Raw genomic sequence first — 57671 nt, 5'->3', positions numbered from 1 at the left:
AGCCCGGTGACGACCGGGATCAGCGCGGTCAGCACCACGAAGACGACGAGGCGGGACCGCGACACGATGTCGGCCGGCCGGGCCGGGCGGACCGGGACCCCCATCCGGGGATGCAGCGCCGCCGCCGCGATCATGGTGGTGCCCAGCAGCCAGAGCAGGTCGAACACCGGCACGGGCACGGCGGCGCCGGTGGTGGCCGCGTAGGTGAAGAGGATGTCGCCGGCGATCGGCAGCGACATGCCGGTCAGGAGCAGGCGTTGCGAGGCGCTTCGGGCCGAGGGGGACATGAGGATCAGCGCGATGAACGCGATCCGGGCCAGCTCGAAGACCTCGTAGAACCAGAACAGGGCGGTCTGCCACGCGCCGAGCCCACCCATCGCCAGGAAGGGCTCGGCGATGAAGTGCCAGCTGGCGGCCGATGCGCCGAGAACAACGACAAACCCGTCAATGGCGTCCGTACGGCGGTTGCCCGCCGGCTGCTCGCGGAGGGCGCACGTCGCGAGGGCCGCCGTGAAGAGGCCGAACGCCAGGTAGAGCAGCCAGTCGTCGATGCCGCCGAACGGGATGCGCGTCGCCCAGGCGTCGTCGCCGGTGCGCCACGGGAGCTGCGCGACCGCGTACGCGATCAGGCTCGCCGCGGTCAGCATCCAGAACGCCGGGCGCCTCGGGCGGTGCCGGCGGACACCGGCGATGACGACCAGCCCGGCCGACATCTGCACCGCCAGGGCGCACCACGCCGACCACCGATGGCTGCCGAACGCGGTGACGACCGAGGCGAGGACACCGAGGGCAAGACAGATGCTCCACGGTGCGGCGCGCGGTCGGGTCACGAATCACCCTATCGGCCGGGAACATTCGGACATTACCGAACCAGGGTCAGCTGGGTGAGGTAGCGCTTGCGGATGTGGCCCCCGTGGTCGTTGTCGATCAGGGAGGCCAGGCAGGCCAGCAGGCCCTCCCGGGCCGGCGCGGGCAGGGCGCGGTGGCCCGAGTAGGTCATCAGCAGGTCCAGGTAGGTGGCCGTGGTGTACGGCAGCTCCCACTCGTAGCGGCGGAAATCGGCGCGCGGGAAATGGGCCGCGAACTCGGTGGCGTCATCGGGGATCTGGTCGGCCGGGGTCAGGCGCAGGCCGGGCGGGGTGGCCGGGTCGTAGCGCTCGTAGCAGCCCTGCGCGTCGGCGAAGAAGCGCTCGGTGCCGCCCTTCACATGCTCGGAGAAGATCACGGCGAGCGCGCCGCCGGGGCGGAGCAGGCCTTTCACCCGCGCGGCCCGGGTCGCCGGGTCCAGCCAGTGGAACGACGTAGCCGAGACGACCAGGTCGAACGGCTCGGCCGGCGGCGTCCACCGCTCGACATCGGCCACGTCGATCGACACCTGGGGAAAGCCGGCCAGCTTGCGGCGGGCGACCGCGGCCAGCGAGGCGCTCAGCTCGACGGCCCGGATCGTGCAGCCGAGCCGGGCCAGGGGCAGGGTCGCCTGGCCGGTGCCGCAGCCGATCTCCAGCACGCGGGCGCCGGGGCCGAGCCCGGTCAGGGCGGCGAGGTCGGTGAAGAGCTGGTCGGGATAGCCGGGGCGGGCCTTGTCGTACAGCTCGGCGTCCTCGCCGAAGGTTTCACGCAACGTCTCTCGGGTCACCGGAGGACGATACGAAGTCGGCACGTGCGAAGCGATTACTTTTCCGGATCCCGGAGGTCCGTACGGTCATGAGTGAGACGAATCTTCCCGAGGTGGTGTCGCGCGACGAGTGGCTGGCCGCGCGCAAGGAACTGCTGGTCAGCGAGAAGGAGGCGCTGCGCGCCAAGGACGCGCTCAACACCCGGCGGCGGATGCTGCCGATGGTCAAGGTCGAAAAGGACTACCGGTTCGAGGGACCGGACGGCGAGGTACGCCTGATCGACCTCTTCGACGGCGAGCAGCAGCTCGTCGTGCAGCACTTCATGTTCGACCCGGGCTGGGAGGACGGCTGCCCCAGCTGCACGGCCGCCGTGGACGAGCTCTCCGACGGGCTGCTGCGGCACCTCAGGGCCCGCGGCACGGTCTACGCCGTGGTGGCCCGGGCGCCGCTCGCCAAGCTCGAGAAGTACCGGGCCAAGCGGGGCTGGACGATCCCGATGTACTCGTCGCACGGCTCGGACTTCAACTACGACTACCACGTCACGATCGACGAGTCGGTCGAGCCGGTCATGTTCAACTACCGCGGGCCGGAGGAGCTGAAGGCGGCCGGCTTCGACTGGATTCTCAAGGCCGAGGACCAGCCGATGGAACAGCCGGGCATGAGCTTCTTCCTGCGGGTCGGCGACGACGTCTTCCACACGTACTCCACCTTCGCCCGCGGCACCGAGATGATGGGCGGCGCCTACGGCGTCCTCGACCTCACCGCGCTGGGCCGGCAGGAGGAGTGGGAGGAGCCCAAGGGCCGAGCCGGCACCGACCGGGGGCCGGTCCCGGACTTCTCCTGAGAGAGGACTTCTAGGAAGAGCCCAGGATCCGGACGAACACCTCGGCCAGCTTGGCAGCGGTCGCGGCCGGCGACTCCCGCGGCAGCATGATGTGACTGACCGTCAGGCGGATCACCGAGTCGATCGCGAGCGCCACCCGCTCGGCCGGCAGCGTCGTCAGGTGCACGCCGGCCCACTCGGTGATCACCTGGCCGGCCTCGGTGAGCACGATCTCGGAGCGGGTCGTCAGGTAGGGCAGCAGCTCGTCGGCGCCGCCGCGCCCGCTGGTCAGGATCGCCTTGACCAGCGGGTTGCGGGCGGCGTCGTCGAGCGTCAGCAGGATTCCGGCGTACGCGGCGCCGCGCGTGTCCCCGCCGTGGGCGAACATCTCGGTCCGCACCCGCTGGGCGAACCGTTGCACCTCGCTGACCGCGAGCGCCTCGGCGAGCCCGGCCCGGCCGTCGAACTCGTTGTAGACCGTCTGGCGGCTGACCCCGGCCGCCGAGGCCACGTCGACCATCCGCACGCCGTCCCAGCCGCGCTCGATCGTGAGGTCACGCGCGGCACGGATCAGCGCCTCGCGCAGGCGCGCGCGGTTCGACTCCCGGTACGACGGTGTGACCTCCATGGGCCTGACAGGCTACACATCCCGTGCACAAAGGAAGAGGGCCCCGGCGCCGAGCGCCGCGAACGCCCAGGCCGCGGCCACCCCGAGCCCGGCCCACGGCCCGATCGGCAGGGTGCCGACGTCCACCGTGGACAGGATCGTGAGGCCGGCCGTGGACGGCCCGATCCGGTAGATCGCCCGCTGGATGTCGGGGTCGACGAACATGCCCATCACCACCGGCACCAGGTAGAGCAGGCCGAGCACGACGCCGGCCGACGCCACCGCGCTGCGCACGACGGCCGCCACGCCCAGCCCGAGCAGCGCGACCAGGCCGAGATAGAGAACCGCGCCCGCCCCCGCTTCAAGCGATGAATCGGAGATGTCGGCGAAGGCGAGAAGGGTGATCGCGACGGACACGACGGCGGCCGCCAGGACACTGCCGAGCAGCAGCAACGCCTTGGTGCCGAGCACCACGACCCGCCGGGGAACGGCCATGAACGTGGGCCGGATCGTGCCGGTGCCGAACTCCCCGGCCAGGATCTGCACCGCCCAGACCGCGACCACGGCCTGGCCGGCCTGCACCCCGAGCAGGGCGGAGTGGATCCGGTCCGGGCTGTCCGAGGTGGCCGTCGCCGCCGAGACGGCGACGGTCAGCACCACGGTGAGGGCGAGCGCGGCGGCCGCGTCCGGGACGGTGCGCATCTTGCGCCATTCCGCGGCCAAGGCGGGCCTCACGCGTCGGCCCGCCCGGTCCGGTAGATCGCCAGCGCGAGCATCCCCAGCGCCCACGCGGCGAGCACCCCGAGCCCGCCCCACCACGCCAGCGGGAAGTACCCCTGCGACGGCGTGTAGGGCAGCAGCACGTGGTGATAGGCGACCAGCGTCTGTTCGACCGCGAACGCGGCCGCCGGCGTGAGCCGCAGCAGCCACTGCGCGACCCCGGTCGGCAGGATCGAGGCGGTGGACAGCAGGTAGGGCAGGAGGACCAGCACGATGGCGGCGGTCGCGGCGAGGATTCCCCGGCGGATCACGGCGCCCAGCGCGTACGCCAGAACCGCCGCGAGCGACAGCAGCAAGGCCGTGCCGACGACCACCCGGATCCGGGTGCCCAGGCTGGTCGGGAGCAGGAAGTTGCCGTTGGCGACGACCAGGTGCGACGCCAGCGGCACGGTGACGGCCAGCGCGACCAGGCCGCAGACGAAGGTGACCGCGCCGACCACCACGGCCTTGGCCGCGAGCACCCGGCCCCGGGCCGGCATCGCGGCGAACGTCGTGCGGATCAGGCCGGTGCGGTACTCGCCGGTGACGAACAGGACCGCCACCACGATCACGGCGACCAGCCCGACCACGATCCCGGTGAGCGTGAACTCCAGCGTCGGGCCGGCCGCCTGCCCGGCCGGCGCCATGTCGCCGCTGCCCGTGACGGTGAGCCGGCCGTCCTTCTCGGTGAAGCCGGCCGGCTGGAAGTTCCGCTCCCAGTCGGTCTGCATGCCGTCGTCGCCGACGTCGGTGAAGGTCCACTTCCCGCTCATCGAGACCTGGTCGAAGGCCGCCGTCGCCTGGGTGAAGCGCGCCTGCACGATGCTGCCGCCGTGCGGGCTGGCCTTGCTGGTGATGTCGCTGGGGGACGCGACGAGGAACCCGATCTCGGGGGTACGCGCGGAGATCGTCGTGCTCCCGACCGTGCTCCACGTGCGGCCGTCGGCCGAGGCGTACCCGGTGATCGTCGTGCCCGAGCGGGAGATGCGCAGCCAGCTCGCCGTCGCCGGCCCGGCCTTGTCCTCGGTGAAGTCGTGCTGCATCCGCACCCCGTGCTGCGCTGTCAGCATGACCGCCGCGTAGGTCGCGCCCTCCCCGGTTCCGTCCTTGATCGTGAGCCCGGCCTTGGCCCACGGGACCAGGCCCTTGACGATCTGGTCGTGGTTGGGCGGGGGATAGGTGATGATGCCGGTGAACGACGCGACGTGGGCGATCAGCTCGCCGTCGCCGGCCAGCGGCTGGTGCACGAACGAGAACCGGTCGTCGACCGCCTCCCCGCCCGGCCCGGTCGGCGGCGTCGGGCAGGGACCGTTCGGGCAGCCGACCTGGATGCCGCTCGCCGCGGCCACGCCGAGCCCGACGATCGCCGCCACCGCGAGCGCGAACCCGGCCAGCCAGGCCCGCACGCTGCGCAGCTTGATCCACTCGGCCCGGAGCAGAGCCCGCATCATCGCAGGACCTCCGTCCCGCGGGTCAGCTCCAGGTAGGCCGCCTCGAGCGACCCGAACCGCCCGGTGAGGTCGCCGGTCGTCGCCGTCTCCACCGCCCGGCCCGCGCCGACCACCACGACCAGGCCCGCGATGTCCTGGAGCTCGCTCATCAGGTGGCTCGAGACCAGCACGGCCCGGCCCTCGGCCGCCAGCGACCGCAGCATCCCGCGCATCCACACGATCCCGGACGGGTCGAGGCCGTTGAACGGCTCGTCCAGCATCAGCATCGGCGGGTCGCCGAGCATCGCCGCCGCGATCCCGAGACGCTGCCGCATGCCGAGCGAGTAGCCGCCGGCCCGCCGCCGCGCGACCGGCCGCATGCCGGTCAGGTCGAGCACCTCGTCGACCCGGCGGGCCCCGAGACCCTGCGACGCCGCGAGCCAGAGCAGGTGGTTGCGCCCGGTCCGGCCCGGGTGCAGCGCGCCGGGGTCGATGAGCGCCCCGACGTGGGTGAGCGGCCGCTCCAGCGTCCGGTAGTCCCGGCCGCCGACCCGCGCCGTCCCCGAGTCGGCCCGGTCCAGCCCGAGGAGGACTCGCATGGTGGTCGACTTGCCGGCGCCGTTCGGCCCGACGAAACCCGTGACCTGACCCGGACCCGCCGTGAACGTCATGCCGTCCAGGGCGACCGCCGAGCCGTACCGCTTGTGAAGTTCATTGACTTCGATGGTGGCTTCCATGGCCGTGAGTTCTACGCATCGGCGCCTAACCCGGGCGCGACAGCGCTTGTCATTCCGCTGTTAGCCCGCGGCGGGCATGCTGGGCGGATGGGCGTCCGGCTGCGTTACACGATCCTGTACGGCGCGATGTTCCTGCTGTCCGGCGCCGGGCTCCTCGCGATCGTCGCCGGGGTCGGCAGCCAGAGCACCCGGCAGGCGCCCAGCACCGGCGCGCAGCAGCCGGCCGCCGCGCAGATCGCCGCCCTCCAGCGGCAGCTCAGCGAGAACGACGAGGCCCGCACCCGGCAGTTGCTGGTCGGGGTCGTCATCGGGCTGCTCGTGATGCTGCTGATCTCGATGCTGCTCGGCAACGCGCTGGCCCACCGGGTGCTGCGGCCGCTGCGCGTGATCACGGCCGCGACCCGCCGGATCTCGGCCGACAACCTGCACTCGCGACTCGCCGTGCGCGGCCCGAACGACGAGGTGAAGGCGCTCGCCGACACGATCGACGAGCTGCTCGGGCGGCTCGAGGAGTCGTTCGCGGCGCAGCGCCGGTTCGTCGCCGACGCCTCGCACGAGCTGCGCACGCCGCTGGCCACCATGCGGGCCTCGCTCGACGTGGCGGTCGGCAAGCCCGGGCCGGTGCCGCCCGAGACCACCCTGCTGGCCGACCGGATCCGCGGCGAGCTCGACCGGGTCGAGCTCCTGCTGGAGGGATTCCTGCTGCTGGCGCGGGCGCAGCACGGCGCCGTCGACGACCGGGAGGTGGTCCCGCTCGCCGGCCTGGTCAGCGAGGCCCTGCCGGCGTCCGGGGAGGTCACGGTCTACTGCGACGTCGCCTCCGGCGCGGCCACCACCGGCAACCCGGTGCTGCTCGCCCGGCTGGTCGGCAACCTGGTCGACAACGCGTTCCGGCACAACGTCCCGGGCGGCTGGGTCCGGATCTCGGTGCTCGACACGGCCGGCTCGGCGCGCCTGGTCGTCGAGTCCAGCGGCCCGGTGCTCGACGCCGCCCAGGTCGAGCGGCTCGGGCGGCCGTTCGCGCGGATCGGGACCGACCGGACGGCGACCGGCGGCACCGGGCTGGGGCTGTCGATCGTGGCGGCGGTGGCGTCGGCGCACGGCGGCTCGGTGCGGCTGACGCCGCTGGCCACGGGCGGGTTGCGGGCCGAGGTCGACCTGCCGGCGGCGGTGGCGGTGCCGGCATGAGGGTGCTCGTCGTCGAGGACGCGCGCACGCTCGCCGACGTCGTCGCCGAGGGGCTGCGCGATCAGGGGATGGCGGTCGATCTCGCGTACGACGGGCTCACCGCCGCCGAGAAGCTCGACGTCAACGCGTACGACGTGGTGCTGCTCGACCGCGACCTGCCCGGCCTGCACGGCGACACGCTCTGCCAGATGATCACCGCGCGCGAGGAGCGGGCGATGGTCCTCATGCTCACCGCGGCCGGCTCGGCCGACGACCGGGTCCGGGGCCTCACCCTGGGCGCCGACGACTACCTGGCCAAACCGTTCCATTTCCCGGAGCTGGTCCTGCGGGTGCGCGCCCTGGCCCGCCGCCGGCCCGGCGCGCGCGCCCGCACGCTGCGCGCCGCCGGCCTCGAGCTCGACCCGATCACCCGGGTCGCCACCCGCGCCGGCGTGCCGCTGCACCTGTCGGTCAAGGAGTTCGCGGTGCTGGAGGCCCTGCTGCGGGCGGCGCCGGCCTACCTCAGCAGCGAGGATCTGCTCGAGCAGGTCTGGGACGAGAACGCCGACCCGTTCACCAACACGGTGACGGTGACGATCGGCCGGCTGCGCCGCAAGCTCGGCGACCCGGCGGTCATCACCACCACGCCCGGAGTCGGTTACCGCATAGCGGGTTAGTACCGTCATCCGGGGGGTTTGGAGAACGGCAAAAGGGGTATCGCCCCGGTCGTTCCGGATCGTCATCCGTCCGGATGTTGCGCCCAAGGTCCAGGATGGAAAGGCTACTTGGTACGACCTTCAACAGTCGCCGGAGGCGCCGAGTGACCGATCCCCTCTCCGGACTCGCCGACCTGATCGAGGTCGTGCGCGCCGAGGCGCTCGCGCTCGGCCGCGATGATCTCGCCGCCCAGCTGCCCGCGCCGCCCGGCGCCCGGGAGGCGCTGCGCCGGCCGCGGATCGTGATCGCCGGTGGACCCGGGCGGGGCAAGTCCCGGCTGCTGAACAGCCTGCTCGGCCGGCCCGGCCTGAGCCCGGCCGGCGACGCGCCGACGACCGCCGGGTGGATCGAGTTCCGCTTCGGGCCCGACGACACGGCCACCGCCATGATCACCGATCCGGCCGATCCGGGCACGCCGCGGCGGCAGCCGATCCACCTCGACGACCTCGACGCGTACGTGAGCTTCGAGGAGATCACCGACGCCGTGCTCGGCGTCGAGGCCCGGGTGGACGCCCCGATCCTCCGCGAGGCGATCCTGGTCGACACCCCCGGCGTCGCGGGGCCGCAGGCGGCGCTCAGCCAGGCCGACGCTCTGCTGTTCGTCGGCGACGCGACCGAGCCGATCCCGGACGCCGAGATCGCGTTCCTGGCCCGGGCCGCGCAGCGCCTCGAGACGATCGCCGTGGCCGTCAACAAGAGCGACCAGCCCGGCCACGACGCCGTCCTCGCCGAGACCCGCCGCCGGCTCGCCGCCCACCCCGACCTGGCCCGCCTGCCCGTCTTCGCCATCTCGGCCCGGCTCGCCGAGCAGGCCGGCCGCCCCGGCATCACGCACACGATGGCCGCCCGCCTGGCCGAGCTGGCCGGCACCCGGCAGCTGATGGACCAGCTGCTGTACGACGCGACGGCCGCCGCGCACCGGCTGCGGGTCACCAACCACGCCCGGCTGACCGCGGGCGTGGCCCGCGAGCTGCTCGCCGACGTCGACCGGCTGACCGGCCCCGACGACCGGATCGACGCCGACCTCGCCACCATCGCCGCCCTGCTCGACTGCGGCGGCCTGGTCGGCGCCCGCTTCGAGGAGGCCCGGCACGTCGCGGCCGAGCGGTTCGCGGCCCGCGCCGACGCGCTCGGGTCGGCGCACCGCGAGCAGGCCGAGCGAGGCCCGGAGGAGGCGCTCGTGGCGCTGCCGCCGCGGCTGGCGGTGAGCCTGGCCGCGATCTGCGCGGCCGCCTTCGACGAGACCGAGGCCGAGATCCTCGACGCGCTGCGCGACTGCCTGCGCGACGACGTGCTGATCCCGCCGCCGGCCGAGGTCGAGCTGCGGCTGCGAGCCGGCGACACGACGGCCCGGTCCCGGGACGTGCTGCACACGGTGACCGGGCTGCTCACCGGCTCGGCGCTGGTGCTGACCGTGCTGACCGGGTCGGGCGTGGTCGGCGCCGACATCGCCCTCGCCGCCTGCGCCGGCTGGTGGCGGCTGCGGACCGTCCCCGCCCCCGGGCGCCGTACGCACATCTCCACCTGGATGGAGGCCGCCGTGGCCGAGGCCCGGGCCGCGCTCGACCAGGAGCTGCGCCGCCGGGTCCACGCCGTCCGGCTCTACGTGGCCGACTGCCTGCCCCGCCTGCTCGAGGCGCGACGCGACCGGCTCACCAAGATGCGCGCCGACCGGTCCGGCGCGCCCCGGGCCGAGGAGGCGCGGGCCACCCTCGCCCGCGTGCTCGACGACCTGTCCCGGCGCAGCACGGCCTGAATTTGCCGGTCTATTGCCGGTCTCGCGCCGCGCCGTTGCCTGCTTTAATCGACGGTCATGGGGGATAACAGACTTTCCCGCCGGCTGCTGTTCACGGCCGGCGCGGGCGCGATCGGCATCACCGTCCTCGGCTCCTGCTCGTCGGGCTCCGGCTCCGGCTCGTCCGGCACGCCCGCCAGTAAGGCGCCGGAGTCGCCCGAGCCGTCGGTGGCGGCGTCGCCCGGCGCGGTCGCGGGCAGCTGGCACCAGGTGGACATGTCCTACGTCTCGGCGTACATCCTGGTCCGCGGCAAGGAGGCGGCGATCGTCGACCTCGGCACGCCCGGCTCCGACCCGGCGATCGAGGCGGGCCTGAAGGCGGCCGGCGCGAGCTGGGCGTCGGTGAAGCACATCGTGCTCACCCACCAGCACGACGATCACATCGGCGGCCTGGCCGCGATCGGGCCCAAGGTCAAGGCCACGATCTACGCCGGCATCGGCGACCTGGCCTCGATCATCTCGGAGAAGCCGCTGAAGCCGGTGGCCGAGGGGGACGAGGTGTTCGGCATGCGGATCATCGACACTCCCGGCCACACGCTCGGGCACATCTCCGTCTACGAGCCGGCCACCCGCATCCTGGTGGCGGGCGACGCGCTGCGCAACGCCGGCGGCCTGGAGAGCTCCGATCCGCAGTACACCACGGACGAGAACAAGGCCAATGACACCGTACGCAAGCTCGCGGCCATGGACATCATGGCGATCCTGCCCGGGCACGGCGGCCCGATAACCGTCGGCGCCTCGAAGGCCCTGCACGAGCTGGCGGCCCGCACGCCCGCGTGACGCACCCGTGACGGCGCCCGGGTTTGCTGGGCGGCGTGAGCCCGCCCGACATCGCCGAGGCGTGCCTGGCGGTGGCCGCCCGGCTCGCGTCCGCCCTGTCCGGCGTCCCGATCGACCCCGCCGACGACCCGTCGGCGGCGCTGGCCGACCTGCGCCCGCCGGCGGCGCCGGGCGACCGTGCCCGGGAGGCCGCCCGGCGCTGGGAGCGGCTGCGCGAGCTGTACCGGCTGTCGTCCTTCGAGCGGGACCTGCTGGCGCTGGCCGCCCTGCCCGGCGCCCACGAGGTGTTCGGGCCGCTGTTCGCGAGCCTGCACCCGCGCCGCGTCCCCGCGCTGTCGCCCGGGCTGGCCGCCCGCGTCCTGCTCGACGGGCCCGGCGACCGGGCCCACCTCGACGCCGCGCTGCTGGCCGGCCCGCTGGCGGCGGACGGCATCCTGCGGGCCGACGAGGGGCCGTACGCGCTGCGCGGCTACACGCTCGCCCCCGGCCTCTGGGAGGCGCTGCGCGGCTTCGACCCGTGCCCGCCGCCCGCCTTCCCGCCCGGCTTTTCGCCCGGCCCCCTCGACGCGGCCCGGCCGCTGCTCGACCGGGACGACGCCACCATCCTCGTCGTCTCCGCCGACCGCACCGAGGCGGTGGCCGCCGCGGCCGGGCTGATCCGCTCGGCCGGCCGCACGCCGTGCGCCGCCGGTCCCGCCCTGCTGTGCGGCCTGCGCGGCGACGTCCCGCTGGTCACCGTGGACACGGCCGACGCCGACCTGGCCTGGCTGGCCGACCTGCGCGGCCCGGCCGTCGTGGTCGCCCCGCCGACCGTCGCCGTGGACGCCGGAACCAGGGTGCTGTACGCCGTCGACCTGCGCCCGCCCGCGCTCGACGACCGGCACGCCACCTGGCGGTCGCTGCTGCCCGGCGACCCGGCCGGCGCGCTCGAGCTGGCGGTGCTGCACCGGACCGGGCCGGTGCTGGCCGCCCGGGCGCACGCCGACGCCGTCGCCGCCGCCGGGCCGGGCCGCCCGCCCACCCGCATCGAGATCTCGGAGAGCCTGCGCCGCCGGGCCGCCGTGGCGCTGCCGGCCGCCGCCCGCCTGGTCCGCCCCCGCGCGACCGGGGACGACGTGGTGCTGCCGCCCGAGCAGCGCGGCCTGTTGTCGGCGGCCGTCGAGCGGGCGCGCGGGCAGGGCCGGGTCCTGCACGAGTGGGGGCTGGCCGCCGGGCGCGGCGGCGTCGCCGGGGTGCGGCTGCTGTTCGCCGGGGCGCCCGGCACCGGCAAGACGCTGGCCGCCGAGCTGATGGCGGCCGAGCTGGGCCTGCACCTGCTGGTCGTGGACCTGGCCGCGCTGGTCAGCCGCTGGCTGGGCGAGACCGAGAAGAACATCGGCCAGGTCTTCGACGCCGCCGAGCGGGCCCAGGCGGTGCTGTTCTTCGACGAGGCCGACGCGCTCTTCGCCCGGCGCACCGACGTCGGCGACGCCCACGACCGGTGGGCGAACCTGGAGACCGCCTACCTGCTCGACCGGCTCGAACGCTTCGAGGGCGTGGCGATCCTGGCGACGAACCTGCGGGCCAACCTGGACGACGCGTTCGTGCGCCGGCTCGAGTTCGTGGTCGAGTTCCGCGACCCGGAGCCCGCCGAGCGGCTGCGGATCTGGCGCGCGCACCTGCCGGAGACGCTGCCGCTGTCGCCCGACGTGTCGCTGGACGACCTGGCCGGGCTCTACCCGATCACGGGCGGCGTCATCCGCAACGCCGCGCTCGCCGCCGCCTACCTGGCCGCCGCCGACGGTGGCCGGGTGACCCAGGACCACCTGGTGCTGGCCGTGCGCCGCGAGTACGACAAGGCCGGCCGTTCGTTCCCGGGCGTGCCCCGGCGCCGTTCCCGGACCGTCTCACCCACGGTCCCCCCGGGTCTCATCCCGCCGTGAAGTAGTCGGGATCGCCGGCGTGGACGGGCCGGGCGAGCGCGACGTCCAGCTCCAGGCGCCGCCACCCCAGCGCCCGGGGCCGGTCGGGCGCCGGGCGGGCCAGCACGTGCAGGACGCCGGCCGGGGAGATGCGGGCGTCGGTGACGCGCAGGCGGTCGAGCGAGCGGGCCGCGAGCTCGGTCAGCTCGGCCGCCGGCGCCTCCGGGCGAGAGAACGAGACCTGCACGTCGCCGCCGGGCTCGTCGCGGCTCACGATCAGGGCGAGACCACCGGGCAGGCGGGCGACCTGCGGCTCGCCGGCGGCGGCCGGGGTCAGGCGCCGGATCGCGCCCGCGGCCTCGCGGACCGTGCGGCGGGTCGGCCGGCCGCCGCCGAACGCCAGCCGGGCGGCGATCGTTGCCGTCACGCCGCCGGCGAGCGCGACCGCGGCCGCCGCCAGGGGCCGGGCCGGGTGGGCGAGCAGCGCCGCGGCGAGCACGACGCCGAGAAGCGCCTCGGCGGCGGCCAGGAGTCGGGGCAGGCTGACGCCGAGCAGCTCCGGCCGGGCGTCGCCGCGCCAGCCCTCGGCCAGCGCCCGCAGCCCGCCGGCCAGCAGCAGGTAGCCGATCAGGCCGGCGCCGGGCGGACCGGCCACGGTGGCCACCGACGCCGCCACGGCCACCAGGGCGAGGCCGGCCGCCTCGGCGAGCGCCACGGGCGCGGTGGGCACGCCGTGCGCCGGATGGCCGGGCGGGTAGACCAGGCCGATCCGCGACGGGCGGCCGAAGCAGCAGCCCGCCGCCGCGCAGCCGAGCCGCCCGGCCGACTGGGCCACCGCGCAGCCGGCCGCCACCACGTCGAGTCCGGCGAGGACGGGCCCGCCGGTCAGCGCGAGCGCCGCCGCGGCGAGCGCCAGGGCGGCCGCGAGCTGCTCCTGGGCGACCTGGTCGGGGCGGCCGGTGAGCAGCCGGCGAAGGCCGGACGCGACGGCGGCGCCGGTCAGCGCCGCGCCCGACGCGGCCAGGACGGTGAGCGCCGGGACGGCGGCGACCGCGCCCAGGGCCACGCCGATCAGGATGGCGGCGGCCGCCCCGGTGGTCGCGGCGACCGCGTACGGCGATCGGCCGCGACGCCCGGCGGCGGCGCGCGGGATCAGGTCCAGAAGGCTCTGCACGCCGGCAGTCTCCCGCCGGGGTGTCACCGCATCGTCGCGTGACGGCGCGGTGACGGCGGCACGGTCGGATGGACGCCAGTCACGAGGGGCGTCCGCATGAGGGATCTGAACCCGGGCCCGGACGCCGGCCCGGATCTCGGTCCGGCCCGGCCGGTCGACCCGGTGCTGCGCGCGCGGGCCGAGCGGGAGTACGGCGCCCCGCTCGCCGATGTCACCGTCCACACCGACCCGGCGGCGGGCGCCTTCGCCGACGAGCACGGCGGCATCGCGGCCACGGTCGGCACGCGGATCGCCTTCGCGCCCGGTCAGTACCGGCCGGGAACCCTGCGCGGCGACGCCGTGGTCGCGCACGAGCTCGCCCATGTCGTGCAGCAGCGGGGATCGTCGCCGGTGGCGGGCTTCGGCGCCGGGCCCGCCGCCGAGGAGCACGGCGCCGACCGGGCCGCGGCCGGGCTGTTGCTGCGGTCGCGGGGGCACGAGGCGGTCGCCGACACGCTGGGCGCGCGACCGGCGCCGACCGGCGGCCCCGGCCGGGTGCAGTCCTGCGGCTCCTGCAAGCCCGACCCCGCGCTGATGACCGACGTGAAGGTGAACCTGGAGCTCGACGACACGCAGCGCGAGCTGATGGACGACCTCGAGGGCCTCGAAGAGCCGTACAAGGCGATCCAGGAATGGCGCACGGTGGTCAACGCACAGGAGACCACGCAGGCGCTGCAGCAGATCAGCGCCCCGTCGATGTCCTCCGAATCGGGCATGTCGATGTCGCCGCCGCCGATCGACCTGGCCGGCCCGATGATCGCGAAGTCGTTCTACGACAACGCCGACACGCTGGCCCGGGGCGAGGGCACGACCGCCGACGACCTCATGCGCGAGGCGGCGGCCTTCACCCAGCTCTTCGAGGACCACGCGGTGAACGTCGCGTACTCGATCCTGCAGTCCAACGAGGAGCTGATCCAGGGCGAGATCGACCGCTACGCCGGCGACCCGGGAACCGGCGGCACCGCCGACCTGGTCGCCGCCCTCGCCCCGCACCAGGCCGCGCTCAAGCAGGCCCAGGCCGACCGGAAGTACGCCGAAGGCACCACCACCGTGGTCTTCGTGGACCGAGTCCGGATCTCCCAGCGTCTGGAGCCGCCGGACGCCGAACAGAAGCGTGCCGCGGCCACCGCGGCCGAGAACACCGTGCGCACGGCCCTGGTCGCGCGGTTCCCGGTGCTGGCCGACCCCGACGTCAAGGCCACGGACCTGATCGCGCCCGGCGCGGAGATGCAGGCGGCCCTGCAGAGGGTGCTGGCCAAACGGCTGGAGGACGTACGCGGCACCCGCGGCGCCCTGGTCGCGAAGCCGAGCCGGGTGTGGGAGTTCGACAACGCCCTCACCCAGGCGCGCAAGTCGCTGAACATCGTCGGCGGCTCGGTCTACGACCTGATCATCAAGGACAAGATCGCGCAGCGGGGGCGGGAGGAGTTCTTCATCAACCTGCTGGTCGGGGCGCTCGCGCTCGGGCTCGGCCTGCTCAGCTTCGGCGGTGGCACGGTCGCGGTGCTGGCCGCGGTCGGCGGCGCCGCGCTCAGCACCGGCTCGGCCTACCTGCACGTGCGGAAGTACCTCGTCGAGACGGCCGCGGCCGGCTCCGCCCTCGACCGGGCCAAGGCGTTGTCGTCGACGGAGCCCGGCCTGTTCTGGCTGGCCGTGGACATCGCGGCCGCCATTCTCGACATCGGCCTGGCGGCCAAGGCCTTCATCGCCCTGCGGGAGACCGCGAAGGCCGTGGAGCTGGGCACCAAGTCGGTCGCCCAGCTCAAGACCGAGGCGCTCGCGTTCGCCAAGTCGGAGCCGGAGCTGGCCAAGAGCGCCGAGCAGATCGCCGAGACGGTCGAGCAGGCGGCGGCCAAGCAGCTCGACCGCAAGCAGGTCCTCGCGGCCGCCGAGAAGGCCGACGCGGCCGGCACCGCGGCGGTGAAGGCGCTGGCCGGCAGCGACGAGGCCGCGTCCGGCATCCTGCGTATCGAGCCGGCGGTGCGCGCGAAGCTGCTGGCGGCCTTCGCCAAGGAGCCGGAGCAGGTTGCCCGGCTCGGCGCCCTGATCGACAAGTCACCGGACGTCGCCCAGTTGCTCAAGCTGATGGACGAGGGCCTGCCCCAGCACCAGTTCCTCGCGGTCATCCGCAAGTACATGGTGACCGCCGACGAGAGCGCGCCGAACGTCCTCCGGGCCATGGCCGAGGTCGGCTTCGACGCCGAGGACATCAAGTTCATCGCCAAGGGCCTCGGCAAGTCCAAGTCCGCCAAGGAGATCGCGAAGCGGTTCCCCAACGCCGCCCTCGAGCGGATCGCCGAGCGGCTGCCCGGCGGCGAGGCGGGAATCAAGCAGTTCCGCACCGTCGGCGCCGATCTGCACGGCGCGCAGAGCGGCAGCATCTTCGAGGGCTGGTCGGTCAAGAACGTCTACAAGGACCCGGCGCCGGAGCGCTTCCTCAAGGAGAAGGCCGCCCTCGAGAAGCAGTTCGCCGAGCAGAAGCCCCAGTTCAGTGCCCTCACCAAGGAGATCGAGACCGATCACACGCTGCACCATGCCGCGGGCGAGGCGACGATCGTCGACGCCAAGGCCGCCCTCAGCGGGCACAAGTTCACCGCCAAGGAGCTGGCCACCGTCGGCGACTACAAGGAGCTGATCCGGATCGGGGCCAGGGCCAAGAACGGTGATATTTTCACGCGGGTGGAGTACCTGTTCGCGACCGAGGCGGGCGCCGCGAAGAACGGGCCGGCCATCCTCGCCGAGCTGGGCGACAAGGGCGCCGTCTACTTCCTCGACGACGTCGGCAAAAAGGTGCTCTTCACCGGGGTCAAGCCGTGAGCGACGACGTCGTGTGGGTCCGGATCGTCGCGCCACCCGGCGACGACGCGGCGGTGCCGGAGCGGCTCGCACGCTCGCCGATGCCGGGACCGGTGACCGTCGAGACCGACGGTCCGGAACGGGCCGTGCGGGGGTGGTCCGACCCGGCGCTGGCCGCGGAGCTCGCCCGCGACTACCGGGGCACGATCATGAGCGGGCCGGGTCTGCGCGCCGACCGCCTGGTCGGCGACGAGCTCATCTGGGCCTTCTACTGCCGGGACGTGCCGCCCGACGGGCTCCGGGAGCTGTTCATCGACCTGTGCCGCCTCCTGGGGGCCGGCTACGGGCGGGCGCACCTGGCCGCCGAGGGCGTCTCCCTCTACGACGAGCACTATCGCCGCCATCCGCGGACCTTCGACGCGAGCGGGCTCTTCTGGCTGAACTGGTTCGGGCCCGGCGAGCTCGAGCGTCAGGGCGGCATGGAGGCGGTGCGCGCCAACCCGTACGCGGACAGCAAGGTCTTCGGAGGTTCGTTGTTCGTGCAGGTCGGCGCGGGCCCGCTGGACGACCGGACGGCGGAGGGCCGGCGTCGGCTGCTCGACGCCACCGCGGCGCTGCCCCCGGCGCCGGCCGATCCGGAGCCCTCCGTGGAGACGGTGGACGGCGTGCGGGGCGTGCGGGACCCGGTCGACCACTCGCTGTGGGTGAACCTGCATGTGGGGGAGGGCAAGCGGCTCCCCGCCTCGCGCGTCGCCGACATCGCGGCCGTGCGGGGGCACGGTGACCCGCCGGTCTCGAAGGTGCACGTGCTCTTCAGCGCGCGGGCGGCGGCCGAGACGCACGCCGCGGCGTTCCAGACCCTGGGGGTACGGGTCTGGTACGTCGACGACGACACCGGCCGCCCGAGCCCGGTCACTTGACCGACAGCACCACCGCCACGCCGCACGTCGGGATCGCGATCGGCGCGTCGATCCGGCCGTCGATGTCGAGGTTCAGCTCCTGCGCCGCCGAGCGGCCGCGCAGGACCCGGGCGTCGGCCGAGTCGGTCCCGTCGCCGAGGTCGCGGGGCGTGACCACGAAGGCCTGCAGCGGCGACGCGTCCGCCCACCAGTCGCGCACGTCGTCCTGGTTGGTCGGCGCGCCGTCGGTGAACGTCGCGCTGAAGCCCTCGGCGGTCAGCTTGCTGCGGACGATGAAGTCCTCCAGTGGCACCCCCGGGTCCTTCTGCATTCTCTGCAGGGCGGTGAGCAGCTCGGCGGCGTCGCCGCGGCTCATCCGCAGCAGCCGCACGCAGGTGTCGACCGGCGGGACGATCACGCCGGCGCTGAGCAGCACGCCGTCGATGCCGAACGCCGCGACCTCGTCCGGGACGTCACGAAGGAACCCGGTCTGGGCGCCGCCGGTGCCGGCCAGGCCGGCCAGCGCGGTCCGCACCGAGTCGATCCGGGCCACCGCGACCTTGCTGCCCTCGTCGCCGCCGGCGGCGATGAGCAGGCCGAGCTCGGCCGGCCGGGGCGTGAGCTGCCAGGCCTGCCGCAGCGCGTCGACCGACGAGACGATCTGGGCGGTGTTCTCCCGGAACTCGACGTCGACGACCGGGGTGAACACCTGGTCGCCGAGCGCGCCACCGCTCTGCAGCAGGTCGGTCAGCTTCTTCAGCTCGTCGGCGGAGGCGACCGTGCGGTGCAGCAGCCGGATCGTCCGGTTCTCCGGCGGCGCCACCACGTCGCCGGGGCACTCGACATCCCAGCGGCGGTGGAAAAGCACCCAGTCGCGGGTGGCGGTGACCGACGGGGTGGCGGGCGCCGCGCTGCCGTAGAGCAGGGCACGGGCGCCGACCGCGAACGCGGGATCGCGGCCCTGCCCGGCGAGCGCCCCGGCGAGCAGCTCGATCGCGGTGTCGGCGCCGGTGCGGGTGGGCGAGCCGGGGGAGGCGGCGCCCGCGGTCATGGTCAGTTCGGCGGTCGCGATCGGGGTGAAGCCGGGCAGCGGCCCGATCGGACCCGGATTGCCGATCGGCCCGATCCCGGCCACGAGCCGGGCGAAGCGACCGGTCAGCCCGGACACCCAGCCCGGCTTCGCGGCGGCCGGAGCGACCAGATCGAGGCCCTCGCGCCGCAGCCCGATCCGGCCGAGCACCAGCGCGATGGTCTCGGGGCCGGCCTTGCGGGCGCCGACCAGCGCCAGCCCGTTGAGTGCCGATTCGGCATTGGGCAGCAGCATCGCCATCCGCTCGGTGCCGTCGGCGTCGGTGCCGAACGACCACTGCACGGCCATCGCCCGCAGCGGCACGACCCGGGACTGCTGCTGTCCGCTGTCGAGCGTGAAGACGTCGATGAACCCGTCCAGCACCGCGTCGATCCGCACGGCCGGGTTGTCGGCGGTGCCGGCCACCAGCCGGTCGAGCACCCGCATCTCGCCGGTCAGCCGGGCGTCGAACAGCGCGATGTCGTCGCTGGCGGCCACGTACGCGGCCCGGGCGCGCACATCGGTGACGTCGGACCGGCCCATGTTCTCCACCCGGGACGACGTGCTGACCTGCGCCCACACCGCGAACGTGCCGCCGCCGGCCGCACGGGCGGCGGCATCGGCCACGATCTGGTCCTGCAGCGCCGCGTCGGTGGCCGCCGTGCGTCGCTTGCGCAGCTTCTGGCCGCGCATCAGCCGCGTCACCGGTTCGGGCAGCAGGCCCGCCGGCGGCTGGGCGCCGGCGCCGACCGCCGCCCACGTCCACCCGTTCGTCCCGCTGTCCCGCGCCATCGACGCCGCGGTCAGCGCCGAGCCGCCCTCGCCGTCGCGCACCACCGGCACCGCCCGCGCCTCGCCGACCAGCGCGTCGGCCACGGTCGCGGCGGTGTCGAGGCGGCCGTCGGGCACGAGCACGTCGACCCGCTCGATCGCGGTGGGGTCGGTGAGTCCGAGGGTCAGGCTGATCCGGTCGCGGTGCCGGGACTCGTCGAGCAACTGCGGCACGACGTCGGCCCGGCCCACGCACAGCCGCAGGTCGACGCCCGGCCCGAACTGCGCCCGCAGCTGCGCCGCCACGTCGCCGGCCGGGTCGACCGGGAGGTAGCCGGCCGGTGGCAGCTCGACCAGCCCGGCGTCGAGCAGGATGCTGCCGGTGACCTGCGGCGTGGCCGGACGGACCAGGTCGGCGAGCTGGCACTGGAACTGCAGGAGCTGGGCCTCGGCGACGCTGCGCGGCCGGCGGGCCGTACGGGCATCCCAGTACCGGCTCTGCGACGGCTCGTGCAGCTCGCGCCGGGCGGTCCAGTCGTCCACCCAGGCGGTCGCGGCCCCGTCCCGCTGGACGATCGCGAGCGGCACCTCCTCGCCGCCGACCGCGTCCGCGCCCCGGCACCACAGCGGGCCCCGCAGGCCGGCGGCGGTGACCGCGGGCCCGATCGCCAGCCGCTCGGCCGCGAACCAGGCGGCCGCCACCCGCGACCGCAGATGCGCCGCGGTCATCGTGACGCCGGCCGGCGTGGACAGCGTCAGCGTCACCGGGCGAAGCCGGAAGACGACGCCCTCGACCACCTGGGAGCGGTCGGTCTCGGTGGCGCAGGCGTCGGCGCAGAGCTGGCCGAACCGTTCCTCCTCGCCGCACAGGGTCTCGGTCGCGGCCGCGGTCAGCACCCACAGCGCGATGCCCGCCAGCACCGGGCCGTCGCCGGCCATCCCGAGATCCGCGCAGCGGCCGAACAGCGCGTGGCCGCCCCCGGGCGCGGTTCGCGGGCTCAGCGCGCCGTTCGCCCGGTCGACCAGCACCGCGGTGGGCAGATCGACCGACCGGTTGAGCAGCACGACCCGGCCCGAGGGGGCGAGCGCGAGGCCGGCGTTGACGGTGAGCGTGTCCCCGGCGCCGGGGCCCACCTCGAGGCCGTGCACGACGCCGGTGCCGGCGCCGCGGGCCACGAAGCCGGCCAGCGCCCGCTCGTACGCCTGGTCGGCCCGGAACCCGTCGGCGCGCAGGAACCGGCCGTCGAAGTACCAGGTGCGCGCGAGCGGCCCGCTCGGGTCGACGACGGCCCAGCCGTCGTGCGCCGACATTGTCTCGACGGTCATCGGAGTCACCCCTCGTCGCGAATCATCACGGCGGCGTCGTGGCCGTCGCCGAGCTGGCTGCCGTCCGCGCCGAGCAGCGGCCGGGGTCCTTCGCCGTGCGCGATCACGCGTATCGGCCGGGTGCGGACGGCCGACGCCAGCGTGAGCCGGGCCGTCGTGCCGTCCTTGGCGAGCTTGGCGTCGGCGACCTTCAGGGTCTGCCAGCCGCCGGCGCGCAGGGCGGTGACGGTGAACGCCTCCGGCCGCACGGTCGCCGGGTGCAGAGCCTCGCCGAACCGGAGCGTGAGCGTGGCGCCGGCCAGCTCCGCGGTGAGGGCGTTCCCGGGCCGGGCCGCCTCGCGCAGGGCGTGCGGCGCGATTCCCGCGGCCGGGGGCACCAGCAGGCTCTGGAGCAGGCCGGTCGGGGCGAGCGCGGGCCGGGTCAGGTTGTCCACCGTGGTCGGATCGGGGCCGTCGGCGACCACCTGCCAGCCCTCGCCCAGCGGCGTGAGGTGCACGTGGACGCCGGCCAGCGCGACGCAGCCGGGCTCGGGCTCGGGGAAGAGGCCGTCCGCGGTCAGGTCGATCGCGTCGGCCGCCAGCATCACGCCGAGCCGCTGCCGGGCGAGGGTGATCCGATCGGCCGGGTCGGCCGCCGCGATGTCGTCGAGCGCCCGGGTGACCAGCGGATCGGCCGGCTCGGTCAAACCCATCAACTGCATGACTCGCCCGTACGCCGCCGGCTGCTCGGCCGCCTGCGGGCGCGCCCGCAGCACCGGCATCCCCTGCTCGATCGCCCGCGAGTAGGCGGTGTCCGACGCGGCCCCCTCGCAGCTCTCGGCGATGGCCGGCACCGCGCGGTCGAGGCACTGCCGGGCGCAGAGGGCGAGCTCGAGGTCGAACGCGATGCCGCCGGCCCCGTCGTCGGTGGTCTCGAGATCGTCGGGGCGGTTCTCGGCGTACCAGAGTCCGAGGTCGACGCAGAGCGTCTCGGCCACGCTCAGCTCGCGCCCCCGCCGGTCGATCGCGAGCCCCGGGCCGACCGCCAGCTCGTTGCCGCCCGGCCGCAGCTCGGCCCGCAGGCCCCAGACCGTGCCGTAACCGTGCAGCCAGGCGGTGTGCAGCCAGGTCTTGCCGCGGTGGTAGGCCTGGTCGGTGTCGAGGTCGGCGACCCCCAGCAGCATGCCGAAGTGGTAGCGGTTGGAGACGAACGGGTTCACCTGCAGCGTCACGCCGTCGCAGACCGGCTCGGTGACGATCAGGTCGGGACTGGCCACGGCTGCTCCTCGGGCTCGTCGGGTGGTCAGAGCTGGTCGGTCGCCCGGCCGGCCGGGCCGTCGCCGCGGGCGTACTGGTCGGCGCGGTCGGCGGAGAGATCGGTGAGGGCGCGGCTGCGGGCGGCGCGGGCGGAGGCCTCGAGCCCGGCGGCCTGCACCCGGCGAAGCTGCACGTCCACCTCGTCGAGCGCGTCGGCGTACGCGTCCTGGGCGGCGTCCAGGTTCGCCACCAGCGCGTCCCGGGCCGGCGTCGAGGCCAGCCGGTCGAGCGTGGCCGAGGCGCCCTCGAACACCGAGAACGCGTTCCACAGCTCGGGCGGCACCTCCACCTCCCAGGCGTCGAGCGCGTCCCGGGCGTCCTCGTCGTAGCCGGCCCGGGCCGCGGTGAGCGCGTCCTGAGTGGCCTGGTCGTCCAGCGCCGCGCGGGCGGCGATGACGTCGTCGTTGGTCTCCGGGTCGGAGTCGGGGTCGTCGAGGCGGGCGGTGAGGATCGCGTCGTCCACCGCCTGCTGGAGGATCGCCACCTCGGCCAGCGAGTCGGCGAGCTTCTGCTCGGCGGTGGCCGCGGCGACCGCGTCGGCCCGGTGGGCGGGGTCGAGCGCGGCGGTCTGCTCGGCCGAGAGGTCCGGGAACGCGGCGACCGTCTCCAGCGCCGACCGGGTGGCGGCGAGCTCGGCGGCGGCCGCGGCGACGTAGCCGCCGAGCGCGGCCAGGGCCGACCGGAAGCGCTGCTGGGCGGCGCCGGCCGCGGTCGCCGGGCTCATCTCGGCGAGGACCCGGTCCTGGCTGCCGCGGGCGGTGACGTAGGCGTCGGCGGCCGCGTCGGCGAGCTTCCCCGCCTCGGCGTAGCGCTGGCGGGCCCGCTCGCGCAGCGCGGCCGGCAGCAGCTCGCCGAGGCGGTCGCGGGCCGAGGTGAAGGTGCCGCTCGACCGCAGCGCCGTCGCGTCGGCCACGAGCGTCTTCAACGGCGGCTCGGCGAGCGCGTCCCGGGCCGCCTGGGCGGCGATCTGGTCGGCGGCGGCCTGCGCGACGCCGCCGCGCGAGGTGCCGAGCCGGGCGGCGGCGGTGTCGGCGAAGGTGTTGAGGTCCTTGCCGCGAGCGGTCGCGGTCAGCTCGCGCTCGCGGCCGTGCCGCAACAGCACGCGCAGCCGGGCCAGCTCGACCAGCGAGGCGCGGAGCTGCTCGCGGTACGTGTCGGCGTCGGCCGGGCTGCTCACGGCGGCCAGCTTGAGCCGGATCGCGGCCTGGTCGGCCAGCGCCGCGGCGACGGCGGCCCGGGCCAGCTCGACGTGCTGCCGCGCGCCGACCTTGGTGGCCCACTCGGCCGGCGGCACCGCCGGGTCGGCCAGCCGCTGGTCCAGCTCGGTGCGTGCCCCGGTGAGGGCGGCGGTGACCTCGGCGGCGGCCGCCTCGTTGAGGGCGAGCTGCCGCTCCGCCCGGGCCTTCAGGTCCTGTGCCATCTCGCGCTCCAAGGGTCAGACATAGCGGAATCGCATCGCCGCGCCGCGCCACCACAGCCAGCCCGGGTCGAGGTCGAGCCGGGCGCGGCGGACGCGCAGGTCCACGTCGTCGAGGGAGAGCTCGGCCTCGATCCAGCCGGGACTCAGGTCGATCCGGGCGGCCCGGCGCCACAGCCAGGCCGGGTCGTCCGCGTCCTCGGGTTCGAGCCGGTCGGCGAGCCAGGCCCGGACGAGCGGCTCCCATTCCTCGTCCGGCTCGGCCTCGGGCTCGCCGGTCTCCTCGGGCGGGCCGGCCAGCGCGAGCACGGCGGGGTCCTCGCGGTCGGCGCCGGCCAGGCCGGCGCAGAGGCGGGCGACCGCGCCCGGGAGCCCGGCCGGTGGCAGGTCGGGCGCCATCAGCTGCCCGATGGGCCAGACCAGGAAGAGCAGGCCGCCGAGGAGGGTGACCGGGCGCTGGTCCGGCTCGTCCCCGGGCCGGTCGGCCGTCGCGGCCGTCGCGGCTGCTGCGGCCGATGTGTCCGATGTGGCCGCCGTCCCCGATCGCGCGGACTGCGCCGGCCGATCCGTCGCCCCGATCTCGGGCCCGGCCTTCGGCGCCGCCGGTCCGGCCTTCGCCGCCGGCCCGGCCCGATGCTCGATCGTGGGCTCGGTCTCGGGCGCGGCGGTCGCGCGCGCGGCGGCCGCGGGCGCCGCGCTCACAGGTGCGGGCGGTGGCTCGGACGAACGGGTCGCCAGCGCGGCGGCGACCGCCGGAACCGCGCGCTCGTCGGCGGGCCGGTGCGGCGTCGCGCACGCGACGACGAGCCGGGCCAGCGCCGCCCGGTCCGCCGCGTCCCGCCTTCCGGCGGCTTCGCGCTGCCCGGCCAGGGCGCGGCCGACCGGCGAGCGAAGCAACGCGGCCACGGCCGCCGGCGCCGGGACTTCGTCGGCGGACGCCACCCCGATCGCGGTGGTGGCGGCGGTGGGCGACGGGACGGCGGCGAAGGCGCGGGCCACCGCGAGCCAGCCCGGGACGTCCAGCGGCAGCGCGCCGACGGCGTCGCCGGCCGCCGCCAGGACGGCCGGGATCAGCGGGGGATCGGCGGCCAGCGCGGCCACGACGGCCCGGCCCCGCTCGGCCGGCGTCGACGGCGTGCCGCCCCGGAGCAGCCCGCACTGCCGCCACGCCCAGGCCCGGCCGGTGTCGGCGGCGGCCAGCGACCGGACCAGGTCCACGACGACGTCCGGCGGGTGGCGGTAGACCACCACGTCGCCGGCGGCGAGCCGGTCCCGCAACGCCTCGCGCGCGGCCAGGCGCCACATCCGCCGGATCCGCGCCTCGCTCTCGCCGGGCGCGACCTCCAGCCGTACGCGTAGATGAAGGTGCCGGACGCAGACGTGCGCCGCCGCCGGGACGCACTCCCGCAGCAGCTCGGCCGCCGTGTCCTGGTCGAGCGCGCGGGCCACCAGGCCGGCCGTCGACGCCCGGTCGGCATGGACCCGCCACCGCAACGCACCCACCTCCGCGATCGCCGCCATCGCCGTCACCCGATCCGCGCGGCCGGGCCGAGCCGCGTGCCCTCGACGGCGATGCCGCTGGTCGCGCCCCCGAGCAGCAGGTCCCGGTCGGTGGCGCCGGCGCCGAGCACGGCCGGGCGCAGGCCGCCGGTCGGGCCGATCACCGCGGTCAGATCCAGGTGCAGGCCGCGGCCCACGCGCATGCCGGCGTCCACGGTGCACAGCTCGTAGGCGGTGTGCGCCGGCCGCTCGGTGTCGAGGATCTGCCGTACCACCGCCAGTTGCTCGTCGCCCAGCGGCCGGGGGATGACCACGGTGAACCGGTGCGCGCTGGAGTCCGGCCCCCGCGGCGTCGTGTCGTCGTAGGGCGAGCCGACCCGTAGCCCCGCACCGAGCACCGACCGGCCGCTGCCGACCGGGTCGGCCCCGAGGTCGGGCCCGAGGCCGCGCAGGCGGTAGTGCTCGACCAGCACCGGCGTGACCGCCAGGTAGATCTCCAGGTAGCGGCGGAGGGCGCCGAGCGTGCCGCGCCGCCGGTAGAGCGCGACGATCTCGCCGATCAGCCGCCGCCGGGCCGCCTCGGGCCACCGGTCGTCGAGCACCAGGCCGGCGAACGAGGCCAGCCACGGCAGCGCCTCCACCGGCGCGGCGGCCGGATCAACGAGCAGGTCGCGCCGGTCCGAGCGGGCCTGGAGGTCCTGGAGGAAGCCGTCGAACAGCGCCAGGAACCGGTCGGGGAACGCGCCGTCGCCGGTCAGCACCGCCGGGAGCCGCCGGCCGAGCGTGTGCGCCTGCCGCTCGATCCGCAGCGCCCGCACCGACGGGGTGTGCCGGAAGTCGCCGGTCAGCCGCAGCCCCACCCACAGGTAGCGGCCGGGCGGCGCGGCCACCGGCGCCTCGAGCACGCCGGTGCCGGCCGGCACCCGCCACCACGGCGACGGCTCGTCGCCCCGCCGGTGCAGCGGGCCGTCGGCGGCGAGCGCGGCCGGCGGCAGCGGCGGGGACGGCGAGGCCGGTACGCAGTCGGCCGGCTCCGGGGCCAGCGCGGGCACCTCGGCGTCGAAGTCGTCGTCGGCGGTGAACGTGGCGACCCGGACCTCGGTGCCGGGCGGGACGCAGGCGTCGACGAACAGGCGGCCCCAGCGGTTGCCGGCGGCGCCGCTGTCGAAGCGGTAGCTCAGCCAGCTCCCGGCGGGGGCGTAGCGGACCCGGCCGGCCACCGCCAGCCGGAAGCCCGAGCGGCTCCAGTAGCCGATCCGGTCACCGGCGAGAGCGACCAGCCCGCGGCCGTCGTATCCGCGGGCGTCGAGCGGCTGCGCCCGTACCCAGTCGTTCGCGGCCGGCAGCACGCGGTGCAGCGGCGCCTCGCCGCTCGCCCCGGCCCGGGCCGGGGCGAGCACCACGAGCTCCTCGTCGGAGCTCGTCACCAGATCGCAGGCGCCGTCGACGGCGAGTGGCGGCCGCCGCCCGCCGATCAGCCAGGCCGCGCCGCCCGGGCCGGACCACAGGGTGATGATCTCGCCGGCGGCGGTGATCGCGACCCGGCGCGGCACGGCCCCGGCCGGGTGGGCGGGCAGCGGCAGCTCGGCCGGGTCGCGGCGGGCACTCAGCGACAGCAGCCCGGGCGGGTCGGCCACCACCGCCACGACGTCGCGGCCGCGGGCGGCGAGGCCGGTCGGGGTGGCGCCGAGCGGGATGCGGCGCAGCAGCCGGCGGCTCCACAGGTCGAGCACGGCGATCTCGCGGCGGGCGCGGTCGGCCAGGAACAGCCGGTCGTCGGCGTCGATCGCGATCCCGGCGCCGTCGAGCAGCCACGGCTCGGGCCGGGGCGTGAAGCCGGGGCCGGCCGGTTCCGGGGGCGGCGGCGGGCCGACCACCGTCACCTCGGCCGGCAGGCGGGCGTAGTCGAGGCCGTTCCGCGCGTCGCCGACCGCCAGCCGGGCCACCGATTCCACGTCCAGCCGGTAGACGCGGCACAGCCGGTCCACGGCCGAGCCGCGGGAGGCGCAGGCGGCGGCGCCGGTCCACGGCCGCGGGTCGGCGTCCTGCCAGGTGAGGGTGAGCGCCACGGCCGGGCCGCCGGCCGCCCCGACGGCGGTCGACTCGTGCCGTCCCCGCACCCACTGGTCGCAGGTGAGGACGGCGCTGACCGGGCGGGCGGGCATCAGCACACCTCGCGGGGGGTGCGGATGGGCACCGGCGGGCCGGACGGCGGGGCGGGCGTCTCGGTGCTGCCGGGCACGGGCGGCTCGGCGGCCACGACGGTGATCGCCGCGAGCTCCGGCACCTCCCAGGGCTCGAGGTCGACGCGTACCGGAGAGGTGCGTTCCACCCACGAGCCGTCGGCGTCCTCGGACAGCCGCAGCCCGGTCAGGAACTCGAGGCCCTCGACCTGGAGCGCGGCCGCCTCGAGCTCGGGACCGAAGACCGGCCGGCCGAGCGGCCAGCCCCGCCCCTCCGGCCCGTACGGCGGGATCGGGGAGAGGTACTGCCGGAGCACCGTCTCCACCCACGTGCGAACCGCCTCGGTGCCGTAGCCGGGCCGGACCGCGATGCCGACCGAGACCGCGATGCGGCGGTAGGTGGGCGGGATGACGTAGACCTCGGTGGTGATCAGCCGCCGGGCGTCGAGGTAGCGGCAGACCGCGGCGATGACGTCGCGGGTGGGGCGGGGCGCGTCCGGGTGCAGGCGGTCGGCGCCGGGCCAGACCACGACGCTCACCACGCCCGGCGACTCCTGGGCCGGCCGGTGCGGGTCGAACAGGCGCAGCGTCTCGGCCCGGGACACGCCCGCGCCGGGCGTCGCCTCGGCCAGCTCCCGGAAGTCGGACACGGTCACCGCCCGATCGCGGCGGGCCAGCTCGGCCGGGATCTGCTCGACCGCGTCGGCGAGGGTCTGCGCGGCCGCGCCCCCGGTGGCCGGCAGCGGGTTGGCCACCGTCACCTTGGCCACGTCGGCGGCCCGGTTGATGGCGCCCGCGGCGACGTTGCCGGCCGCGCCGCCGCCGTACCGGTAGCCGCGGGCCCGGATCCGCTCGCCGAGCTGCGGCGCCCGCCCGTGGTGCACCTCGCCGAACCGGATCAGGCCGGCCTCGCGGTCCACGGTGAACACCCGGTCGTCCGGGCCCGACGCGCGGAAGTCGCCGGCCTGCGTCCAGGTGACCCAGCGGCCCGCGCCGTGCTCCTCGACGTCGAGCCCGACGTCGCCGACCACCTGCGGGTGCACGAGCCGCAGCGCCTGGCCGGGCTCGGCCGTTCCGGTGCCCAGGTATTCGGCGCGCGCGGCCCGGCTCTGCTCGGCGCGGGCGGCGTTGACCCCGATCCAGTCGAGCGCGCCGATCGCGCTGCCGTCCGGGCGGAACACCCGCAGCCACGTGACCAGCTTGGCGGCGACCTGGTCGTCCTCGACCAGCGGCGGCTGCTCGCCGGCGCCGAGCGCGTCGAGGTCGCCGGGCTGGTAGTCGCCGACGCGGGCCATTCGCGCCGGGTCGGCCGGGAACGTCAGCCGCACCACGCCGGGCCCGAGCAGCCCCGAGGTCGTATCGCCGGCCACCGCGAGGTCGAGCCAGACCGGGTCGGCGCTGTCCGGTTTGTCGGCGCCCGGTTCCGGGTCGATCGTGCACACCTGCCAGCGCATCGGCGGGCCGGGCGGCGACTGGCCCTCGCCCGGGCACGGCTCGGCCTCGGCCATCGGCGGGGCTTCGGTCGACGGCACGATGCCGACGGCGAGCTCGCGGCCCGCGAACGCGGCCAGGTCGATCGGGGCGTCCCCGGCGAGCAGCGCGACGTAGACCCGCCCGTCCACCGAGGCGGCCGGGTCGAGGCGGTCGCCGCCGGGCCGCATCGGGTCGGTCGCGCCGAAGACCGTGCGGTAGCGAAGCACGTCGTCCACCGAGGAGCCGACCGCCGCGCTCGAGCGGGCCAGGTATTCGAGGGTGTCGGCGTCGAGCTCGCCGCTCTCGCGGGCCCGGATCGCCGCCCGGGCGGTGAGCGGCCAGACGCGGACCTCGTCCTGGGCGGTGAACGGGACATCCCCGGCGGCGAGGGCGCTGCCGGTCGGCGCGAGCACGCCCGCGGGCTCGGCGGTCCCGTACGCGACCAGCGCCGTCGCCGCCGCGGCCGGGCGCAGCGGGACACCGAGCAGGTCGAGGAACGCGAGCCGGGTCGCGTCCGGGATCTGGTTGAACCGGAACAGCAGGTTCTCGCCGAGGAACGCGAACAGCTCGATCAGCGTGATGCCCGGGTCGCTGGCGTTGTGGTCGGTCCACTCCGGCGTGTAGACCGGGATGCGCGCGATCAGCTCGTCGCGGAGCTGGGCGAACGAGCGATCGTCGAGAATCGGGGCACGCAGCGGCATCCGGTCACCCCCGCAGGCTCAGCGCTTGCACGACGACGCCGGGCGCCCCGTCGCGGCGATGCTGGTACCGGACCGTGATGACGGCCAGCGCCGGGTCGTCGCCGGGCGTCACGCTGACCTCGCGCAGCTTCACCCGCGGCTCCCAGGCGCCGATCGCCTCGGCCACCGTCCGCTGGATCGACGCGCGCACCGCCACCGAGTTCGGCTCCATCAGGAACCGGCGCAGCCCGCAGCCGAAGTCGGGCCGCATGACCCGCTCGCCCGGCTCGGTCAGCAGGATCACCAGGATCGACTGCCGCACCTTCTCCGGGCCCGAGCGGTAGCCGAGCGCGCCGCGGACCGGGTCCGGCGCGAGCGGCAGGTCCCAGCCGGTGCCGAGGCGGTCGGTCATGGGTGGATCACCTGGTCCCGGCGCACCGGCACGGTGAGGACCGCGCCCGGGTCGAAGACCGGTCCCGAGCCGAACGGCTTGGCGTAGCCCTGGGCGGCGAGCAGCTCGAGGATCGGGTCGTTGGTGAACTGGCCGGTCAGCGTGGTGCCCAGGTTCATGCCGGCGGGCAGGCCGCCGGGCGGCGCCGGCGGCGTCGCGAGCTTGCCGTCGAGGCCGTCCCGCAGCGAGTTCCGGATCTTCTGCTGGTCGAGCCGGATGTCGATGTCGAAGTCGGCGCTCACCGACGCCCCGATGCCGCCGGAGACCGACAGCTCGGTGGTCAGCTCGCCCTCGAGCTCGATGCTCGGCGGCAGGCAGAACTTCAGCTTGAGCATCCACCACAGGCCGAAGACGAACAGCAGGATCGGCAGGAAGAGGTTGAACACGAAGAACGCCACGATCGTGAACAGCGGGATCGAGAAGAAGCAGATCTGCTCGTTGGGGTTGACCGAGCCGCTGCCCTCGCCCGGGATGTCGCCGCTGTGCGGCACGTTGAGCGCCGAGCCGGGCGGCGACGACACCCGCACCGAGGGCGTGGCGGTGGAGCCCTCCAGCTCCTGCAGGTCGGGGAGGGTCACCGCGACCGGGCGCTGGGCGCAGCCGGCCGGGTCGTGGAACGAGGCCAGGCCGAATGCTTCGGACGGCTCCGACCAGACCAGCTCGCCCGGGCAGCCGTCGCCGCAGCTCGACCGGGCCCAGGCACGGATCTCGTACTCGTGCACGGCGGTGAACCGCGGTGAGCCGTCCGCCGCCACCTCGTCGCTCGCGGTCGGCACCAGTCCCCACAGGATCGTGCCGAGCGCCCCGGCGTGGTCCGGGTCGCCGGGCGCCGGGGAGAGCAGCCGCATCGGGTAGCCGCGCTCGACCAGTTCCTCCGGGGTGTCCTCGATCGGCACCCACGCGCCGATCGAGCCCTCGCCGCTGGGCAGCCAGCCCTCGGTGCGGCGCACCACGCCGGCCTGCTCGGCCCAGACCCGCAGCCGCCGCCGCGCCGTCTCGACCTGCTGCAGCACCTCCAGCCGGCGGGAGGCGGCGAGCGTGGCGTCGCCGTTGCGCAGGACGTGCATGCGGCGGCGCTGCTCGCGCGCGGTGTCGTAGGTCTGCCGGGACTGGGCCAGGGCCCGCGCCTCGGCCAGCTCGCGCAGCAGCAGCGCCGCGGTGGCCTGCTCGCCCGCCGGGAGGATGACCCGGTGCCGCCGGATCACGAAGCCGGTCTCGCCCAGGTGCGCCGGGTCGACCCGCGGGAAGCCGGGCCGGTCGCAGTGCAGCCCGGCGGCGACCAGGTAGAAGCGCTGGTGCGCGGGCTGGAACAGCTTGGTGGTCGGACCGGGCGTGAGCTTGCGGGTGGCCAGGAACCGCGAGCGGGAGTCGCCGGGCAGGGGGGTCTGGGTGATGACGCCGGTCTGCTGCACCCGGTCGGCGGTGGCCGAGAACACCATCGAGACCTGCGGATCGGTCAGGAACCGGTCGACGAAGTCGGTGCTCCCGTACTTGTGCAGGGCCGGCTGGACGCCGCGCGGGGTCGCGGGCTCGCCCACGCGCCGCCAGCGGTACCAGGGGGCGACCAGCCGCCAGCTGCGGGAGCGCGCGCAGCACGCCGAGCCGGTCACCAGACGTTCCCCGCGCCGGGCGTGTACGCCGGTGAGACCACCCCGCCGCCGGTGGCGATCAGGGTCTGGCAGGTGATCATGCCGTTGAACTGGCTCATCGCGGCGTTCACGGTGAGCGACGCGGCGGTGATCTCGACGGTGGCGGCGGCCTCGATGGTGACGCCCCCGGCCGCGGTCAGGGTCACGGTGGCGCCGCTGGAGGAATGCACGGTGACCGTACGCTGTGCGTCGTCCAGCACGATGGAGTGGACCGACTGGTCGGAGGTCCCCGCCGCGGAGAGCCGCACGGCGACCGCGCCGGTGGTGTCGTCGAACTCCAGGCGGCTCCCGGACCGGCTCTGCACCACGCGCAGGTCGTTCGCGTCCGCCGGCTTCTCGGGCATGGTCGCCTTGCCGTTCCAGGTTGCCCCGAGCACGTACGGGTGATCGGCGCGCCCGGCCAGGAACCCGACCACGACGGTGGACCCGACCTCGGGCAGCATCTGCACGCCCTGGTCCGCGTCCGCGTACGGGCTGACCAGCACCGCCCACGCCGTGGGCGCCCCGCCGGCGCCGGTGTCCGGCAGCCAGTCGAGGGTGACCTGCACCCGCTGGAGGCCGAGCGGGTCCCCCTCGAGCGCCGCGACCGTGGCCGGGTAGAGCCCGGCCAGCAGCGGGCCGTCCGGCCGCACCGCCGTGTGCGTCATCGCCGCGTCTCCTCTCGTGCCGCCGTTCTCATGCCGCCACCGTCGGCCGTTCGGCGCGGAAGCGGGTGCGGTAGCCCACGGTCAGGTCGTAGCTGTGCCGGCAGTGCACGACCCGGTAGCCGGCGCCCTCGAACGGCCGGCCGACCCGCTGGAGGTCGAGCTTGGCCCCGGGGATCAGATCGGGCGTGCCGGCGGTGATGCCGTCGACGGTGACGAAGGCGCGGGCCCGGCGGAGCATCTCGGCGTTCGCGTACGCCTCGGCCGTCCGCCGGTCGAGCACGTCCCGCCGGGAGCGGGTGAAGCCGCTGCCGGGGAAGAGCTTCGCGACCACCTGGACGCCGGTGCGTCCGCTCGCGGCCTCGGCCGAGACCACGCTGTCGTCGGCCACGTGCGAGACCGCCTCCACCTGCTGGTGGTCCCAGCCGCGCAGCTCCACCGTGGCCCGCTGGTGCGCCACGTCGGCCCGGGCGGTGAGCCCGACCAGCTCGTTGCCCTGCACGAGGGTGAGCTCCGGCCCGGGGCGGCGCTCCCGGCCGGCCAGGTGCACCACATCGTCGGCGTCGACCCACAGCTCGGCGTCCAGCCGCTGCGCCCGGTCCCGCAGGAACGCGAGATCGGACTGCTCCCATTGCTGCACCACCGGGTAGGTGGGCCCGTCGACGTCGGCCTGGGCGCCGAGACCGTGCTCGCCGGCGACGTCGCTGACGAGATCGGCGTCGCTGCGGTCGGTGTAGGTGGCGGTGCGGGTCGTCATCCGCAGCTTCATCAGCGAGTCCTCGGCGAAGACCGAGACGTACGGGACCGCGCCCTCCTCGAACGTGACCTCGAGCGCCGAGACGGTGCCGGTGAAGATGCGCCGTTCGCCGTCCTGCGGGCCGATCGTCACCGCGATCTCGGTGCCGAGGTCGAGCGTCCGGCCGTCCAGATAGGACAGCTGGCCGGCCGAGCCGTCGCTGTCGGGGGCGATGGCGGCGAAGCCGGCGACCATCGTGCGCAGGCCGAGCGCGCCCTCGGCGACGTCCAGCCGCAGCAGGTCGCGGGCGAGGGCGCCCTCGACGCGGCCGGCGACGGTGAAGACCGGGGCGTGCGAGGAGAACGGGTGCGCGGGGTCACTCATCGCCGGTCGCCGTCCGTTCGCGGTCGCGGGCCAGCCGTTCGAGCGTCGCCTCGACGCGCAGCCGCTCCTCCCAGACGCTCGCCTCCGGCGCCTCGGCGGCCGGCGCCGGATCGACGGTGGTGGCGGTGACCTCGGAGGTGACCTCCCCGATGTGGACGGTCATCGGCAGCAGCCCTTCGCGCAGGAGGACGTGGCGGCGGGCGCGGTCGCGGTGACCGGGGCGTGCAGCGGCGCGATCAGCACCCAGCCGCCACCGCCGGGCAGGCCCGAGCTCGGCGTGACCCGGTCGCGCAGCGGAACCCCGCGCCCGAAGCCGGTGGCGCGCGGGTCGGCCCGTGGCGGCGCGGGGGCCGGGGCCGGCCCCGGCCTCCCCGGCACCGACGCCGGTGTGGATGAGGGGGGAGCGGCCGGCAGGCCGAAGGAGGCCCGCCCGGCGTTGGCGCTCGCGGCCGCCGACGTGATCGCGCTCTGCTCGACGGCCGCGCTCAGCCCGCCCGCCGCCGACAACGCGAACCCGCCGCCGCCGCGACCACCGCCGCCACCAGCGCTACCGCCGCCGACGGCGGCCGGGCCGGAGTCGAGGCCGAGCTGCGCGTCCACCGACACGTCGAGCCCCGCCTCGAAACCGGCCGAGATGCCGATCCCGACCCCCACCGACAGCGACGCCGAGAAGTCGATCGACGCGCCCGCGGCCAGGGCGAGCGCGTCGCCCACGAGCCCGGCCACCGCCCGCCACGCCTCCGGCGGCTGGTCGTTGCGGGCCAGGAAATCGGCCGCACTCTCGCCGTCGAGCGCCTCCCCGGTCCGGGCGTCCGGCCCCGACGGCGGGGGCGACGGCGCGCTGCCCGGCCCGCTCGTCCCGCCCTGCGGGTCCTCACCCGAGGGCGGCGCGCCCGAGTCGGGGTTGCCGCCGGCGCCGTCCTTGAGCGCCGCGAACTTGGGGTCCTGCTGCTTGATGTCGACGGTCGCCTTGGCCCGCAGCGGCACCCCGTCGGCCGAGAAGAAGTCGAGCTCCTCGACGAGGCTGGTCATCACGCCGGGCACGTTGATCGAGCCCCACCGGAACCGCACCCGCGGTGGCGCGTTCTTCGACCCCTCGCCGGTCGGCAGCACGAACTGCTCGATCTTGGCGACCAGGGTGCGCACGTCGACCGGCGCCGCGGTCGTGCCCTCGTCGGCGGTGTCGAACTCCAGCTCGACGTGCAGCTGGGTGCTCGAGCTGCCGTTGTACTGCTGCGCCTGCCGCGCCCGGGCGGCGCCGCCGTCCACGTTGTTCGACATGGTCAGCCGCAGCGTGGCCGGGTTGAACTGCACCGGGATGGTCTCGATGACCTTGCCCTTGGGATTGAGCGCCTCCAGCACCGCGACCTTCGCGCCGGGGTCCTCGGCCGCCGGCGCGGTCACGGCGCGGTGCCTTCCAGCAGCAGGCCCTCGTGCCCGAGGTGCATCTCCTCGATCGCGATCTCGCCGGTCTTCGCGTTGAGCTGCGGCCCGATCAGCTTGATCGGCACGGCCCGGGTGAACAGCCAGACGGCCATCGGGCGGCCCTGCTGGTCCTGCACGGTGACGCTGCCGTCGTACCGCCGCACCGGCCGCACGCCGCTCACGATGTCCTGGAACCATTGCCACAGCTCGGGTTCGGCGTCCCCGGCGGCCGGGCCGAACATGCCCCGCTTGCAGATCAGAGGCACGTACTTGGCGCGGCCGATCCGGCGGACCACGCCGGCGTTGCGCCCGCCGACGTTGAGGTCCTTGACCTCCATCTCGACCTCGAGGCCGTTGATCTCCTGGAAGCCGCCGTCGCCCAGCGTCTCCGGGCCGTCGCCGCTGACCCGCGTGAACTCCAGCTCGAACCGGAACGTGGTGAGCAGCAGGTCGGTCATGGCGGCCAGCGTGCCCGGCGGCCGTCACACGACCGTCACCGATCCTCGACCCGCAGCGAGGCGTCCGGCTCGACGACGATCCGCACGACGAGGTACTCCATCGGCTCCGCCGGCGCCACCCCGACCAGGCACAGCAACCGCCCGTTGTCGAGGTCGTTCGGCGTCATCGTGGTGGTGTCGCAGCGGACGAAGAACGCCTCGCGGGTGCCGTTCCCGGCCAGCGCGCCCGCGTCGTAGAGCCGGGTCAGCAGGCCGGTGAGAACGCGCCGGATCCGCGCCCACAGCGGCGGCCCGCTCGGCTCGAAGACCGCCCAGGCGAGCTCCCGTTCCAGGGTCAGCCGCAGCACGGTCATCAGCCGGGCCACCGAGAGCTGGCGGAGCTGGGCGTCGACGCTGAGCGTGCGGGCGGCGGTGAGCCGGATCCCGTCGCGCTCGGCCCGGAACACGTTGATGCCGGCCAGGTGCAGCGTGCCGTGCAGGGCGGCGCCGACCGGGACGGCGGCCCGCACGGCGCCGGCCGCGATCTCGTTGGCCGGGCCGCGGGCGACGCCGAGCCGCAGCTCGCGGGCGGCCACGATGCCGGCCGCGAACGCCGCCGGGTTGAGCCGCACCAGGTCGTCGCGGTCGTCGTCGGGCGCGGCGACGTCGAGCCAGGGGTGGTAGGCGGCGGCGAACGACGAGTCGAACCCGGTGCGCCAGCGCAGGATCCGGGCCGGCGGCAGGCCGAGCGGCACGTCGAGCAGCACGGTGAACTCGCGGCGCCGCTCGGCGAACGTGACCAGCGCGAGCTGGGCGGCCGCGATCCGGTCGAGGTCGGCCGCCACCAGCGGGTCGAGCCGCAGCCCGTCGAGGCCGGGCGGGCGCGGCGTCGCCGGCGGCGGTGGCTCGGGGCGCGCGCAGACCTGGAAGTCGGCGCCGGCCAGCGAGACCGGGTCGCGCACGTCCTCGGGCGGGGTGAGCGGCGCCGGGTCGTAGAGGTCGGGCGCGACCAGCAGGCCGACGTCGTCGAGGTCGGCGAGGCAGTGCACGCCGTCGCCGGGCCGCTCGTCGCCGGGCGTCCAGAGCGGATCCCAGAAGTCCTCGGGGACGACGTGCTCCCAGAGATCGACGCCGCCGGTGAACGGGCCGGACGCGATCGGCGGCAGCGCCGGGTCGGGCAGCGGCAGCGGCGTCGCGGCCCACGCCGGGTCGGGCCACAGCAGCGCCGACTCGGCGATCAGCACGCGGGCGAGCCAGCGCGGATGATCGGGGCGCAGCCCGATGCCGGTGAGGGTCTCGACCCGGGGCAGGGCCGGATCGGCGTCGACCACGGCGAGGGTCACGTCCACGACCTCGACCAGGTTCGGCGCCGCCGCCAGGGGAGCGTCCAGCAGCAGATGCAGGCGGCGTCCGGGGCCGTCCGGGTTCGGCCGGGCCTCGGCCCGCTCGACGAAGCGGAGCTGGGCGGAGTCGAGCCGCAGCAGCGTGCCGGTGGGCAGCCCGGCGTCCGGCGGCACGATGACCTCGGTGGTGCTCGCCTCCCGCACCGGCACCGGGCGGGTCCCGGCCGAGAGCACGGTCCGCAGGCGATTGCCCCAGCTGCCCTCGTCGCGGGCGAGGACGCGGGCGCCGGCCAGGCCGAGGGCGCCGGACGCCAGGCCCGGTGCCGGTGCGGTGGTGGGGACGATGCGGATGACGTACGCCCGGACGCCGCCGTGGGCGAAGTAGGTGCGCACCGCGTACGGCAGCCGCCCGGGTCCCTCGAATCCGCCGAAGGCGGCCCGATATTCGTCCCAGCTCCCGACCGCCACCGGCATCGACCGCGTCACCGGGGTGACCGCGAGCCAGGTCGCGACGTCGGCGTCGTCGTCCGGCCGTCCCGGCGGGCGGCGCGCGGGCCCGCGCGGGCTGATCCCGGCGAACGCGGCCACGTCCCGCCGCACCCCGGTGAGCACGTCGGCCGTCGCCGGCGCGAGCGCGAAGACGCCGGGCGCGCCGGGGACGAACGGCGCGGTCACGACGCCTGGATCTGCCGGCAGGTCAGCACGATCTCCTCGGTCGGCACCTCGGTGCCGCCCTTGCCGGCCAGCGCCGGTCCGGTCCACTTCTTCGGCTGGGCCTCGAGCAGCTTCCAGGTCATCACCGTGTTGCGGGCCTCGTCGAGCAGGTTGATGGTGACCGTCCGGGCGTCGATGACGCCGCGGCTGACGTCGTCGAGCCAGGCGAACAGGTCGAGCGAGCCGATGACGCCGCGCTTGAGCGTCACGTCCTCGACGGTGAACGCGTTCTGGATCTTCCGGACCGTGTTGACCTTCTCGTTGCCGTTGCGGTAGTCGGCGTACTGGACGGAGTAGCTGAGGCCGGAGACGTCGGCGAAACCGCCGACGATCGTCCCCTCCTCGCCGCTGCCGCTGTCGCCGCCGAGCGAGACGATGAAGTTGAAGCCCGGGTACGGGTTGTCGCGCAGCACGGCCATCGCAGGCCTCCTCCTCAGGCGCGGGCGTCGGCCGTGAACTGGCCGATCCGGAAGATGACGAACTCGGCGGGCTTGGTCGGCGCCACCCCGATGAGGCAGATGAGCCGGCCGTTGTCGAGGTCGTTCTGGGTCATCGTGGTGCGGTCGCAGCGGACGAAGAACGCCTCCTCGGGCTTGGTGCCGAGCAGCGCGCCGGCGAGCCACTGGACGTACAGGAAGTCCTCGACCGACTGCCGGATCCCGGCCCACAGGCGGTCGTTGTTGGGCTCGAAGACCGCGTACTGCATGGCCCGGTCGATCGAGTGCTCGAGGAAGTTGAACAGCCGGCGCACGTTGACGTACATCCACTCCGGGTCGCTGCTCATCGTGCGCGCGCCCCAGACCCGGTTGCCGCGGCCCGGGAAGAACCGCAGCGCGTTGATGCCCTCGGGGTTGAGCACGTCGTTGCGGGCGGTGTTGATGTTCGCCTCGAACCGGGTCAGGCCCTGCACCACCTCGTTGGCCGGCGCCTTGAACACACCGCGGGTGACGTCGGTGTGCGCGTAGATGCCGGTGACGAAGCCGGACGGCGGCAGCAGGATCCGCCGCGGCGGCGCGCCCTGCGCGGGCCGCTGGAGCGGGTCGAAGATCTCGATCCACGGGTGGTACATGGCCGCCCGGGTGGTGTCGAACTTGCCGCGGAACGAGCGCACCTCGGTGAGCGAGCTGGCCCGCGGCGCGTCGACCACGGCGATCCGGTACTTGGCCGTCTCCACGTGCGCGATCAGCGCCCCGGCCGCGGCCTGGCAGAGCTCCTCGTCGTCGTAGGTGCCGGCGTCCGGCAGCGCCACGATCGCCACGTCGTCGAGTTCGCCGAGCGCCGCCAGCCCGGTCGCCTTCTGCGTGGCGATGTCCGGCGACGCGTCCTGGCCGGCGAGGTCGGCCGGGCTCGGCATCGCGCCGTCGTTGCCGCCGGTCAGCCGGCTGCCCGCGACCGGCGTCTGCAGCGCGATCATGAGGTCGACGGCCCGGGTCAGGGTGGCCGGGTCGGCCGGGTCGTCGGGCGCGTCGGTGTCCAGGTAGACCACCGCGTCCTCGTCCTCGGGGTCGTCGGCCTGCAGGATGTGGCCGATCCAGCGGCGCTGCGCCGGGTGGGTGGCGAGGTCCGAGTACGCGTCGATGCGCTCGTCGTCGGGCCGGACCAGCACCTGGAGCACGACCTCCTTGATGATCGTCGCGGCGGTGGTGGCGACGGTCCCGGCGCCGGCGCGGAACGTCTGCCGCGGGCGGCCGGCGGCGTCCCGGTCGGCGAGGTCCTCGGACACCACCGCCAGCGAGGCCGGCACGAGGTCGGCGTCGACCGCCGCCGGCACCGCGGGCGGCTCGGTGATCTCGACGACCGCGCCGTGCTTGAGCGCCGTCGCCTGGGTGCCGAACGTGTCGTTCTGGTAGGCGCAGTTGCGCTTGCGGACCGCCCGCACGATCAGCAGCGCGTTGCCGTAGCCGCCCGGCCAGCGGGCCCGCCAGGTCGCGCTGTCGGCCGCCCCGAACGGCAGCGCGAGCCGGGCCAGCCCGAGGTCGAGGGCGGGATCGGCGCCGCTGGGCGCGAAGACCCGGCTGACGTAGAGCCGGCGGCCGCCGTTGAGGAAGAACGCGCGGGCGGCGTGCGCGAGGTAGCTCTCCCGGGCCAGGGAACCGTCGGCGGGCACGATCGGCTCGAGCCCGCCGTAGACCCGCTCGAACTCGGTGAAGCTGGTGATCAGCCGGGGCTCGGTGCTGCGCGGGCCGAGCCGGTCGCCGTCCACGTACTGCACCGGGCCGTAGCGGCACAGGCCGGCGAAGCCGGTCGTGCTGGTGGCGACCCCTTCGATCGACTTCGACCGGAACGAAGTCTCCTCGAGGTACACGCCGGGGGAGAGGTACTCGGGCATCGGTCAGTCTCCTTACAGCGGTGGCAGGGCGATCGGCAGGAGCGTCTCCCGGCCGAGCGGCACGTCCACGTCGAACGGCCCGTGCTCGGTTCCGGCCCACATCGCGCGACCGGTCAGCGCCGGGTCGGCGCCGCCGGCCGCGGTCTCGACCGGCAGGTCCCAGACCGGGTCGACGGCCGGAACGAGCGGGTCGTCGGCGGGCGGGACGGCGACCGGCGGCGCGGTGACGGTCACGTGCAGCGTCAGCAGGTCCGGCGGCATCGTGCCGCCCGGCGGGCCGGCCACGACGAGCAGGAACTCGCCGCGGTCGTCGCCGTGCGCCCAGCCCAGGTCGTCGTGGTCGTCCCGGGCGACGACCCGCACCCAGCGCACCGGCCGTGCGATCCCGCCCGCGTCGGGCCGGGTGACCCGCCCCCGGATGATCGTCGAGCCCGCGCTCGGCGCGCCGCCGGCGCCCGGGAACAGGTCGATCCGGTAGGTCCCCTCGGCCGCGAGCCGCAGCCGCCGCGGCACGAGCCGCCGGGCCGCGCCGGCCCGCGGCTCGACGACGCGGATCGCGAGCGGGCCGGGCGACGGACCGATCCGGGCGAAGCGGCCGCTGCGGTGGCGCGTGAGCGGGGTCAGCGCGTCGTTCAGCGTGACGCCCGGCGGCCATCGGCGCCACGCGGTCAGCGGCTTGGGCCGGCGCTCGTCGAGCACCGCGGCCGGGCCGGGGAACCGGTCGCCGGGCGTCCGGGCGGTGTCCAGCAGCTCGACGCCGTACGCGAGCCGGGTGATCGCCTCGTCGTAGCGGCCGGGGACGAACAGGTTCGCGGTCACGGCAGCGGCTCCGCCGACGGGGTCAGCCCGCGGATCGCGGTCACCACGTCCGGGTGGTCCGGCTCGATCGGCGCGTCGATGCGCGCCACCCGGGCGACGTAGGCGACGCTGAGCCGGTAGTCGACCGGCAGCGTCTCGAACGTGCGCAGCACGTCCTCGGTGGCCATCTCCTCGTTGACGACCTGCACCGCCTCGCCCGGCCGCCAGCCGCCGGACGGGTGCAGCCGCGGCCCGGCGAGCACCGGCCGCGCCTCGAGGCACTGCATGGTCGCGCCGATCATCCGCAGCTCGTTCTCGATGTCGCTGTCCCAGGCGGTGAGCAGCAGGTGCACGTCGAGCGGCAGGTGGATGGTGTGGTCCTGGGCGGCGACGGCGGCCCACGGCGACCGGGTGAGCCGGTTGATGTCCACCCGCCACACGAAGATGGACATCGTCGGGAACTTGATCGGGTTGTCGGCGTCGGCGCCGATCCGGGAGAAGTCGTTGGTCTGGACCATCCGCGCGACCGGGAGAGCCCGGAACGCGTCGCCGTCGGCGGTCATCAGGGCCGTGAACCATCGGTTCAACTGCTCGCGGATGCTCAGCGTCACCGCGGCGACGGTTCCGAAGCCGGCCATGGCACCGGAGTTTCGGCCGGTCGCGTCACGCCAGCGTCACCTCCCTGACAGTTGCCCGGAAGTGCCAGGACGGGTGACGGTGCCGTGACGATCCAAGCGCGACGATGGTGACGGAAGCCCGCCGGTGGGGGCGGGTGCCGAGGGGGGCAGCCATGAACGCCACGACCATCCGGGCGCCGTCACCGCCGCCGCCCGACATCCGGCTCCGACTGCTCGACGGCTTCGTGCTGCTGGTGAACGACACCGCGGTCGAGATCCAGCCGGCCGGCCAGCGCCTGCTCGCGTTCCTCGCGCTCACCGGCGCGCCGGTCGAGCGCACGTTCGCGGCCGGCCAGCTCTGGCCGGACGCCTCGGAGGAGCGGGCCAAGGCCAACCTGCGGTCGGCGATCTGGCGGGTACGGCGGATCCACTGCGCGCTGGTACGCCCGTCGAAGAGCCACGTGACGCTGATGTCCACGGTCTGGGTCGACGTGCAGGACGGCCTGCGCGAGCTGACCCTGGCCGGCCGGGCGGTCGAGATCGTCGACGGCCTCGGCGTCAACGCGGTGCTGCACGAGGACCTGCTGCCCGACTGGTACGACGACTGGCTGGTGACCGAGCGCGAGCGGATCCGGCAGCTCCGGCTGCACCTGTTCGAGCGGTGCGCGTGCGACCTGATCGACCAGGGCCGCGCCGGCGAGGCGATCCAGCTCGGGCTGCGCGGGATCGCGATGGACCCGTTGCGGGAGAGCGCCCATCGCGTCGTGGTGCGCGCGCACCTGGTCGAGGGCAACGTCGCCGAGGCCCTGGCGCAGTACCAGCGCTTCGCCTGCCTGCTGGAGCGGGAGCTCGGCCTGGCGCCGTCGGCGCAGATCCACGCGCTGCTCGCGCCCTGGCTGCCCGACCGGCTGCTGGTGCCGGCTCTGTAGGGCGTCTAGAAGAGCGAGAGCTGGCCCGGCGTCGGGTCGCGCCGCGCCGACAGGCCGCCGCGGAACACCCACGGCTTCCACGCCGCCGTCTCGTCCTCGGCCATCGCGGCCGGCGTCGGGGCGGCGCCGCCGACCAGCGCCCACAGCGACGGCCCGAGGTTGATGCCGCGGGCCCGCAGCGCCTGCCGCATCGTCACGTAGCTCAGCGGCAGGCGGGCGCCGCCGAGAGCGGGCAGCGCCAGGTCCTGGCGCATCGTCATGAGCGTGCGGTTGCGGTCGACGATCTCGCGCGCCGACGGGTCGGTGAAGAACGAGGCCGCGTGGTCGCCGACGGCGGCGGCCACGTCGGCGAGCGTGGCCTGCCAGGCGGCCTCGACCGTGCCGAACGCGGCGAGCAGCTTCTTGGCCGTGGTGGCGCCGAACCGGCGTACCCCCGGAAGGTTATCGGAGGGATCGCCCCGCAGCGCCGCGAAATCCCGGTACTGCGCCGGGGTGACGCCGTACATGCCGGGGAGGGCCTGCTCGTCGACCAGCACCGCCTCGTCGAAGCCGCCGTTGCGCACCCGCAGCACCGAGGTGGAGGCGTCGATCAGCGCGAAGGCGTCGCGGTCGCTGGTCATCAGCACCGACTGCCAGCCGGCGGCGCGGGCGGCCGAGGAGGCCGAGGCGAGCACGTCGTCGGCCTCGTAGGCGGGCGGGACCACCGTGCAGACGCCGGCCGCCGCGAGAAGCTCGGGCGCCACCGCCAGCTGGGCCAGCAGATCGCCGGGCTTGTCGGGCCGGTGGGCCTTGTAGAGCGGGTAGGACGAGCGGCGGGCCGACGAGACCGGGCAGTCGAAGCCGACCATCACCGCGTCGGGGTTCAGATGGGCCGCGGCCCGGGCCAGGTAGCCGATCAGGCCGCGCAGAGCCCAGATGGGGGAGCCGTCCGGCGCGAGCATGCCCTCGAACGCCGCCGCGTGGTAGGCACGGTGCAGCAGGCTGTTTCCGTCGAGGACCAGGAGCAGCGGCACCGTAGAAGCGTACGCGTGACCCGCCGGGACCATCACTCCCCTGATGGCCCCGACGGGGGTCCTCACGTCCGGCGTCGATGTTCACGTTCACAACCAAGAAGGTTGCCGATCGGTTTCGACGTCGTTTCCACGAATGTTAACGATCACACACGACATGTCAAGACGCTGGACCGGCCGCGTTTCAACGGACAAATCGGGCGGGTATGGCATCGAGGCAGGCCGATCCAAGGCGCGCATGGGTAAGCAGAGCTGAACCGCTCTGCTCACCGATACGCGCGCCGCTTGCGGTCAGGACGCGGGCGGTGCGACGCTCTCCCGCTCGATCAGCATCGGCGCGATCGTGCGCCGCGCCCCGGCGTCGGCCGGGCCCTCCCGCACCTGCGTCATCAGCAGCTCCAGCGTCGCCGCCGCCACCGCCGCGAAGTCGGGCCGCACGGTGGTCAGCGGCGGCGTGAAGTAGGCCGCCTCGGGCACGTCGTCGAAGCCGATGATGCTCACGTCGCCGGGCACCTTGCGGCCGTGCTCGTTGAGCGCCCGCAGCAGGCCCAGCGCGATGTGGTCATTGGCCGTGAAGACCGCCGTCACGTCGGGCAGGCGGGCCAGCAGCTGGCCGTTGCGGTAGCCCGAGGCCGCGCTCCAGTCGCCGGTCAGCAGCGGCGGGATCTCGACCCCGGCCGCCTGGAGCGTCTCCTCCCAGCCGCGCACGCGCCCGGCCGCGTCGAACCAGTCGGACGGCCCGGAGATGTGCCACACCGTGCGGTGCCCGGCGTCCAGCAGGCGCTGGGTCGCCGCCCGCGCGCCGGCCACCTGGTCGACCGTCACCAGCGTGCTCGTGCGCTCCGGGTCACCGTCGATGGTGACCACCGGCACGTCGGCCGGCAGCTGCTCGAGGGCCGGCCCGGCGCTGGCCACCGGCGCGATCACGACGAGGCCGGCGACCCGCTGGTCGAGGTGGCGCTCGACGGCGTCGGCGATCGAGCGCTCGTCGAGGCTGCGCACGCTGCTCACGTTCACCGCGAAGCCGGTCGCCTGGGCCGCCTCCTCGAACGCGGTCAGCATCGACGCCGGACCGAACAGCGACGAGTTCTGCGCGACCACCCCGATCACCTGGGATGTGCCCGTGACCAGGGCGCGAGCCGCCCGGTCGGGCCGGTAACCCAGCTCCGCTATCGCCGCCCGCACCTTGAGCCGGGTCTGCTCGCTCACGTTCTTGTGCTCGTTGAGCACACGCGAGACGGTCTGATGCGACACCCCCGCCAGCCGGGCGACATCCATCATGCCCGGCGGCCGTCCGCGTTTCACGCTCACCGACACCCCGCATCCGCCTGTTGCGGGCAGGATATCCCCTCACCGCAGGCCGCCCGCCAGCAGCTGATAGGCCGCGTTCCAGCGGAGTTCCTTACGGACGCCCGACGGAGTGCTCGCTCCATCGATCATCACCAATTCGGTGCGGGTCAGCTCGGCGAACTGCTCGACCACGGCGACGCCCAGCGCCGTGCTCAGCACGGTGTGGTGCGGACCGCCCGCCATCAGCCAGCATTCGGCCGAGGTGGCCAGGTCAGGGGCCGGTTCCCAGACCGCGCTGGCGACCGGCAGGGAGGTGAGCTCGTGGTCCGGCGGCACCACGTTCACGACGTTGCCGACCAGGCGGAAACGGTCGCCCATGTCACACATCCCGACCACGACGCCCGGGCCCGGCGCGGCCGAGAACTTCAGCCGTACGGGATCTTCGCGGTTGCCGATGCCCAGCGGGTGGATCTCGAGGCGGGGCGTGCGCGCGGCGATGGACGGGCAGACCTCGAGCATGTGCGCGCCGAGGATGCGCTGCGGGCCGGGCCCGAGGTGGTAGGTGTAGTCCTCCATGAACGAGGTGCCCCCGGGCCGGCCCGACGCCGCCGCCTTGAGCGTGGCCAGCAGCATCGAGGTCTTCCAGTCGCCCTCGCCGCCGAAGCCGTAGCCGTCGGCCATCAGCCGCTGCACCGCGAGCCCCGGCAGCTGCCGCAGCCCGCCCAGGTCCTCGAAGTTGGTCGTGAACGCGCCGAACCCGCCGGCGGTGAGGAACTGCCGCAGCCCGGCCTCGATCCGGGCGCCGTAGCGCAGCGACTCGTGCCGGTCGCCGTCCTTGCGCAGCTCCGGGACGACCTCGTAGAGATCCTCGTACTCGGCCACCAGCGCGTCCACGTCCGCGTCGGCGACGTCGTCGACGACGGCGACCAGATCGTTCACCCCGTACGTGTTGACCGACACCCCGAAGTGCCGCTCGGCCTCGACCTTGTCGCCCTCGGTGACCGCGACGTCCCGCATGTTGTCGCCGAACCGCGCCAGCCGCAGCGACCGCATCGTCGCTACGGCGAGCGAGGCCCGGGCCCACTCGCCGACCCGGGCGGCGGTGCGCGGCTCGGACGCGTGCCCCACCACGGTCGTGCGGGCCACGCCGAGCCGGGTCTGCACGTAACCGAACTCCCGGTCGCCGTGCGCGGCCTGGTTGAGGTTCATGAAGTCCATGTCGATGGTCGCCCACGGCAGCTCCCGGTGCGCCTGCGTGTGCAGGTGCAGCAACGGCTTGCGCAGCGCCTCCAGCCCGCTGATCCACATCTTGGCGGGGGAGAACGTGTGCATCCAGGCGATCACCCCGACGCAGCGGTCGTCGGCGTTCGCGGCGATCATCACGGCGCGGATGCCGGACGCGTCGGTCAGCACGGGCCGCCACACGATCGGCACCGGGATGTCCGGTGCGCCGTCGAGCTGGGCGACCACCTGCTGCGACTGGGCCGCCACCTGGGCGAGCGTGTCCTCGCCGTAGAGGCCCTGGCTACCGGTGAGGAACCAGATCTCGCGACCGTCGAAAGGGTTCATGATTCTCTTGCCTGCTTCCCTCGTTAAACAGCGTTGCCGTAGTAGGCGCCGGGGCCGTGCTTGCGGCTGAAGTGCCGGCGGATCAGGTGCTCGGGGGGAGCCGCGTGCGGGTTGAGCGCGAGCGTGTGGATGGCGATCTCGGCGACCGCCTCGCAGACGATGGCGGTCTCGAGGGACTTCATGGCGGTGGCGCCCCAGGTGAACGGCCCGTGCCCGGCGGTGAGCGCGGCCGGCACCGACTCGGCGTCGCCGTCGAGCAGGTCGAGGATGGCCAGGCCGGTGTTGCGCTCGTAGTCGTGCGCGCACTCGTCCGGGGTGAGGTCGCGGGTGCACCGGATCGGCCCGTCGAAGTTGTCGGCGTGCGTGGTGCCGAGCACCGGGATGTCCCGCCCGGCCTGGGCGAACGCGACCGCGTGGGTGGAGTGCGTGTGGGTGATCCCGCCGATCGAGCCGAACGCCTGGTAGAGCAGGCGGTGGGTCTCGCTGTCGACGGACGGCTTGAGCGTGCCGCCGACCACCTCGCCGGTCTCGATGTCGACGGTGACCAGCGAGTCCACGGTGAGCCGGTCGTACGGCACGCCGGACGGCTTGATCACGTAGACGCCCGCGCCACGATCGACGCCGGAGACGTTGCCCCAGGTCAGCGTGGCCAGGCCGGCGGTGGCGATGCGCTTGTTGGCCTCCAGGACCTCGCGCAGCAGGTCGTTCATCGCAGGGCCTCCCGGCGGATCTTGCGCAGCCGGCGCATCACGTCGTTGCCGTGCCGGCCGAAGTAGTCGACGAGCGTGCGGTACTCGGCGTAGAGCGCGTCGTACCGATCGGCGTTCGCCTCGTCCGGCGTCCAGGAGCCGTGCGACACCCGGCCCATCGCCGCGGCGGCGGCCCGGATGTCCGGGTACGCCCCGGCGGCGACCGCCGCGTGCAGGGCCGAGCCGAGCGCGGGGCCCTGGTCGGAGTCGAGCACGTTGATCGGCATCCGGGTGACGTCGGCGTAGATCCGCATGATCATCGGGTTCTTCTGAAGGCCGCCGGTGACGACCAGCTCCTCGACGGCGACGCCGGCCTCCCGGAACGTCTCGATGATCAGCCGGGTGCCGTACGCGGTGGCCTCGACCAGCGCGCGGTAGCCGTCCTCGGGCCGGGTCGCCAGCGTCTGCCCCACGAAGACGCCGGACAGCTCGTGGTCGACCAGCGGCGACCGGTTGCCGGAGTGCCAGTCCAGGGCGATGAGCCCGTGGGCGCCGACGGGCTGGTCGGCCGCCTTCTCGCTCAGCAGGTCATGTACCGAAATCTCGCGCTTCGTCGCTTCGGCTTCGTACACCGCCGGCACGCAGTTGTCGACGAACCAGCCGAAGATGTCGCCGACGCCCGACTGCCCGGCCTCGTAGCCCCACAGGCCGGGGACGATGCCGCCCTCGACCACGCCGCACATGCCCGGCACCTCGCGCAGCACGTCCGAGCTCATCACGTGACAGGTCGAGGTGCCCATGATCAGGACGAGGCGGCCGGGCTCGACGGCCTTCGCCGCGGGGGCGGAGACGTGGGCGTCGACGTTGCCGACCGCGACCACGACGCCGGGGTGCAGGCCCATCATCGACGCGGCCTCCTCGGTCAGCCGCCCGGCGGCCTGACCGAGCTGGCCGATCGGAACATCGAGCTTTTTCTCGGGGAAGTGCGAAAAATCGGGATTAAGCTCGCTCAGGTAGGTGGCCGACGGATACTGCCCGTCGACGAACTGACCCTTGTACCCGGCCGTGCAGGCGTTGCGGAGGTAGACCCCGGTCATCCGCCACACGATCCAGTCCGCGGCCTCGACCCAGTACCGCATCGCCGACCAGACCGCCGGCGCCTCCTCCAGCACCTGCAGCGCCTTCGCGAACTCCCACTCCGAGCTGATCAGGCCGCCGTAGCGGCGCAACCATGCCTCTCCGCGCTTGGCGGCGAGCTCGGTGATGCGATCGGCCTGGGGCTGGGCCGCATGGTGCTTCCACAGTTTCACGTACGCGTGCGGATCGTCCTTGAACTCCTCGAGGTCGCACAGCGGGGTGCCGTCCTCGAGCGTCGGCAGCACCGTGCACGCGGTGAAGTCGGTGGCCAGGCCGATCACGTCGGCCGGGTCGGCGCCCGCGTTGCGCAGCGCCTCCGGAACCGCGTTCCGCAGCACGTCCACATAGTCCGAGGGCACCTGCAGCGCCCAGTCCGGCGGCAACATCGTGTCGCCCAGCTTGCGGTCGACAACCCCGTGGGCGTACGCGTGGACGGCCGACCCGAGCTCGGCCCCGTCCGAGACCCGGACCACGACGGCCCGTCCCGACAGCGTGCCGAAGTCGACACCGATGACCAACTCGCTCATGACTTCTCCTGACTCGCCGGGGCGGGCGCCACCGTGTCGCGGGGGATGAGCACGGGCTCGACCAGCGCCGACTCCGACGAGCTGACGCCGGTCGCGAGCTGGTCGAGCAGCAGCCGCAGCGCCTGCCGGCCGACCTCGGCGAACTCCTGCCGGATCGTCGACAGCGCCGGATGGAAGTAGCCGGCCTCGGGCACGTCGTCGAAGCCGATGATGCTCACGTCCTCGGGGATGCGGCGGCCCTGCTCGGCCACCGCCCGCATGATTCCCAGGGCGACGTGGTCGTTCGCCGCGAAGATCGCCGTGCAGTCCGGGATCCGGGCGAGCATCCGCCCGCACTGGTACCCGGACGCCGCCGACCAGCCGGCCCGCGGCATCGGCGGCGCGACGGCGCCGACCTCGGCCAGCGCCGCCCGCCAGCCCTCCTCGCGGGCCCGGCTGCCGTGCCACTTCTCCGGCCCGGCCACGTGCCACACCGTCTTGTGCCCGGCGTCCAGCAGGTGCCGGGTGGCGAGCATGCCGCCGGTGTACTGGTCGACCGAGACGTTGGCGGACTGCCACTCGGGCAGCCCGTCCACGGTCACGATCGGCACCCCGTCCGGCACCAGCCGCATCGCCTCCTCGGCCGCGTCGACCGGGGCGATGAAGACCAGGCCGGCCGCGCCCTGCTGAACGAGCCGTTCCACGATCCGGCGGGACGCGGCGGTGGCGTCGTACCCCGCCACGTGCCCGACGGTGAGGGACAGGTCGGCGCCGAGCGCCGCCTCGCCGATGGCCTGCACCATGCTGGACGGTCCGTACAGCGTGGTGTTCTGGGCCACCACGCCGATCACGTTGGACCGCCCGGTCGCCAGCACCCGGGCCGACAGGTTGCGCCGGTAGCCGAGCTCGGCGATCGCGGCCATCACCCGGTTGCGGGTGGTGGCCGACACGTGCGGGTGCCCGTTGAGCACCCGGGAGACGGTCTGGTGCGAGACGCCGGCGCGGGCCGCGACGTCGGACATCACCGGCCCGCGCAGGGGCGGGTTGCCAGGGCTCATGTGTCGGCCGAGTTTGTCCTGCGGCTCAGCACCGCCTGGAGAATCACGACCACCAGCAGGAATCCGCCGGAGACGACCTGCTGCACGTACGAGTTGAGGTTCGCGCCCTGCACGATCAGGTTCTGGATGACGAACAGCAGCAGGACGCCGGCGAGCGTGCCCACCATCGACCCGACGCCGCCCGAGAGCAGCGTCCCGCCGATCACCACGGCCGCGATCGCCGACAGCTCGTAAGCGTCACCGATCCGCGCCTCCTGACCTCCTCCGGAGAGCGCCGTGGTGAGAACGCCGGAGAGGCCGGCACACAGGCCACTCACGACATACACGATGGTCTGCGTGCGCTTGACGGGCAAGCCCATCAGCTCGGCAGCGTTCTCGTTGCCACCAACTGCCTGAACGGACTGCCCGAACGGGGTGCGGTTGAGCGCCCACCAGCCGGCCACGAAGACCAGCAGCATGATCCAGACCGGCGTGCCGATCGTCGCCAGCGAGCCGGTGCCGAGGGCTTCGAAGGCCAGGCGTCCCTCGATCCGTGGGTGGTCGTTGCCCTCGTGGGTGATGTAGAAGACCAGGCCGCGGACGCCGGTGAGGCCCGCCAGGGTGACGATGAAGGCGGGCATCCGCCAGCGGGCGATGATCAGACCCTGGATCAGGCCGACCAGGCCGGCCGCGACCAGGGCGTAGAGGACCGCGATGAACGAGCCGCGCGGGGCGTACATGGCACTGATGATGGTGGCGAGGGCGTAGGTCGAACCGACCGACAGGTCGATCCCGCCGCTGATGATCACGAAGGTCATGCCGGCCGCGATGATCCCGATGAACGAGGCGGCGAGGGCCACGTTGCGCAGGTTGTCGGGCTTGCCGAAGGAGGGCACCAGCAGCGCGCCGAGCACGACCACGATGATCAGCACGGCGACCGCGCCGTTGCGCGAGATCAGCGAGGTCAGGGCCCGGGCCCGGGCGCGGGCGGCCTCGCGGCCGCCGTGGTCGGCGGCGACGGCCACCGGTTGTTCGGTCGTCACGGCGGGTGTCACCTGGAGCTCCTTGCCGGGCGCTGGATGTAGACGGCGGCGATGATGATCACGGCTTCGACCATGCGGGCCACCGAGTCGGGCGCGTTGTGCGAGACGAGCGTGGTCTCGAGCATCTGCAGCAGGATCGCGCCGGCGACCGTGCCGAGGATGCGGACCCGGCCGCCGTTGAGGGACGTGCCGCCGACCACCACCGCGGTGATCGCCGACAGCTCCATCAGCAGGCCGATGTAGGACGGGTCGCTGGCCCGCAGCCGGGCGGTGGCGATGACGCCGGCCACCGCGGCCAGGGTGCCGGAGACCGCGTAGACGACGATCAGGGTGCGGCGCACCGGCAGGCCGGCGAGCACGCTGGCCCGGCGGTTGCCGCCGATGGCGAGCAGGCGGTAGCCGAAGGCGGTGCGGCGGACCACGAACGCCACGGCCACCGCGAGCAGGCCGGCCACGATCATTACGTACGGGATGCCGAGGAACTTGCCGAGCCGCACGTCCTTGAAGAAGGGCACGAACAGCTCGACCAGCGCCCCGCCGGTGATGACCAGCGCGATGCCCCGGCCGGCCACCAGCACGCCCAGCGTGGCGACGATCGGCTGGACCCGGGCGAACGCCACGACCAGGCCGTTGAAGAGGCCGACCAGCAGGCCGGCCACCACCGCGGCGGCCATCGCGACGCCGATCGGCGCGCCCACGGTGACCACGAACTTGGCCAGCACGGCGCTGGCGATCGCCATGGTGGCGCCGACCGACAGGTCGACGCCCCCGGTGCCGATCACCAGGGCCATCCCGAGCGACACGATGATCACGGGCGGCACCTGCGAGAACAGCAGCTGCGCGGTGTCCACCGTGAGGAAGTTGGTGGTGGCGATCGCGTTGTAGACGATCAGCACGAGCAGGGCCAGGTACACGCCGTGCTCGCGCGCCCAGGCGGTGAGCGCGGAACGGTCCCGCAGGGTGACGGCGAGCGTGGTCACTTCTCGGCCGCCTCGGTTTCGGTCTGCAACTCGGCCTCGATCTGCTCCGACGCGGCGTCGGCGATCATGTCCATGATCTTGTCCTCACTGATGTCTTCCCCGACGAGCCGGCCGAGCTGAGTGCCGTCGCGCAGCACCACGACCGCGTCCGACCCCTCGACCACCTCCTCGAGCTCGCTGGAGATGAGCACCACGGCCATCCCCTTCTCGGCCAGCTCCGCGATCAGGGCCTGCACCTCGGCCTTGGCCCCGACGTCGATGCCCCGGGTCGGCTCGTCCAGCAGCAGCACCCGCGGGTTGAGGCAGAGCAGGCGGGCCAGCAGCACCTTCTGCTGATTGCCGCCGGACAGCTCGGACACCTTCTGGTTCGGGCCGGCCGCCTTGATCCGCAGCCGGGTCATGAAGGTCTTGACGATGTCGTCCACCCGCTTGCGCGAGACCAGGCCCGACTTCGTGAGCTGGGGCAGCGCGGCGAGGCCGATGTTGTCGCGGATCGACATGTCCGGGATGAGCCCCTCGGCCTTGCGGTCCTCGGGGAGCAGCGCCACCCGCTCCCGGATGCGGGAGGCGGGCGTCTGGTGGGTCAGCGCCTTGCCGTCCACCGAGATGTGGCCCGAGTCCAGCGGCAGCGCCCCGAAGATCGCCTTGGCGGTCTCGCTGCGCCCCGAGCCGAGCAGGCCGGCCAGGCCGACCACCTCGCCCGGGCGCACCACGACCGAGACGTCCTCGAGGATCAGCCGCCGGTTCATGTTCTCGGCCCGGAGGACGGGCTCCTGGTCCGTTATCTCCCGGCGGCCCATCTTCGTCCGGCCGTCCACGTCCAGCTCGGCCGCGTCCCGCCCGAGCATCCGGGCGATCAGCTGCCGCCGGGTGAGCTCGGAGGTGGGGCCGGTCGAGACCAGCTTGCCGTCGCGCAGCACCGTGATCATGTCGCACGCCCGGAAGACCTCGTCGAGCTTGTGCGACACGTACACGATCGCCACGCCCTTGGCCTTGAGCTGCCCGACCAGGTCGAGCAGCAGGTCAACCTCGCGCGGCTCGAGCGACGACGTCGGCTCGTCCATGATCACGACGCTGGCGTCGGTCTCGACCGCGCGGGCGATCGCGACCATCTGCTGGATGCCGAGGCCGAGCTCGCCGAGCGGCCGCTTCACGTCGGCCACGATCCCGTACCGCTTGAGCGCCTCGCCCGCCTCGCGGTTCATCCGCTTGAGGTCGAGCGAGCCGAGGCGGGTCGGCTCCCGGCCGAGGAAGAAGTTGCGCGCGACGCTGAGCTGCGGCGCGAGATGCACCTCCTGGTAGATGGTGGCGATCCCGGCCTGCTGTGCGCTGCGGGGCGAAGCGAAGGCCACGTCTTCGCCCCGCAGCCGTACGGATCCGCTGTCCAGCTGATACACGCCGGTGATCAGCTTGATCAGCGTCGACTTCCCGGCCCCGTTCTCACCGACGAGCGCGTGCACCGAGCCCGGGTGCAGCTCGATCGAGACATCCTCGAGGGCACGTACTCCGGCGAACCGTTTGCTGGCCGACGTGACCGCCAACACCGGCGTGGTCATCAGTAGGCCTTGCCCGAGCTGAGGGCCTCAGCGGCGTTGGAGGAGTCGTACTGGTTGTCGGTGGTGATGGTGACCGCCGGGGCGCCGTCGCCGTTCACGTACGCCTCGAGCGCGGCCTGCGCGGCCGGGCCGAACGCCGGGTTCGACTCGATCACGGCGTCGAAGTTGCCGTCGACGATCGCCTGCACGGCGCCCTTGGTGCCGTCGATCGAGACGATGTGCACGTTCTTGATGCCGGACTTGCCGGCGTCGTCGAGCGCGGCCAGCGCGCCCAGGCCCATCTCGTCGTTCTCGGCGTAGATCGCGTTGACGTCCGGGTGGGCGCGCAGCAGCGTCTCGGTGACGCTCTTGCCCTTCTCCCGGGTGAAGTCGGCGGTCTGCTGGAAGATGACCTTGATGCCGTCGGCGCCCTTGGCCTTGAGCTGGTCGAGGAAGCCGGCGGTGCGGTCGTCGGTGACGTTGACGCCGGAGGCGCCGAGCAGGATGGCCAGGTTGGCCTTGCCGCCGGTCGCCTTGATCATCGCGTCGGCCGCGCGGCGGCCCTGCTCCACGAAGTCCGACCCGAGCTGCGGGCCGACGTCCTTGCAGCCCTGGACCCCGGTGATGTTGCGGTCGACCGGGATCATCGCGACCTTCTTGGACTTGGCGTACGCGATGGCGTCGCCCAGGCCGGTCGAGTTGATCGGCGAGAAGATGATCGCCTTCGCGCCCTTGTCGATCATGCCCTTGATGTCGCTGTTCTCCTGCTGCACGTTCGACTGCGCGTTCGTGGTCAGCAGCTTCCAGCCCTTGGCCTTGGCCGTCTCCACCTGCGACTTGGTGGAGGCGATGCGGAACGGGTTGGCCTCCTTCTCGGACTGCGCCCAGCCGATCGTGTCCTTGGCGAAGTCGATCTTGGCGATGCCCAGGTCCGCGCCCTTGCAGACGGGGCCGTACGCGGCCGACACGCCCTCCGCCTTCGGCGTGGTGAGCAGCTCGGTGCCGCCGGCCGCGGTGATCGCGGCCGGGACGCCGTTGGTGGCCTGGCCGAGGGTGGTGGAGACCGGGGCCGCCGAGGCGTCGCCGCCGCTCGACGAGCCGGAGTTGTCGGTGCCGGTGCTGCAGGCGGCGAGTAGAGCCGCCGCCGTGGCGGCCGAGGCCGCGACGGCAATCCTGCGACGTGCCTTCATGCGAAATCGTCCTTTGCGCTGGGTGAGAGAAGAACCGGGGGAGCGGAGGCGACCGCCTCGTGGTGCGCTTGGCGGGCGAAATTGTGAACGCAAACATGCTTGCGCCGCACACGCGCTGTCAAGGCCTCACTACGGCGACGTTACGGGTTCGTGACATTGACCCGCGGTCGGGCTGACGAGGAGAAACCCCGCCTTGACAGCGTTTCCGGAGGTGGAGGATGGTGTCCACGGTGTATCCAGCGAGTTTCCGATCACGTGATCGTCCGCCGGTCCCGATGATCATCATTGTGAACGATCTCAGGAGGGGGATCAATCGGTAGGTATCGTTGTCGAATCGCTTCGACGGGCCACCGGACGGGCATCGCCCGCCCTAGGCTCGGCCCATGGCTCTTTCGGTCGGTGTCGCCGGCGGGGGCATCGGCGGGCTCAGCGCGGCGTTGTCGCTGCTCGCGGCCGGTTTCGACGTGCACGTGTACGAACGGGCGAGCGCCCTGGCCGAGATCGGCGCCGGCGTGCAGATCAGCCCGAACGCGACCCGCCTCCTGCACGGTCTCGGGCTGGCCGGCCCGCTGGACCGGGTCGGCGTGCGCCCGGGCTCCCTGCGCCAGCGCCGCTGGGACGACGGCCGCGTGCTGCTCGACGCGCCGCAGGCCGACTTCGGCTTCCCGTACTACCAGGTCCGCCGGTCCGACCTGCTCGCCGTGCTGGCCGCCGCCATCCCGCCGGAGCGCATCCACCTGGGCCGCCGGGTGACCGGTTTCGACGATGCCGGCGACACCGTCCGGGTCCGCTTCGCCGACGGCGCGAGCGTCGGCGCCGACGTGCTGGTCGGCGCCGACGGCATCCACTCGGCCGTCCACGACGGGCTGCTCGGCCCCGGCCGCCCCCGGTTCACCGGCTGCGTGGCGTACCGCGGCCTGATTCCCGCCGAGCGCGTGCGCCACCTGTCGCTCGAGGTCGTGACCCAGCTCTGGCTGGGCCCCGGCCGCCATTTCATCCACTACTTCGTCGGCGCGGGCCGTTTCCTGAACTTCGTGGCGATCGTCGAGCAGGACACCTGGACCCGCGAGTCCTGGACCGACCGGGGCGACGTGACCGCCGCGCGGGACTGTTACGCGGGCTGGCACCCGCTGATCCACCAGATCCTGGACACGGTCGACGAGACGTACGTCTGGGCCCTCTTCGACCGCCCGCCGCTCCCGCACTGGTCCGCGGGCCGCGTCACGCTGCTCGGCGACGCCTGCCACCCGATGCTCCCGTTCATGGCCCAGGGCGCCGCCCAGGCCATCGAGGACGGCGCGGTGCTGGCCGGCTGCCTGGCCGCCGCGGCTGACCCGGCCGACGCGCTGCGCCGCTACGAGTCCCTGCGCCTCCCGCGAACGTCCCGCATCCAGGCCATGTCGGCCGGCAACAAGACCCGCTTCCACCTCCCCGACGGCGACGCCCAGAAGGCGCGCGACGAGGCCCTGGCCAACGGCGGCACCAACCTGTCGGCCCCGATGCTCGAGTCCATCTACCGCTACGACGCCACCCAGCTACGCCCGGAAGACCACGTCCCGCTCAAAGGTTCATGACCTCCACGCCGCCGCTCGCCCGCGCGAGCACCAGCTTGCCGCTCGGTTCGAGCGCCACCTGCCCGCGCCCCCCACCCGCGGCAGCCGCACCCCGCACGTCGACGAGGGCGCCGACCGGCACCGCGGCAAGGGACGCGGCCCGCACGCGGCCCCGGTGCGCTGTGCGCAGGCGCGCCGGCCCATCTCGACGTGGAAGCTGGCGGCACGCCAGGCGAGGGCCGGTGTGAGGCTGCTGTTCGCCCACCACTGCCGGATCTCCGACGATTGCCCGGCCCCGGCGCAACCCGGGGCCGGGCATCACCGGCGGTGCTCAGGCGAGCGGGCAGGTGTTGCGGTAATCGCTCACGCTGCTTCCGGTCGGGCCCGGGCAGATGAACTGGTCATATCTCGTGTCGTCGTCGACGAAGCGCTTCAGCCACGCCACCGCCAGCCGGCCGGTCAGGGTGTTGACGGTCTGCGGGAAGAAGTGGCTCGCGTTGTTCAGCTCCAGATACGCCTTTTCCGACGCCGCCGGAATCGTGTTGTAGAACGGGATCGCGTGGGACGCCACCGGGGCGATCGTGTCGGACTCGCCGCCGACGATCAGGGTCGGCACGCGGATGTCGGTCCACGACTTGTCGGTGTCCCAGGGCGCCAGCGGGACGGCCGCCTGCAGCGACGGCCGGTCCTTCGCCGCCTCGAGGGTGCCGCCGCCGCCCATCGAGTGGCCGGCCACCGCGAGGCGGGCGGCGTCGACCCGGGTGCGAACCGAGCTCTGCGCGGTCAGGTAGTCGAGCGCGGCCAGCAGCTCGTCGCCGCGCTGGGCCGGCTGGTCGTAGAGGGTGTTGGTCTCGATGCCGATCACCACGAAGCCGTGCGAGGCGATCCGCGGGCCCAGCCACGCGATGCTCGACCAGGTGGCGGTGAAGCCGGGCGAGATCGCGACCGCCCCGAACGTGCCGTCGGCGGTCGTCGCCGGGTAGTAGATCTGGCCGCCGCCGAAGCCGCTCACCGTCGAGGGGACCGACGTCTGCGAGACCGCGTACGGCCCGCGCGACGCATCGAGTGCGGCCAATGTCGGGGCGGGGCCGCGCTGGTACGGGTTGTCGGCGGCGTGCGCGGTCGTCGCCGGCGCCACGGACAGCAGCGCGACGGCCGCCGCGGTGGCCAGGAACCTGCGGGTCATCGTTCTCACCAGGACGCTCCCGGGAAATGGGGGATGGATGCCCGCCAGTGTTCGAGCGGCCGGACGGAACGCGCATCGGCGAAATCACCGGCCTCCGTAACAAGCGCGAAATGGCATCAACCGAAATCGCCTTCCGCCGAGGCATTGATCGACGTAAGACTCCGAGCATGGTTGATGCACCGGCAGTGCAAGAACCTGTGCTGGCCGATCTGCTGCGCGCGGCGGCCGGCGGGCGGGGCGGCGCGCTGGTGGTGACCGGCGAGCCCGGCTCCGGGCGCACCACGGTGCTGCGGTCGGCCGAGGCGCGGGCCGGCGGATGGGCCATCTGGCGCGCGCCGGGATTCCAGGACGAGAGCTTCATCCCGTACGGCGGAATCGCCCGTCTTCCGATTTTGATCGATCCCGCCGCCTGCCCGCTGCGGGCCGGGATGGCGCTCGTCGAGGCGTTCCGGCGAGCGAGCGCCCAGCGGCCGTTGCTCTGCCTGCTCGACGACGCCGACCGGCTGGACCGGCCGTCGTGGAGCCTGTTCCGCCTGGCCGCGCGCCGGATCGGCGACATCCCGGTGGCGATCGTCGCGTCCGGCCCGCCCGGCCTCGCCGACGGCCTGCCCGAGCTGCGGCGCGGTCCGCTCACCGACCGGGAGGCCCACGCGCTGCTGCCCCCGGACGTCGCCGACGACGTGGCGGCCGCGGTGGTGGCGCTCGCGGCGGGCAACCCGGCCGCGCTGCTCGCCATCGGGAACGGGCTCACGCCGGCCCAGCGGCGCGGGTTCGAGCCGTTGCCGCCGTGCCTTCCACCCGGCAACGCGCTCGGTGACCGCCTCCGCGCCGAGGTCGCCGCCCTGCCGTCGGCGACCCGGTCGGCCCTGCTGCTCGCCGCCACCCCACCTTTTCCGGATTTATCCGATCTGGTGCGCGCGGGCGGGCGGTCCGAGGCCGCGCTTCGGGCGCTGGCGCCGGCCGAGCGAGGCTGCCTCATATCGGTATTTGGTGACAAAGTCCATTTCGTACCCAAGGCCCTCCGCGCGGTGGTCTACCACGACGCGCCCGTCACCGAGCGCCACCGCGCCCACCGAGCCCTGGCCGCGATCATGCCCGGCCTGCCCGGCCTCCTGCACCGTGCGGCCGCCACCATCGGCCCCGGCGCCGCCCTGGCCCGCGAGCTGATCGCGGCCTCTGCGGGTGCCGCGCCCGAGCTTTCCGCGCTTGCTTTCCGGTACGCGTCGGAGCTCGCCCCCGCGCCCGCACCCCACCTTCTGGCGGCCGCCCGCCACTTCACGACCGCCGGCCTCTCGCACGAGGCCACCCCGCTGCTGCGCCGCATCGGCTCCGGCCCCGCCACCGCGCAGGTCCGCGCCCGGGCCCGTGGCCTGACCGCCGAGCTGCGCCTGCGCGGCGACCCGCTGAACTCCCGCGACACCCTCCTCGACGTGGCCGCCGAGCTGCTGCCCACCGACGTCCCCGGCGCCCTGGAGGCCCTGCTCCTGGCCGGCGAGGCCTGCTGCCGGGCCGGCGACCCCGGCCGCTACGTGGCC

46 protein-coding genes and 1 pseudogene (2 of these 47 cut by a window edge) are annotated in these 57671 nt (G+C 74.3%); 11 read left to right on the top strand and 36 right to left on the bottom strand.

Annotation, left to right across the window (positions count from 1 at the left end; translation table 11 throughout):
- Nucleotides 1-830 carry the 5' portion of a diguanylate cyclase domain-containing protein gene (locus ACZ6TB_RS35705; protein WP_465562137.1) on the bottom strand. Its footprint begins 712 nt before the window's first position, so only the first 830 of its 1542 coding nucleotides appear in the window; its start codon is at nt 828-830; its stop codon lies off the left edge, out of view.
- A 32-nt stretch (nt 831-862) separates the two neighbouring features.
- Nucleotides 863-1636 carry a class I SAM-dependent methyltransferase gene (locus ACZ6TB_RS35700; RefSeq protein WP_465562135.1) on the bottom strand — a complete coding sequence of 258 codons (774 nt, stop codon included), beginning with the start codon at nt 1634-1636 and terminating at the stop codon, nt 863-865.
- 68 nt (nt 1637-1704) lie between these two features.
- Here ACZ6TB_RS35700 and ACZ6TB_RS35695 point away from each other — a divergent pair, with 68 nt between their 5' ends.
- On the top strand, nt 1705-2460 hold the full coding sequence (locus ACZ6TB_RS35695; protein ID WP_465562133.1) for a DUF899 domain-containing protein: 756 nt from the start codon (nt 1705-1707) through the stop codon (nt 2458-2460).
- 10 nt (nt 2461-2470) lie between these two features.
- Here ACZ6TB_RS35695 and ACZ6TB_RS35690 read toward each other — a convergent pair whose 3' ends face one another.
- From ACZ6TB_RS35690 to ACZ6TB_RS35675, 4 genes and pseudogenes are all read right to left on the bottom strand, one after another.
- Nucleotides 2471-3067 (bottom strand): TetR/AcrR family transcriptional regulator, encoded by a 597-nt coding sequence (locus tag ACZ6TB_RS35690; RefSeq protein WP_465562131.1) that lies wholly within the window; start codon nt 3065-3067, stop codon nt 2471-2473.
- A gap of 12 nt (nt 3068-3079) precedes the next feature.
- A complete protein-coding gene (locus tag ACZ6TB_RS35685; RefSeq protein ID WP_465562130.1) occupies nt 3080-3781 on the bottom strand; it encodes an ABC transporter permease in 702 nt (233 codons plus the stop codon).
- A complete protein-coding gene (locus ACZ6TB_RS35680) occupies nt 3778-5256 on the bottom strand; it encodes an ABC transporter permease subunit (protein ID WP_465562129.1) in 1479 nt (492 codons plus the stop codon). The genes ACZ6TB_RS35685 and ACZ6TB_RS35680 overlap by 4 nt, the downstream gene beginning before the upstream one ends.
- Nucleotides 5257-5395: 139 nt before the next feature.
- Nucleotides 5396-5972: pseudogene (locus ACZ6TB_RS35675) on the bottom strand (ABC transporter ATP-binding protein); the annotation flags it as partial.
- Between the two features lie 87 nt (nt 5973-6059).
- On the opposite strand from ACZ6TB_RS35675, the gene ACZ6TB_RS35670 reads away from it, so the two are divergent.
- The 5 genes from ACZ6TB_RS35670 to ACZ6TB_RS35650 all read left to right on the top strand — a co-directional run bounded on the left by ACZ6TB_RS35670 (nt 6060) and on the right by ACZ6TB_RS35650 (nt 12353).
- Nucleotides 6060-7160: a sensor histidine kinase gene (locus ACZ6TB_RS35670; RefSeq protein ID WP_465562127.1), complete on the top strand. Its 1101-nt coding sequence runs from the start codon at nt 6060-6062 to the stop codon at nt 7158-7160.
- The gene (locus ACZ6TB_RS35665; protein WP_465562125.1) at nt 7157-7816 is read left to right on the top strand and encodes a response regulator transcription factor; all 660 of its coding nucleotides are present in this window, start codon (nt 7157-7159) and stop codon (nt 7814-7816) included. Before ACZ6TB_RS35670 ends, ACZ6TB_RS35665 begins: the two co-directional genes overlap by 4 nt.
- 143 nt (nt 7817-7959) lie before the next feature.
- Entirely contained in the window at nt 7960-9612 is a 1653-nt protein-coding gene (locus tag ACZ6TB_RS35660; protein ID WP_465562123.1) for a dynamin family protein, read from the top strand.
- Nucleotides 9613-9669: 57 nt separating this feature from the next.
- A complete protein-coding gene (locus ACZ6TB_RS35655; protein ID WP_465562121.1) occupies nt 9670-10431 on the top strand; it encodes an MBL fold metallo-hydrolase in 762 nt (253 codons plus the stop codon).
- A 35-nt stretch (nt 10432-10466) separates the two neighbouring features.
- Nucleotides 10467-12353 (top strand): ATP-binding protein, encoded by a 1887-nt coding sequence (locus tag ACZ6TB_RS35650; protein ID WP_465562119.1) that lies wholly within the window; start codon nt 10467-10469, stop codon nt 12351-12353.
- Here the strand turns inward: ACZ6TB_RS35650 and ACZ6TB_RS35645 are convergent.
- Nucleotides 12340-13506 carry a prolipoprotein diacylglyceryl transferase family protein gene (locus tag ACZ6TB_RS35645; protein WP_465562117.1) on the bottom strand — a complete coding sequence of 389 codons (1167 nt, stop codon included), beginning with the start codon at nt 13504-13506 and terminating at the stop codon, nt 12340-12342. The two genes, ACZ6TB_RS35650 and ACZ6TB_RS35645, sit on opposite strands and share 14 nt — an antisense overlap.
- A gap of 96 nt (nt 13507-13602) precedes the next feature.
- Between ACZ6TB_RS35645 and ACZ6TB_RS35640 the strand changes: the two genes are divergently transcribed.
- Both ACZ6TB_RS35640 and ACZ6TB_RS35635 read left to right on the top strand, forming a co-directional pair.
- Complete coding sequence (locus ACZ6TB_RS35640; protein ID WP_465562116.1) at nt 13603-16362, top strand: eCIS core domain-containing protein; 2760 nt, start codon at nt 13603-13605, stop codon at nt 16360-16362.
- Nucleotides 16359-17261 carry a hypothetical protein gene (locus ACZ6TB_RS35635; protein WP_465562114.1) on the top strand — a complete coding sequence of 301 codons (903 nt, stop codon included), beginning with the start codon at nt 16359-16361 and terminating at the stop codon, nt 17259-17261. The genes ACZ6TB_RS35640 and ACZ6TB_RS35635 overlap by 4 nt, the downstream gene beginning before the upstream one ends.
- Here the strand turns inward: ACZ6TB_RS35635 and ACZ6TB_RS35630 are convergent.
- Genes ACZ6TB_RS35630 through ACZ6TB_RS35545 form a run of 18 tightly spaced genes read right to left on the bottom strand, consistent with a single transcriptional unit; the run spans nt 17254 to nt 40503 of the window.
- Nucleotides 17254-20406: a hypothetical protein gene (locus ACZ6TB_RS35630; protein WP_465562112.1), complete on the bottom strand. Its 3153-nt coding sequence runs from the start codon at nt 20404-20406 to the stop codon at nt 17254-17256. The two genes, ACZ6TB_RS35635 and ACZ6TB_RS35630, sit on opposite strands and share 8 nt — an antisense overlap.
- A gap of 5 nt (nt 20407-20411) precedes the next feature.
- Entirely contained in the window at nt 20412-21662 is a 1251-nt protein-coding gene (locus tag ACZ6TB_RS35625) for a hypothetical protein (RefSeq protein ID WP_465562110.1), read from the bottom strand.
- Between the two features lie 26 nt (nt 21663-21688).
- Nucleotides 21689-23122, bottom strand: coding sequence for a hypothetical protein (locus tag ACZ6TB_RS35620; protein ID WP_465562108.1), 1434 nt, complete (start codon nt 23120-23122; stop codon nt 21689-21691).
- Nucleotides 23123-23137: 15 nt separating this feature from the next.
- Nucleotides 23138-24640: a hypothetical protein gene (locus ACZ6TB_RS35615; RefSeq protein WP_465562106.1), complete on the bottom strand. Its 1503-nt coding sequence runs from the start codon at nt 24638-24640 to the stop codon at nt 23138-23140.
- A gap of 5 nt (nt 24641-24645) precedes the next feature.
- Nucleotides 24646-26784: a phage tail protein gene (locus ACZ6TB_RS35610; protein WP_465562104.1), complete on the bottom strand. Its 2139-nt coding sequence runs from the start codon at nt 26782-26784 to the stop codon at nt 24646-24648.
- Nucleotides 26784-28976: a putative baseplate assembly protein gene (locus ACZ6TB_RS35605; protein WP_465562102.1), complete on the bottom strand. Its 2193-nt coding sequence runs from the start codon at nt 28974-28976 to the stop codon at nt 26784-26786. Before ACZ6TB_RS35605 ends, ACZ6TB_RS35610 begins: the two co-directional genes overlap by 1 nt.
- Before the next feature lie 4 nt (nt 28977-28980).
- A complete protein-coding gene (locus ACZ6TB_RS35600) occupies nt 28981-29367 on the bottom strand; it encodes a GPW/gp25 family protein (RefSeq protein WP_465562101.1) in 387 nt (128 codons plus the stop codon).
- Nucleotides 29364-31016: a hypothetical protein gene (locus ACZ6TB_RS35595; protein ID WP_465562099.1), complete on the bottom strand. Its 1653-nt coding sequence runs from the start codon at nt 31014-31016 to the stop codon at nt 29364-29366. Before ACZ6TB_RS35595 ends, ACZ6TB_RS35600 begins: the two co-directional genes overlap by 4 nt.
- The gene (locus ACZ6TB_RS35590; protein ID WP_465562097.1) at nt 31013-31702 is read right to left on the bottom strand and encodes a phage baseplate assembly protein V; all 690 of its coding nucleotides are present in this window, start codon (nt 31700-31702) and stop codon (nt 31013-31015) included. The genes ACZ6TB_RS35595 and ACZ6TB_RS35590 overlap by 4 nt, the downstream gene beginning before the upstream one ends.
- A gap of 28 nt (nt 31703-31730) precedes the next feature.
- A complete protein-coding gene (locus ACZ6TB_RS35585; protein WP_465562095.1) occupies nt 31731-32819 on the bottom strand; it encodes a phage late control D family protein in 1089 nt (362 codons plus the stop codon).
- On the bottom strand, nt 32812-32982 hold the full coding sequence (locus ACZ6TB_RS35580) for a hypothetical protein (RefSeq protein ID WP_465562093.1): 171 nt from the start codon (nt 32980-32982) through the stop codon (nt 32812-32814). Before ACZ6TB_RS35580 ends, ACZ6TB_RS35585 begins: the two co-directional genes overlap by 8 nt.
- Nucleotides 32979-34223 carry a CIS tube protein gene (locus tag ACZ6TB_RS35575; RefSeq protein WP_465562091.1) on the bottom strand — a complete coding sequence of 415 codons (1245 nt, stop codon included), beginning with the start codon at nt 34221-34223 and terminating at the stop codon, nt 32979-32981. Before ACZ6TB_RS35575 ends, ACZ6TB_RS35580 begins: the two co-directional genes overlap by 4 nt.
- Nucleotides 34220-34702, bottom strand: coding sequence for a phage tail protein (locus ACZ6TB_RS35570; protein WP_465562089.1), 483 nt, complete (start codon nt 34700-34702; stop codon nt 34220-34222). The genes ACZ6TB_RS35575 and ACZ6TB_RS35570 overlap by 4 nt, the downstream gene beginning before the upstream one ends.
- Nucleotides 34703-34737: 35 nt before the next feature.
- Nucleotides 34738-36699 (bottom strand): phage tail sheath C-terminal domain-containing protein, encoded by a 1962-nt coding sequence (locus tag ACZ6TB_RS35565; RefSeq protein WP_465562087.1) that lies wholly within the window; start codon nt 36697-36699, stop codon nt 34738-34740.
- On the bottom strand, nt 36696-37157 hold the full coding sequence (locus ACZ6TB_RS35560) for a phage tail protein (RefSeq protein ID WP_465562085.1): 462 nt from the start codon (nt 37155-37157) through the stop codon (nt 36696-36698). The genes ACZ6TB_RS35565 and ACZ6TB_RS35560 overlap by 4 nt, the downstream gene beginning before the upstream one ends.
- A gap of 14 nt (nt 37158-37171) precedes the next feature.
- The gene (locus ACZ6TB_RS35555; RefSeq protein ID WP_465562083.1) at nt 37172-39067 is read right to left on the bottom strand and encodes a phage tail sheath family protein; all 1896 of its coding nucleotides are present in this window, start codon (nt 39065-39067) and stop codon (nt 37172-37174) included.
- Between the two features lie 12 nt (nt 39068-39079).
- Nucleotides 39080-39886 (bottom strand): serine/threonine-protein kinase, encoded by an 807-nt coding sequence (locus ACZ6TB_RS35550; RefSeq protein ID WP_465562081.1) that lies wholly within the window; start codon nt 39884-39886, stop codon nt 39080-39082.
- Complete coding sequence (locus ACZ6TB_RS35545) at nt 39883-40503, bottom strand: Pvc16 family protein (RefSeq protein ID WP_465562079.1); 621 nt, start codon at nt 40501-40503, stop codon at nt 39883-39885. The genes ACZ6TB_RS35550 and ACZ6TB_RS35545 overlap by 4 nt, the downstream gene beginning before the upstream one ends.
- Before the next feature lie 152 nt (nt 40504-40655).
- On the opposite strand from ACZ6TB_RS35545, the gene ACZ6TB_RS35540 reads away from it, so the two are divergent.
- Complete coding sequence (locus ACZ6TB_RS35540; RefSeq protein WP_465562077.1) at nt 40656-41411, top strand: AfsR/SARP family transcriptional regulator; 756 nt, start codon at nt 40656-40658, stop codon at nt 41409-41411.
- Nucleotides 41412-41416: 5 nt separating this feature from the next.
- Here ACZ6TB_RS35540 and ACZ6TB_RS35535 read toward each other — a convergent pair whose 3' ends face one another.
- The 10 genes from ACZ6TB_RS35535 to ACZ6TB_RS35490 all read right to left on the bottom strand — a co-directional run bounded on the left by ACZ6TB_RS35535 (nt 41417) and on the right by ACZ6TB_RS35490 (nt 53397).
- A complete protein-coding gene (locus tag ACZ6TB_RS35535) occupies nt 41417-42424 on the bottom strand; it encodes a 5'-3' exonuclease (RefSeq protein ID WP_465562075.1) in 1008 nt (335 codons plus the stop codon).
- A 288-nt stretch (nt 42425-42712) separates the two neighbouring features.
- The gene (locus ACZ6TB_RS35530; protein ID WP_465562369.1) at nt 42713-43702 is read right to left on the bottom strand and encodes a LacI family DNA-binding transcriptional regulator; all 990 of its coding nucleotides are present in this window, start codon (nt 43700-43702) and stop codon (nt 42713-42715) included.
- 69 nt (nt 43703-43771) lie between these two features.
- Entirely contained in the window at nt 43772-45280 is a 1509-nt protein-coding gene (gene araA / locus ACZ6TB_RS35525) for an L-arabinose isomerase (protein ID WP_465562073.1), read from the bottom strand.
- A gap of 23 nt (nt 45281-45303) precedes the next feature.
- On the bottom strand, nt 45304-45990 hold the full coding sequence (araD, locus tag ACZ6TB_RS35520; RefSeq protein WP_465562071.1) for an L-ribulose-5-phosphate 4-epimerase AraD: 687 nt from the start codon (nt 45988-45990) through the stop codon (nt 45304-45306).
- Nucleotides 45987-47633: a ribulokinase gene (gene araB / locus ACZ6TB_RS35515; RefSeq protein WP_465562070.1), complete on the bottom strand. Its 1647-nt coding sequence runs from the start codon at nt 47631-47633 to the stop codon at nt 45987-45989. The genes araD and araB overlap by 4 nt, the downstream gene beginning before the upstream one ends.
- Nucleotides 47630-48634 carry a LacI family DNA-binding transcriptional regulator gene (locus ACZ6TB_RS35510; protein ID WP_465562368.1) on the bottom strand — a complete coding sequence of 335 codons (1005 nt, stop codon included), beginning with the start codon at nt 48632-48634 and terminating at the stop codon, nt 47630-47632. Before ACZ6TB_RS35510 ends, araB begins: the two co-directional genes overlap by 4 nt.
- A gap of 32 nt (nt 48635-48666) precedes the next feature.
- Complete coding sequence (locus ACZ6TB_RS35505; protein ID WP_465562068.1) at nt 48667-49704, bottom strand: ABC transporter permease; 1038 nt, start codon at nt 49702-49704, stop codon at nt 48667-48669.
- Nucleotides 49701-50672 carry an ABC transporter permease gene (locus ACZ6TB_RS35500; RefSeq protein WP_465562066.1) on the bottom strand — a complete coding sequence of 324 codons (972 nt, stop codon included), beginning with the start codon at nt 50670-50672 and terminating at the stop codon, nt 49701-49703. The genes ACZ6TB_RS35505 and ACZ6TB_RS35500 overlap by 4 nt, the downstream gene beginning before the upstream one ends.
- Nucleotides 50669-52228 carry a sugar ABC transporter ATP-binding protein gene (locus ACZ6TB_RS35495; RefSeq protein WP_465562064.1) on the bottom strand — a complete coding sequence of 520 codons (1560 nt, stop codon included), beginning with the start codon at nt 52226-52228 and terminating at the stop codon, nt 50669-50671. The genes ACZ6TB_RS35500 and ACZ6TB_RS35495 overlap by 4 nt, the downstream gene beginning before the upstream one ends.
- A complete protein-coding gene (locus ACZ6TB_RS35490) occupies nt 52228-53397 on the bottom strand; it encodes a substrate-binding domain-containing protein (RefSeq protein ID WP_465562062.1) in 1170 nt (389 codons plus the stop codon). Before ACZ6TB_RS35490 ends, ACZ6TB_RS35495 begins: the two co-directional genes overlap by 1 nt.
- Before the next feature lie 383 nt (nt 53398-53780).
- On the opposite strand from ACZ6TB_RS35490, the gene ACZ6TB_RS35485 reads away from it, so the two are divergent.
- Nucleotides 53781-54971 (top strand): FAD-dependent monooxygenase, encoded by a 1191-nt coding sequence (locus ACZ6TB_RS35485; protein WP_465562060.1) that lies wholly within the window; start codon nt 53781-53783, stop codon nt 54969-54971.
- 310 nt (nt 54972-55281) lie between these two features.
- Here ACZ6TB_RS35485 and ACZ6TB_RS35480 read toward each other — a convergent pair whose 3' ends face one another.
- Nucleotides 55282-56136: an alpha/beta hydrolase family protein gene (locus ACZ6TB_RS35480; protein ID WP_465562058.1), complete on the bottom strand. Its 855-nt coding sequence runs from the start codon at nt 56134-56136 to the stop codon at nt 55282-55284.
- Between the two features lie 185 nt (nt 56137-56321).
- Between ACZ6TB_RS35480 and ACZ6TB_RS35475 the strand changes: the two genes are divergently transcribed.
- Nucleotides 56322-57671, top strand: partial view of a LuxR C-terminal-related transcriptional regulator gene (locus ACZ6TB_RS35475; RefSeq protein WP_465562057.1) — the 5' portion only. The gene runs 1281 nt beyond the window's last position; 1350 of the gene's 2631 nt are visible here — the first part of the coding sequence; it begins with the start codon at nt 56322-56324; its stop codon lies beyond the right edge, outside the window.

This window comes from Actinoplanes sp. NPDC051537 (assembly GCF_055586105.1).
The sequence above is the reverse complement of the archived record's forward strand: the minus strand, read 5'-3'. Positions and strand labels throughout refer to the sequence as shown.

Bases quoted from the DNA above. Each gene is read 5' to 3' on its own strand.
- ACZ6TB_RS35670 (WP_465562127.1), top strand. From the start codon at position 6,060: ATGGGCGTCCGGCTGCGTTACACGATCCTGTACGGCGCGATGTTCCTG.
- ACZ6TB_RS35615 (WP_465562106.1), bottom strand. From the start codon at position 24,640: ATGGCGGCGATCGCGGAGGTGGGTGCGTTGCGGTGGCGGGTCCATGCC.
- ACZ6TB_RS35585 (WP_465562095.1), bottom strand. From the start codon at position 32,819: ATGAGTGACCCCGCGCACCCGTTCTCCTCGCACGCCCCGGTCTTCACC.
- ACZ6TB_RS35680 (WP_465562129.1), bottom strand. From the start codon at position 5,256: ATGATGCGGGCTCTGCTCCGGGCCGAGTGGATCAAGCTGCGCAGCGTG.
- ACZ6TB_RS35495 (WP_465562064.1), bottom strand. From the start codon at position 52,228: ATGACCACGCCGGTGTTGGCGGTCACGTCGGCCAGCAAACGGTTCGCC.
- ACZ6TB_RS35545 (WP_465562079.1), bottom strand. From the start codon at position 40,503: ATGGCCGGCTTCGGAACCGTCGCCGCGGTGACGCTGAGCATCCGCGAG.
- araA (WP_465562073.1), bottom strand. From the start codon at position 45,280: ATGAACCCTTTCGACGGTCGCGAGATCTGGTTCCTCACCGGTAGCCAG.
- ACZ6TB_RS35485 (WP_465562060.1), top strand. From the start codon at position 53,781: ATGGCTCTTTCGGTCGGTGTCGCCGGCGGGGGCATCGGCGGGCTCAGC.
- araD (WP_465562071.1), bottom strand. From the start codon at position 45,990: ATGAACGACCTGCTGCGCGAGGTCCTGGAGGCCAACAAGCGCATCGCC.
- ACZ6TB_RS35640 (WP_465562116.1), top strand. From the start codon at position 13,603: ATGAGGGATCTGAACCCGGGCCCGGACGCCGGCCCGGATCTCGGTCCG.
- ACZ6TB_RS35655 (WP_465562121.1), top strand. From the start codon at position 9,670: ATGGGGGATAACAGACTTTCCCGCCGGCTGCTGTTCACGGCCGGCGCG.
- ACZ6TB_RS35690 (WP_465562131.1), bottom strand. From the start codon at position 3,067: ATGGAGGTCACACCGTCGTACCGGGAGTCGAACCGCGCGCGCCTGCGC.
- ACZ6TB_RS35560 (WP_465562085.1), bottom strand. From the start codon at position 37,157: ATGGCCGTGCTGCGCGACAACCCGTACCCGGGCTTCAACTTCATCGTC.
- ACZ6TB_RS35580 (WP_465562093.1), bottom strand. From the start codon at position 32,982: ATGACCGTCCACATCGGGGAGGTCACCTCCGAGGTCACCGCCACCACC.
- ACZ6TB_RS35610 (WP_465562104.1), bottom strand. From the start codon at position 26,784: ATGCCCGCCCGCCCGGTCAGCGCCGTCCTCACCTGCGACCAGTGGGTG.
- ACZ6TB_RS35530 (WP_465562369.1), bottom strand. From the start codon at position 43,702: ATGATGGATGTCGCCCGGCTGGCGGGGGTGTCGCATCAGACCGTCTCG.
- ACZ6TB_RS35555 (WP_465562083.1), bottom strand. From the start codon at position 39,067: ATGCCCGAGTACCTCTCCCCCGGCGTGTACCTCGAGGAGACTTCGTTC.
- ACZ6TB_RS35695 (WP_465562133.1), top strand. From the start codon at position 1,705: ATGAGTGAGACGAATCTTCCCGAGGTGGTGTCGCGCGACGAGTGGCTG.
- ACZ6TB_RS35665 (WP_465562125.1), top strand. From the start codon at position 7,157: ATGAGGGTGCTCGTCGTCGAGGACGCGCGCACGCTCGCCGACGTCGTC.
- ACZ6TB_RS35590 (WP_465562097.1), bottom strand. From the start codon at position 31,702: ATGACGCACACGGCGGTGCGGCCGGACGGCCCGCTGCTGGCCGGGCTC.
- ACZ6TB_RS35540 (WP_465562077.1), top strand. From the start codon at position 40,656: ATGAACGCCACGACCATCCGGGCGCCGTCACCGCCGCCGCCCGACATC.
- ACZ6TB_RS35480 (WP_465562058.1), bottom strand. From the start codon at position 56,136: ATGACCCGCAGGTTCCTGGCCACCGCGGCGGCCGTCGCGCTGCTGTCC.
- ACZ6TB_RS35630 (WP_465562112.1), bottom strand. From the start codon at position 20,406: ATGACCGTCGAGACAATGTCGGCGCACGACGGCTGGGCCGTCGTCGAC.
- ACZ6TB_RS35570 (WP_465562089.1), bottom strand. From the start codon at position 34,702: ATGACCGACCTGCTGCTCACCACGTTCCGGTTCGAGCTGGAGTTCACG.
- araB (WP_465562070.1), bottom strand. From the start codon at position 47,633: ATGAGCGAGTTGGTCATCGGTGTCGACTTCGGCACGCTGTCGGGACGG.
- ACZ6TB_RS35490 (WP_465562062.1), bottom strand. From the start codon at position 53,397: ATGAAGGCACGTCGCAGGATTGCCGTCGCGGCCTCGGCCGCCACGGCG.
- ACZ6TB_RS35620 (WP_465562108.1), bottom strand. From the start codon at position 23,122: ATGGCACAGGACCTGAAGGCCCGGGCGGAGCGGCAGCTCGCCCTCAAC.
- ACZ6TB_RS35605 (WP_465562102.1), bottom strand. From the start codon at position 28,976: ATGCCGCTGCGTGCCCCGATTCTCGACGATCGCTCGTTCGCCCAGCTC.
- ACZ6TB_RS35510 (WP_465562368.1), bottom strand. From the start codon at position 48,634: ATGTCCGACGTCGCGGCCCGCGCCGGCGTCTCGCACCAGACCGTCTCC.
- ACZ6TB_RS35600 (WP_465562101.1), bottom strand. From the start codon at position 29,367: ATGACCGACCGCCTCGGCACCGGCTGGGACCTGCCGCTCGCGCCGGAC.